Here is a 47,525-nt window from a genome sequence, read left to right on the forward strand (position 1 = left end):
AGAACTGCAGTGACAAGAAACAACCTTTAATGTTCCTTCAACATCTTTCCAAATTCGCGTATAGCAGTATTCGCCTCCAATAGATTCACCAGTTGCCAGCGACCCATTTAACGCTACTTTTGTAACGGTAACGGCAAGTTCTTGAAACAGTTTAATTTCTTGTTCCAACACTTCGATGCCCCCTATATCAAGACTTTTTGAACGATGAGCATTTATATCTTGCTCTTTTGACAACCATTGCCCAAAGTGATTCACAAAAATAAGCTCATCTGAAAGTAATTCTTCTAATAACTCTACGTTATTAGAAAGCATGGCTGAGCGAAGCATTTCTTCGTATTCTATCACTCTTGCTTGGTTCATTTTTAATCCTCCTTTACGCCTTGTGTAACTCTTTTCTATTTCCACCTTACTTTTCCTTTAAACTTCTTCCTTTAATAGATTATGTTAAATTATGTTAATCAAGGGGATAAGTGGACTAATTTTCTGTAAGCATAAAATATTCTGAAAGACTCCATTATTTACCTTTAAATGGTATAAAATTAGAGTGAAAGAACCTTTTCTTTCCACTTGTCTAGTTATCTTTTTACTATTAAGAAGCAGTTTTTTATACTTGTAATTGTAGCGGAATGAACGTTCATTCCGTTTTTGGAAAGAGGTGATAAAGTGGAATCTACTCCAACAAAACAAAAAGCGATTTTTTCTGCTTCGCTTCTGCTGTTTGCAGAAAGAGGATTTGATGCAACCACGATGCCAATGATTGCAGAAAATGCCAAAGTAGGAGCAGGAACAATTTATCGCTACTTTAAAAATAAAGAAAGCCTTGTAAACGAACTGTTTCAGCAGCATGTAAACGAGTTTTTACAGTGTATTGAAAGCGGCCTGGCTAACGAAAGAGAAGGATATCGAGATGGATTTCATCATATCTTTGAAGGTATGGTGACATTCACTAAAAATCATCCTCGTGCGCTTGGCTTTATTAAAACTCATAGTCAAGGAGCTTTTTTAACAGAAGAGAGTCGCTTAGCCTATCAAAAGCTGGTGGAATTTGTTTGCACGTTCTTCAGAGAAGGACAAAAGCAAGGCATTATTAGAAACCTTCCTGAAAATGCGCTCATTGCTATTTTATTTGGAAGCTTTATGGAAGTATATGAAATGATTGAAAATGACTACTTATCTTTAACTGATGAACTTCTTACAGGTGTAGAAGAGAGTCTGTGGGCAGCACTTAGCAGACAATCATAAAACTTAACAAATGAAAGAGGGATAACATGACAATTAAAGAAATGCCTCAGCCAAAAACGTTTGGAGAGCTTAAAAACTTACCATTATTAAACACAGACAAACCACTTCAAACGCTGATGAAAATTGCGGATGAATTAGGGGAAATCTTTAAATTTGAAGCGCCTGGCCGTGTAACGCGCTACTTATCAAGTCAGCGTCTAATTAAAGAAGCATGTGATGAGTCCCGATTCGATAAAAACTTAAGTCAAGCGCTTAAATTTGTGCGTGATTTTGCAGGAGACGGTTTATTTACAAGCTGGACTCATGAGAAAAACTGGAAAAAAGCGCACAACATCTTACTTCCAAGCTTTAGCCAGCAGGCTATGAAAGGCTATCACGCGATGATGGTCGATATCGCCGTACAGCTTATTCAAAAGTGGGAGCGCCTAAATGCAGACGAGCACATTGAAGTGCCCGAAGATATGACACGATTAACGCTTGATACCATTGGTCTTTGCGGTTTTAACTATCGCTTTAACAGCTTTTACCGCGATCAACCGCACCCGTTTATTACAAGTATGGTCCGTGCATTAGACGAATCGATGAAAAAGCTACAGCGTGCAAATCCGGATGACCCAGCTTATGATGAAAATAAGCGCCAGTTTCAAGAAGATGTTAAGGTGATGAACAACCTAGTAGATAAAATTATCGCAGATCGCAAGGCAAGCGGTGAACAAAGCGATGATTTATTAACGCATATGCTAAACGGAAAAGACCCAGAAACAGGTGAGCCGCTTGATGATGAGAACATTCGCTATCAAATTATTACGTTCTTAATTGCGGGACACGAAACGACAAGTGGTCTTTTATCATTTGCGCTGTATTTCTTAGTGAAAAATCCACATGTATTACAAAAAGCAGCAGCAGAAGCAGCACGAGTTTTAGTAGATCCTGTTCCAAGCTATAAACAAGTGAAACAGCTTAAATACGTCGGCATGGTCTTAAACGAAGCGCTTCGCCTATGGCCGACAGCTCCTGCATTTTCTCTATATGCAAAAGAGGATACGGTGCTTGGAGGAGAATATCCGTTAGAAAAAGGCGATGAACTGATGGTTCTGATTCCTCAGCTTCACCGTGATAAAACGATTTGGGGAGACGATGTGGAAGAGTTCCGCCCAGAGCGTTTTGAAAATCCAAGCGCGATTCCGCAGCATGCGTTTAAACCGTTTGGAAACGGTCAGCGTGCGTGTATCGGTCAGCAGTTCGCTCTTCATGAAGCAACGCTTGTACTTGGTATGATGCTAAAACATTTTGATTTTGAAGATCATACAAACTACGAGATGGATATTAAAGAAACTTTAACGTTAAAACCTGAAGGCTTTGTTGTAAAAGCAAAATCAAAAAAAATTCCGCTTGGTGGCATTCCTTCACCTAGCACGGAACAGCCTGCTAAAAAAGCACGCAAAAAGCTAGAGAACGCTCATAATACGCCGCTGCTTGTGTTATACGGTTCAAATATGGGAACAGCTGAAGGAACGGCGAGGGATTTAGCAGATATTGCGATGAGCAAAGGATTCGCACCTCAGGTTGCAACGCTTGATTCCCATGCAGGAAATCTTCCTCGTGAAGGAGCTGTTTTAATTGTAACGGCTTCTTATAACGGACATCCGCCTGATAACGCAAAGCAGTTTGTCGACTGGTTAGACCAAGCATCTGCTGATGAAGTCAAAGGCGTTCGCTACTCCGTATTTGGATGCGGCGATAAAAACTGGGCTACTACGTATCAAAAAGTGCCTGCTTTTATCGATGAAACGCTTGCAGCTAAAGGGGCAGAAAACATAGCTGAACGCGGCGAAGCAGATGCAAGCGACGACTTTGAAGGCACATACGAAGAATGGCGTGAACATATGTGGAGTGACGTAGCAGCTTACTTTAACCTCGACATAGAAAACAGTGAAGATAATAAATCTACGCTTTCACTTCAATTTGTCGACAGCGCTACGGACATGCCGCTTGCGAAAATGCACGGTGCTTTTTCGGCGAACGTTGTAGCAAGCAAAGAACTACAAAAACCAGGCAGTGAACGAAGCACGCGTCATCTTGAAATTGAGCTTCCAAAAGAAGTTTCTTATCAAGAAGGAGATCATTTAGGTATTATTCCTCGCAACTATGAAGGAATAGTAAATCGTGTAACGACAAGGTTCGGTCTAGATGCATCACAGCAAATCCGTTTGGAAGCTGAAGAAGAAAAATTAGCGCATTTGCCACTCGGTAAAACCGTATTAGTAGAAGAGCTTCTGCAATATGTGGAGCTTCAAGATCCTGTTACGCGCACACAGCTTCGCGCAATGGCTGCTAAAACGGTCTGCCCGCCGCATAAAGTGGAGCTTGAAGCCTTGCTTGAAAAGCAAGCGTATAAAGAAAAGGTGCTGGCAAAACGCTTAACAATGCTTGAACTGCTTGAAAAATATCCGGCGTGTGAAATGGAATTCAGCGAATTTATCGCTCTTCTTCCAAGCATGCGTCCGCGCTATTACTCCATTTCTTCATCACCTCGTGTCGATGAAAAACAAGCAAGCATCACGGTTAGCGTCGTCTCAGGAGAGGCGTGGAGCGGATATGGAGAATATAAAGGAATTGCGTCGAACTATCTTGCTGAGCTGCAAGAAGGAGATACAATTACGTGCTTTGTTTCCACACCGCAGTCAGGCTTTACGCTGCCAAAAGATCCTGAAACACCGATTATCATGGTCGGACCAGGAACAGGCGTCGCGCCGTTTAGAGGCTTTGTGCAGGCTCGCAAGCAGTTAAAAGAACAAGGACAGTCGCTTGGAGAAGCGCATTTATACTTTGGCTGCCGTTCACCTCATGAAGACTATCTGTATCAAGAAGAGCTTGAAAATGCACAAAATGAAGGTGTCATTACACTTCATACCGCTTTTTCACGCGTACCAAATCAGCCGAAAACATACGTTCAGCACGTTATGGAACAAGACGGCACGAAATTGATTGAACTTCTTGATCAAGGAGCGCACTTCTATATTTGCGGAGACGGAAGCCAAATGGCACCTGACGTTGAAGCAACGCTTATTAAAAGCTATGCTGATGTTCATGAAGTAAGTGAAGCAGACGCTCGCTTATGGCTGCAGCAGCTAGAAGAAAAGGGCCGATACGCAAAAGACGTGTGGGCTGGGTAAATAAAAAATAACCTCCGCTAAATAGCGGAGGTTATTTTTTATAGTCAGATTGAGACATAACTAAACCCACCTCATTTATAGCGCCTTAGCGTTTCTTCTGCGTGACAGCAAATTTTTTCAATTAGCTCCTTAGGTTCTTCAATTAAAGCATGAGCACCTAAGGTATAGAAAAAAGAAGCCATGTAGTTTAATTCATTTCCATCAGTTATCGTATCGATATAGCCGCACCCGTCTTCCGTTACCTTCACGTGATTTTCAAGCCACGGAACGCCTTTACACTGACGAACGCCTTCGTGCGTCAAGGTTACTTTTAACGAAATCGGCTGTGAGTTTACCGGTTCTGTTTCAAGCCATTCTTTTAACGTAAGAGACATCTTTTCGTCTTTTTCTAAAACTTTTAACGAGTGAATACGATCTGCTCGAAACAATAATACTTTTTGCTTATCGCAGGAATAAGCGGGGCAGTACCACAAGCCGTTATGAGCATAAATGCCAAGGGGTTTGACTTCTTTTCTTGTTTGACCCGTCTTTGAATCATAAAGAAATTCAATATATTTTCCTGTAAGGCTTGCTTCTAGAAGCTCTTTTAAATAAGGAGTGTCTAAGTTTCTTTTAGGATTCCAAAACGCAATATGAGCACTTATTTTATCTACTTTTTTCTTCGTTTCTTCAGACAGGTACACATAAAATTTTTGAAGAGCCGCATGAATTTCTGCATCAAACGGAAGGTCATGATAATACTGCAGAGCTTGATAAGCAAAAAAGATTGAAATAGCTTCTTCTTCCGTAAACAAGATAGGAGGGAGAATACGGTTTTTTAACACTCTGTAACCACCGCTCCGTCCTTTTTCACTGTAAAGAGGCAGTCCTAATTCACTTAAGTCCAGCAAATAGCGCTGAACGGTCCGTACAGAAAGGCCAAATTCCTCCGCTAGTTCTTTTGCCGTAAACGTTCTTTTTGTATTAATAAACATAAGCATATCAACAAGCCGTCTAGACTTAGCCATTTATTTTCACCTTTTTCTTTTAATATGACAAAAAGTGTCGTATTAAGATGATATCATACAGAAACAGCAAAGTTGAAAGGAGAAAAGGGAATGAAGAAAAAAATCGTCGTATATATTGCCGCAAGCTTAGACGGGTATATCGCAAGAGAAAACGGAGAGATTGACTGGCTAGAAAGCGTAGAAGGAGAGGGGGACAACGGCTACGAAGCGTTTTATCAAACGTGTGATGCGGTCGTTATGGGAAAGGCTACGTACGATCACGTGCTGAAGCTTACACCCGAGTTTCCGTATCTCGATAAAAAGTGCTACGTGTTTAGCCGCTCAGCTCAAGGAAAAGATCAGTATGTGGAGTTTATAAACGAAAGCGTGGCGTCATTTCTCAACAACCTCAATCAAGGTACGAAAAAAATATGGCTGGTGGGAGGTGCTGATATTCTCGCTGATTTCTTAAAAGCAAAGAGGGTGGATGAATTTATTATATCGGTTATTCCCTTTTTGCTTGGAGCTGGTATTCCATTGTTTAAGCCAGGAATTCCAGAAATGAACTTCAAGCTCACTAATATGAAGCAGTACGGCCAAATTGCTCAGCTGTATTACAAAAGAGGATAAGCCTTTTGCGGAGCATTCAATTACTGTTATTTTAGGGACAGTGACATCAAGACCGGCTTTTTTTCATAGTATATTTTTGGGGTGAAAAAATGCCAAGAGTAAATTATCGAGATTCAGACGTTGCTTTAATGGCAAGGATGATGAGAGCAGAAGCTGAAGGCGAAGGAAAACAAGGTATGCTGTATGTTGGAAATGTCATTGTAAATCGCCTTAAAGCAAACTGTTTAGATTTCAAGAATTTAAGATCCGTTCCGCAAGTTATTTATCAGGTGCAGGGAGGCAACTATTCGTTCGAGGCTGTTCAAAAAGGAAATGTATTTTATCAACGAGCAAGAGGTGTTGAAAAAAGGTTAGCCAAAAAGAATTTGGATTATTGGAGAGAACACCCGGGGAAATATGCACTGTGGTACTTTAATCCATCCGCTCCATGCCCTCCAACATGGTACGGTCAACCCGCTTCTGGTCAATACAAAAATCATTGCTACTATGAGCCAAAGCCTGGAACATGCGCTAGCGTTTATAACGGGTAGATAGCTTAGAAGATATGCTGCGCTTTGAAAGTCTGGCTTCAAATCCAAACCTTTAGCTGCAGGTGACAAGGTAATCCTTCTTCATATAATAAGAGAAAGCCCTCTTTTCATAAAGAGGGCTTTTGCTAATTGGTGCATGTCTCATTTTGCTTCAAATTTTATGTTTTTACCAGCAGCAAATTCGGATTGATCCTTCGCTTTTGTATCCTTTACCACCCAGGACGTCTTTACCTTAGCTGCTGCTAAAATATCTTTGATTTGCTTATCGGTTAAGCCTTTCGTATAAAGGACAAATTCCCTTGTATAGATGTTTTTGTTTTCTTGCTCTTCATCTGCACCGCTGCCAAACCAATATCTTGTTTGCTGATCGTCTTTCATGTTATTAAAAGCTTCTTTATAGTTAGGTAGCTTAACTTGAATATCCGACAGGTAGTTCGTACCGCGTAAAGTAAGAGTCATATGTACTTTGTGAAAATCTTTTTTAGAAGGGCCTGTTAACCCTGATGTTCCAACTTCACTAAATTCTTTTTTTGTCAGCGGTTTAACTGTAGTAGAAACAGAAACTTTTGGATCTGAATTATTTGTCACAACGTCTTCGGTACTGCAGGCACTTAAAATGAACAGCGTTAAAAGAGCATAAACTGCTCCCATCACTTTTTTCTTCATGCTCGTTCTCCTTTGTCATTAATAGATAATGGTACTCATTCGCCATGTTCATTATCTTTACCTTTATTTGTCTCAACGTCATGATTAATGAAGAAAAATATAGAAACATTAAAAAGAGAAATGCCGAGGCATTTCTCTTTTTGTTCTATGAGTCTGGATTAAGCGAAGTATGCGTATACTCCGGCATACGCTCTTCTTTTTCCGTTAGTTGAGTATCGGGGCTTTGCTGCTCTTGTGAAACAGGAGACAGCGTGGATTTTTGTTCATGATTCATGTTTGTCATTCCTCCTTCTATGAAGTGAGCTGTTAATCAAGCGAAAGCAAATCATCTTGAATTCGCTGTGTTAAAGAGGCAACTTGCTGCGTTAAACTGTCATTTTCCGCCTGGAGTTTTTGATAAGACTGATTTGCTTTTGAACATAGGTAAGGATCTGTTTCCCACCAGTCCATGCCAATTTCTCGTGCTTTATCAATAGAAGCGACAAGCAGCCGGATTTTTATGGTTAAGAGTTCGACATCAGCAATTTGCACTTTAATATCTCCAGCAATAACAAGACCTTTATCTAATACTTTTTCCAATACTTCTACAATGGTGCCCAGCTGCCCGTTATGTTCCGCCGCCATTTTTTCACTCCTTGTTATAACACTTTTCCCAGCGGACCTAGATCAATATTTAAATCTTCATTTGTAAAGTTAAACACTGATTTTAGCTCCTCCATTTTGTTCTCTAACTTCATCAACGCCACGCCCAGATCTTCGATTTGAGCGTCCGTCAGGTTTCCGCTGTCGACTCGGCGAATCGCATGTTTTTCAATGAGCTGCCGCAGCAATTCAATGACGGTTAAAACAAGCTGTGCTAGGCCGTGTTCAGCATTTTCCGCACTCAGCTCAATGCGACCGTTCCGTTTAGGGCTATTTTCCATTTCGCAACGCCTCCGTTTCCTGTTCAAACTGCTGAGAAGAAATGATTTGACGATCATGAGAGCCTATCAGCGTTTCTACAGAAGAAATCAGTACGCGCAGATCAAGATAGACTAAATCAATTCCGGCAATTGAAATCAATAAATCACCTTTAATGGCAATTCCTTTATCGAGGATCACATCTAATATATCAATGAGGGCAATGTCTTTTTGCTCGAGCGTTTGTTTTCGCAGCGATGTCATCCCGCATCTTTCTCCGAGGGGAGAGTGTCGATATGATAAGCAGGCCATGGTCCTGTTACTTCAATGTTCAGTCCCATGTTTTTGTAAAGCGCTTGCTTGTTGCTAATGGCTTTTAGAAACGATTCCACATTGCTCTTGGACAAAAGGTAGATGCTGTTCCAGCACATGCTGTAGCTGTCGCCGGTTATTTTTTGACTCCAGTTATTTTTGATTGTGTGGTAAGCGGCGTAGGGACTTATCTCACTGTGCAGGTGATCACAAAGCGAAAGCTGCTCTTTTTCTGTTTCTTCTTCAATCAGCCTTTCTATCTTTTTACGTTCAAAAAACTGCCTGCCCGGAGGTAACGTATTTATTTCTTCTTTTTTCTTTTGGATCGTTTCACTGTATGTCAAGAGGTAGCTCTTTAAATGATTCGTATGGGCATACACTTTTATATTCCATTCTTCAGATTTTTTTAAAAGCTGAAGAGAAGAGAGGGTTTTTTCTTTGTTATCGACAATTCTTTTTTGGCAGCTGTCCTTGCTTTTATAGACAGTACAAAATTTCATTGGAAGAAGCGTGTAGTGCTTCTGTAAGAAAAGAAGGGTCTCATGGTGATGCATAGCCTTGTCTTGCAGCCATTTCATATCTTGCTCTATCTTTTCTTTTAGCATTTCTTCTGAATACTCAACGCTTGGCAAATCGCATACGAATGCGGTAATATCATCAAAGCAAAGAGTATAGATAGGGTTGTTCTTGTCCATGCCTTCAAGCGCGGGGAAGGCAATTTGCTTAGTTTCTTCGGTTGGAACTAGACCATATAAATAAATGAGCTTTTCCATCTCTTTCAACCTCACTTTTGTTTCTTCGTCATTGATTCCCATCTTTTTAATTCATGTTCTTTTGCTGCTTCATACCTAAGCAGCAGTTCTTTTTCTTTTTCCATATATGCATCTTCTGGTATTTCTCCAAGCTCATACATCATTTGAAGATGAACGATTTTTTGCTGAATAAAAGAAACGTCATACAGTTCCTTATCCGCTTCTTCTTTGATTTTTTGCCCAACTTTAACAATGAGCGTGACAGGAGATAACAGCAGTTTATGAATCATACATTCTCTTCTACTTTTAATTGAATATTGATAAAGTTATAAGCGGCCCACGGTCCGGAATATTTAAAATCGGCTTTGTGCTTCCACTTTTCATACAGATCATTTACACGTTCATCAAACGCTGCTTCTTTTTCTCGGTCAATTAAAAAAGAAGCATTCAAAAGCATCGTTTCGACAATAGGAGGGTTAAGTCTAGACGCTTCAGCCATCGGTTCTAAATGTTGATACAGCTCTTTTTTACAGTCATGCTGAAGCTTTAAAAAGAATTTCTGAGCTGTTTCTCCGTGCGCAATTTGTTTATAAAAATCAGCACTGGCAGAACGCGCGTTTCGTACTTGCTGCAAAGAAGAGTCTTGCCCCACTTTTTGTTTCAGCCAGTCCGCTTTCCCAATTACTTTTAGTCCGACTTCTATTTTTCCTTTTAACTGTGGGAAAAGGGAGGAGAACTGTGGATATAAGTTTTCTAACAGCATTTCAACATCTTGTTGACTATGAAATACATTGCCAAAGCTGATTGGAATAACCGAATCATGCTTATTCATTACTTTGGAAATCACCTGCTGGTGCGCTGTGACATTCTCTTTGGTAGGGTGATAAATTTTAAGAGGAAAGGCAGCGGCCACTATAGCTGAATCTCGGTAGTGAATGGTAAAAGTAGCTCTTTCTTGATGATCAATCGTGACGCTGCCAAACGTATGCACCTCCGTGGCAGGAATGCTGCAAAAAATGTAAATGCCCGTTGCTTCACTCATCGATTTCTGTTTCATTCCTTTCCTTTAAAATAATAGGCTTACTTCTCTGCTGGGGAGCTTCGGTAGCGCAGGCTGGTACGTGAAAAAGACGTAATGTTATGCTGCTTATTGACCAGCACTTCATAGATACCAAGCAGTTCATCTTTTGCATAGCGCCTCATATACTCCTGTTCTTCAAAAGCTTCAAGTGTTATTTTCCATCCTCCATTTTGAATCGATTCATACGAAATAATTCGATGAGGAGGAGCGACGTGTTCTTTAAAAAAATCAGTCACGGATTCCATGATTTCGGCTACTTTCACTTCTCTAATCCACCTTTATGAGTTTATAAATCTAAATCTTGCAAAAGGTTTAGCTGTTCAAGTTTGTTTCCGCTGTTATTGGAAGAAAGGAAATCTTCTCTTTCGTTATGAAGCAGCCGAATGGCCTCAGCGTACCTCAGCCATGTGTCCACGCTCGCAATCACGATTCTAGCTTCAATGGTAATCAATTCAATACCAATAACGGAAATACGAGCGAATACGTCAATTACCACACCTTTATCTAAAATGCGGTCAACTACTTCAGCTAGACTAGAACAATCGTTTGATTTGTTAATCGTCATGATGAAAACCCTCTCATGTTGCATAGTAGAATAGATGCGTTTGCTAATCTTGCTATTAATGTGCGTGATGTTGTAAAAAATATACAAATAAAACGTGCATAAATGTAAAAATAGTATAAAATACCATGATTATTTTTGTGTAGATACGGGTAGAGTTAAGTACATTACTTTTATCCATTGATGATTGAAAACACATACATAAAAAACAAAGGGAGTGGAGAAAGATGAGAAAAGAAGAGCAGCCGGTATTATCTGATTTTATTGAAAAGGACCAATTTGAGTTAAATTCATATTTAACCTCTTTACTTGAAACGACAAGTGAAAAGAAAGAAAATCAAAGTTGATGAGTTGAAAACATAAAGGGCTACTTTCCATGTGGAAAGTAGTTTTTTCATTTGTGAACTTGATATACTTATTGGACAAAGAGGTGAGAAAGATGAACCAAAAAGACGTGGTTTCGAAAAGTATTTTAACAAAAGCGACCGGCTTTTTGGCATCCGGTTATACTCATAGTTTAAATCCGTATGCTGGATGTACATTCTCCTGCAAATTTTGCTACGTACGAGAACTGCCAATTCAGCGTTTTAAAGAAATGGAGTGGGGAACGTGGTTAGAGCTGAAAGTCAACGCAGCTGAAGTCTATCAAAAAGAAATACAAAAACTGCGAAAAAAAGAGCAGCCGGTGTACATTTTTATGTCTTCAGCGACAGATCCCTATCAGCCGGCTGAGCGTAAAGCAGGCATCACTCGAGCTCTTTTAGAAACAATGATCAATCATCCGCCTGATTTTTTACTGATTCAAACAAGATCGCCGTTTGTGACGAGAGATATTGATTTGCTTTTACAGCTTCAAAAAGTATGTGACCTTCGCGTATCGATGACTATTGAAACAGACCGAGAAGATGTAAAACAAATTTTTTCTCCTTATGCTCCGGGGATGAAACTTCGTATGAATGCGTTAAAAAAAGTAAAAGAAAGCGGAATTTCAACGCAAGTAGCCATTGCTCCAATGCTTCCTTTCACGCCTGAATTTCCTGAGAAAATAGAAGGAATGATGGACCGGATTTGCATTGATACCTTGTACTTAGGAGACGGTTCCTTAGGGAAAACGTCTAAAAGGCTAGGGATGCCGGAACTATTTGATCAGCACGGTTTCCTAGACTGGTATGACAAAGACATTCATATCAAAGCCATTCGTTATTTTGAAAAATTTTATCCTTCTTCAATGATTTATCTTTCTCAAGAAGGGTTTGCGCCGTAAAAAAAGAAGGGCCTATATAGCCCTTCTTTTCTCCATATTAATTTTTATACGTATCAAACATGTTTGTGTCATCAGGTACGTTTTCTAAATAACTGATCTTCCCGTTTTTATCTAGCTTAGCAATATCTTTTCCTGTTTGAGTAAATACGCTGCCAGATGCACGTTTTCCGCATACTGCCCAAGGCGTTTCAAACATGTCTGTACCTTCAACTGCTTTCCAGCCTTCGAACATATGCTTAATATCAGCATTTTCTTTAAAAACCATTTTCACAAACAGCTTCCAGTTTTCAATGCCTTGCTTTTCGTGGCCGTTTAAGACAAATACGATATCGTCTGAAAAAAGGCTCACCAATTCTTCAAATGCTTGTTCGCTTGTACGTGATTGATCGAATAAATCAAAATATCTATTTAAGTTTTCCATGATAATCTCCTTTGGGTGCTACAGCACCATTTTTTCTTCTACAGTTGCTTTTAGCATGTCCAGGTTTTCTTTTGGACATTTTTTATGAATTTCATTTGTAAGCGTGGCAATGGTTTGCCGTTTTAAAATGGACTGCCATGAAGATTCGGCTTCTTCCATTAAATCGGATAATAAGCAAATATTTTTGTCTTTTAAATTAAGCATATCGTGAAAAATACCGCTTGATGAATAAAGAGACTGCTTGCCTTCAATGGCTACGTATACGTCATAAATACGAATTTCTTCCGTCGTTTTCTTTAAGCGAAATCCACCTTTGCTACCAGGAACGGAAGCAAGTAAATCAGCGCTAACCAGCTTGCGAAGAAGCTTTTGAAAATACGTAGGCGAACCCCCAAGCTGAGTGCTGATAACATCTCCTGGCAGCACAGCTTTTTCAGGTAAAAACGTAAGCAGCAAAATAGCATACACCGATTGCTCAACGCCTGTTTTCATATGCAAAAACATCATCTCCTGCCATATGTGTACAATATGGATAATGATTATCCATGTTTAGGTTATCATACCGCTTATGAATCAAAAAGTAAAGCAGTTACTTAATATACACGCGATATTCGTGTATACTGTGAAAGAAGCAGCAACAAAATACGGAGATGAGAGAATGACAACTATTGCAGATATCGCTCGGCTTGCAGGAGTAGCAAAAAGCACTGTATCCCGCTACCTTAACGGAGGGTCTGTGAGCGATGCGACGAAACGAAAAATTGAAGGAATTATTAAAGAGACAAACTATAGCCCAAATGCTTTTGCTCAAAGCTTAAAAGCAAAAAAAACAAATATCATCGGTGTCATTGTTCCTCGCATGGGTTCTTTTGCGACTTCCCGCACATTAGATGGTATTGACCAAGAACTTAGAGACCACCACTATCAAATGATTGTTTCCAATTCTAATCAAGATTTAGAAAGAGAAATTGAAAATATTTATACGCTGGCTAAGCAGAAGGTAGCCGGTATTATTTTGCTTGCCGTTCAGATTACAAAAGCTCATTTGGAAGCGTTCCGTACGATTTCAATTCCCGTTTTGCTAATTGGACAGGAGCATAAAGAAGTTCACAGTTTAATTCACCAAGATTACGAGGCTGCATGCGATATTGGAAGGTACATAGGGGAAAAAGGGCATAAAAAAATTGCTTTTTTAGGCGTAACTGAAAAGGACATAGCTGTAGGAGTAAAGAGAAAAGAAGGGGTAAAGCAAGGTCTTAAAGACAGCGATTGCGAAATCCGCTGTTATGAAACAAGCTTTAACATGAGCGATGCAATCGGGGCAGCTACGGCAGTGATGAAAGAATTTAACCCGTCCATGATTGTATGTGCGACCGATAACATTGCGCTTGGTACGTTAAAGGCAGCTTATTTAAACGGACTGCGCGTTCCTGAAGATGTATCCATTACCGGCTTTGGAGGCTATGAAATTACAGGTGTGATTCATCCGAGCTTAACAACCGTAAAATATTACTATAAAGAAGCGGGCCAAATGGGAGCACAGCGAATTATCAAGCTAGTTAACGGCGAAGAAGTCGAAAAGCTTACACTTTCTAACTATGAATTGATTGAAAGAGAAAGCGTTGACGATCGTTTTACATAAAAAATGATTGACAGAATGTAGGAGATGCTATAGTATAAATGGTGTAAATACAAACAAATAATTGAACGTATCTCCTAAAGGGGAGTAGCTTTAACAGCAAAGTCGTCATTACAGAGATTATCTCTCGGCTTTGTTGGCGACATTATGTTGTTAGCAAGACCTTTACCGCTTATTTGGTAAGGGTCTTTTTTGTATTCAATTATAAAAAAGGAGGAAAAGGCTCGGACATTTAGAGGAGAAACGCTACATAAAAAGAGAAGGTGGAGGTAACTATGGAGGAACTAATTGGCGTATCAGTGCAAGGTTTGCTGCAAATTATTTTTCTTGATTTAATTTTAAGCGGAGATAACGCGATTGTGATTGCAATGGCGGCTCGTAACGTACCAAAAGACTTACAAAAAAGAGCGATTTTAATTGGAACAGGCGGCGCGATTGGTCTTCGATTATTATTTGCGGCTATTATTGTCCCATTATTAAAGATTCCATTAATCGGAGCGGTCGGCGGCTTGATGCTAGTCTGGATCGCGTATAAATTATTAGCCGATAATCACGAACACGGCGATAACCCTCAAGGTGGAGCAACGGTATGGAGTGCGGTTAAAACGATTATTATCGCAGATGCGGTCATGTCATTAGATAACGTATTAGCTCTAGCTGGTGTAGCTCATGAATTTGTTCCAATTATGATTGGTGTATTAATTTCAATTCCGATTATTATTTGGGGAAGCAGCTTTATTATGAAAGCAATGGAAAAATTTCCGATTATCATTTACGCTGGAGCGGCGATGCTCGCATGGTCTGCTGGAAAAATGATTGTTGAAGATAAAATTATTGGTGGATTTGTTCCAAGTACAGCTTTACATCTTGCTGTTCAAGTTATCTTAACGATTGCAGTTGTAAGTATTGGATACATGAAAAACAAAAAAATGAAAAAAGAACAAGCCCACGCAGCTTAATAAAAAAAGAGCGTACGGATGATCCGTACGCTCTTTTTTCATGATTCGGGATAGTGCATAAGTAAAAAAAAGCTTGCTTCTTCTTCAGATGAATTGATATAGCTGTGAGAGGTATTTCCTGAAAAATGCAGAGCGTCTCCTGAGACTAATTCATGTTCTTCACTTTCAAAACGAACCGTTAATTCTCCTTCTTTAATAAGTAAGTATTCATCTCCTAAGTGAGTTTTTGCTTCATGCACGCATCCGGGCTTTAATGTGACAATGTAAATTTCAAACTTTTTTTCCGGGTGATAAGGAAAAAAAGAATACACTAAGTAATCACCTTTGTTGTCCGTGATGGGATCTAGCTGTTTTATGCTTACTTTCTGCACATGCGGAGTGTCTTCTTTTATAAATACAGAAAAAGAGACTTGAAGGCCGTTCGCAATCTTCCAAAGCGTAGTAACTGTCGGACTGGATTTACCTTTTTCAATTTGTGCAAGCATTGCTTTGCTCACACCTGTTAATTCAGAAACTTGATCAAGCGTCAAATTTCGATTTTTTCGTAGTTTAACAAGATTTTTAGCAATAATATCTTGAATCGCGTCCATTGTTGTACTCCTTTAATGATTATAAAGATAGTATAACATACCGTTGTTTAATATAACGTATAGATGTATAATATAACAGAAAAGGAGGGAGTACGGTGATCGCAGAAAAAGCAGTACAGCAGAGAGAAAAAGTGGATCTAACGTTCAGACAAGGGGCCAAGGACTGTGTCCCTACGCTACTCGGTTACATAAGCATAGGGCTTGCCGCCGGGATTGTCGGCGTGTCCTCGCATCTTTCCGTTATGGAAGTTACTTTATTATCAGCGCTCGTGTATGCCGGGGCTGCTCAGTTTATTATTTGTGCACTGATGGTTGCGAACAGTTCGATTTCAGCTATTATTCTCACAACATTCATCGTTAACTTACGACATTTTCTTTTGAGTGCTACGGTCGCGCCTAAATTCACAAAATATTCGTTATTAAAAAACGTCGGAATTGGAGCACTTCTGACGGATGAATCATTTGGAGTGTCTTCAAATAAAATTGCAAAAGGGGAGCCAATTAATGACCGCTGGATGAACGGATTAAATATAACGGCTTACGTCAGCTGGATTATCGCCTGTACGATGGGAGCCATTTTTGGGCATTTGCTATCTGACCCGGAAGCCTTTGGATTTGATTTTGCCTTAACGGCTATGTTTTTAGCTCTGCTTGTTTTACAAATCGAAAGCGTGTTACCTTCAAAACTTAATCATTATTTACGTTTAATTCTTTATATGGCGATTATTATGATTGTGCTGTCTTTTTTGGTACCTTCACATGTAGCTGTCTTAATTTCAACGATTATTGTAGCGACGATTGGGGTGGTGACGGATAAATGAGTATCCACTATTCAACACTTATCATTATTTTAGGATGTGCCCTTGTTACCGTAGTTCCTCGTATTGTTCCGTTTTTAGTTGTGCGTAACATCGCGCTACCAGAACCCGTATTAAAATGGCTGTCCTATATTCCTATTTGTATTTTAACAGCACTTGTTGTACAGAACTTTATCATTCAAACAAATGACAGTGTGAAAATTAACTGGCCCGTCATCATCGTAGTCATTCCGACCTTACTGATTGCGCTGAAAACAAAAAGTTTATCTCTCACCGTTATTAGCGGAGTTGGAATGATGGCGCTGCTTCGTTTTTTTCTTTTTTCATGAAAGTTCAAGTTATGCTCTTAAGCTTTTTTACTGTCTCCTTTACGCACGCTTTTTCATATAGTATGATAAGAGTGTAAATTAGAAGCCAATGAAAACTAAAATATAGATGAGGTGCTTTTATGAGCGGAGTAGTATCTAACTAGGAACAATTGAATGAAATAAATTAAATAAGCAAGACGGGTATTTTTTTGAGAGTAAAGGTACCCTTTATTTGCCTATGGATTTATTTCACTGCCTATGAAGATACCTACAATGCTTTATAAAGGGTTCGGCATTTGTCGCGAAAAAGGCGTCTGTTTTTACAGAGCTTTCTTTCGTGATATGTGTTTAGACACCTTATGAACGCAAAAAGCTGTGGGATCACCACAGCTTTTTTTGTTTACCTTTTTCATTGCCTTCTAATAAATAGGTATCTTCATATGTGATGACAAATCATAGTGAGGAGAAAAACCATGAATACGATGACATTTGAAAAATTGCAGTATCATCAATTAAAAGAAATCGTAAAAGCTCACTGCGTAAGTGAGCTGGGAAAACAATTAATGGATAAACTTCAGCCGAGCACATCTCTTAAAACAGTAAAAAACCGACTTAAAGAAACAACGGAAGCACGAAGACTTCTAGATGCTGAGAAATCACTTCCCCTGTCAGGTGTCTCAGGTATAGGAAGAGTCATCGAAAAGCTTGAAAAAGGCATGATTTTAGAGCCTGAAGAGCTAATGCGAGTATCCGATTTTTTAAAAGGCTGCAGAAAAGTAAAACAATATATGGTCGATAAAGAATTTTTTGCTTCGCTCTTAAGTTCCTATGCCCATTCGATGAAAGAACTGACAAGTATAGAAGAGGAAATTAATTTTGCGATCAAAGCTGGAAAAGTAGACGCTGCGGCAAGCAAAGAGCTCAAACGTATCAGAAGACATATAGAAGGAACGGAAGCTAAAATTTCAGAGCAGCTTGCGAAATTTTTACGAAACGGTAAAAACAAAGAGTATATTCAAGACTTCTTCATTAGTAAAAAAGGAGACCGCTATACGATTCCGATCAAGGCATCCTATAAAAATCATGTTGGAGGAACGATTGTTGAAACATCTTCTAAAGGGTCAACAGTGTTCATAGAGCCGGCATCTATTACAAAGCTGAATGCGGAACTAGCAATTTTGAAAGCAGAAGAAGAGGTAGAAGAATATCAAATTTTAGCGTCTTTAACAGGTTTAGTGTTAGAGAAGCTAGCTGATATTCATATTAATTTAGAGCTAATTAGCCAATACGACATGGTGTTTGCCAAAGCAAAATACAGTAAACAGGCAGACGGAATCGAACCTAAAATTAATGATTATGGATATATTCATTTAAAAGGCGCATATCACCCGCTGTTAACTGGTAAAATTGTTCCGCTTCACTTCGAAATTGGCGAGAATTATCGAAGCTTAATTATTACGGGACCTAACGCAGGAGGAAAAACCGTTGTCTTAAAAACGATTGGGCTACTGACACTCGCTACAATGTTAGGATTTCATATTACAGCTGAGGAAGGAACAGAAATTGCATTGTTTGAACATATTTTTGTCGATATCGGCGACAACCAAAGTATTGAAAATGCGCTGAGTACCTTTTCCTCACACATGAAAAATATATCGGCTATTTTGCAAAAAGCAACGAACAATACGCTGCTCCTATTCGATGAAATTGGGAGCGGCACCGAACCGAATGAAGGAGCTGCACTTGCGATTGCGATCTTAGAAAAGTTTTATCATATGGGCTGCATAACGGTCGCGACTACGCATTACGGAGAAATTAAGCGTTTCTCAGAAATTCATCCTGACTTTATGAATGCCGCGATGCAGTTCAACAGTAAAACATTAGAACCGCTGTATCAGCTGTTAATTGGCACATCTGGAGAAAGCAATGCGCTCTGGATTTCAAAGAAGATGAAGGTAGAAGAAGAGATTTTACAAAAAGCAAAGTTCTATATGGAAAGCAAATCGTATGATACAGAAGTTGTCAGAGAAAATAAAATAAAAAAACCAACTGTTTTGAAGGAAAAGAACAAAGACCGTGTTGAATACCAAATAGGAGATCGAGTCAAACTGTTAGATTATGAAAATCATGCGATTGTTTATAAGTCTAAAGACAACACAAACACTATAGTCGTACTCTATCAAAATGAGTTAATTGAAGTAACCGTTAAGCGAGTAGCTCTTGAAATCAAAGCTGCTGAATTATATCCCGAAGGCTATGACCTCGATTCTTTATTTATTAGCTATAAAGATCGAAAAGAGCAGCACGATCTGCAGCGAGGATCAAAAAAAGCATTGCGGAAAATTGAAAAAGATATACGGGAAAATAGGTAAAACAAAAGCCCAGCACTTATAGGAAAGTGCTGGGCTTTTGTTTTTATGCAGCTTCTCAACAATACATAGCTCCCTTTTGTTAATGACTTAAAAGGTAAGGAGGTTTCCTTTAGCTATATTAGTAATCTATAGGTGTAAAAAACATCTCTCACCTCTCTAATGTACCCAAGAGACGTGTTTAATAAATTATTCCTTTGCCGGAACGGGAAGACTCTTGAGCGTTGTAAAACAAAAAGACATTTTTTTTGCAAAATGCAAAGGAGGCTCTACAGATTGAATATGAAGATACATAAGGACGGGTTCTGTAAAAAGCCAATGGTTATGCAAAGCGCTTACGATAAGACCTTGCCGCGCAGCAGCTTCTGTAAAACGAGGGATTTCTTCTTGTAAAATAGCAATCTCAGCCAAGTTTAACGCGTTTCCCTGCGCGTCTATCGCCTCAAATGATACGCCAACAGGAATGACAGAGCTGCTTTTCCGCCCTTGAACAGAAGCCTGGAAGCTTCTTTTAAGCGACACTGAGCATCCTGTTGGACTAACTTTGCTTTTAGCGTTTAAAATCTGGCCAAACTGCTGACATATCTCACTTGTAGTATACATATAAGCCCCTGCCTTTCTTCTATACTCTTAGTAAGCTTTATGACATAAGAGCTTCACTTATGCAAACCGTGTTCTTATAAAAAAATCCTCTTCACGATGAAGAGGATTTTTTTATTATTCAGCATGCGATGAACGTTCGTTTAACAAATTTTCATAAAAACGAGCAAGTGAAGCAGAAAGGTATGGAATAGACCATAAAAAGCCGATTCCTACTGTAATAATACTTAATAAAAACCAGCCAAGAAAGCTTAGCAGCAGCAGGAAGTACTGTCCTTTATAACCATTCATCAACCTACGGCTTTCTGTAATCGCTTGATTCATCGAGTAAGTAGGATTGTCTTTACAAATATAGTACGTTTGTGAATATGCCAGTGCTTTAATAATTCCAGGAATCAGTAAAAGCAGTGACCACAGCATCACATAAAGAGTCATAAGTACATAAATTCCTAATGACTTTACATAAAGGCCAAAGTCTTGGAATGTTTTAAACAAGTGCCCCAATCGAACAGATTCACCTCGTGCTAGACCTAAAAATGCCCAGTAGTTCGCCATCAGAAGAGGCGAGAAGACAATAGCAAAGGCAGTTGAAATCCATGAAGCGGAATCAGATTCATCTTTCATCCAATTGTCATAGCCGCCGCTTGCCACAATTTCAAATGGAATAGGCAGAAGCGTATATACTCCGTACGTCACCACTGTCAGTAGAATCGCAAGTCCCCAGCGATTCTTTAAAGAAGCTTTAGCTTCTCTTTTAATCGTACCGATGTTCATGTTGTTCCTCCTTTTTAATGTTGCAAAACAGTATCTTTTTGCTCGTATTAACATGTAAACCATGCACAATTGTTAATTTTGTATGAAATGAAAATAATAGTCAATAGGTTCTGAGATGAAAAGTAATGCTCCTGCGAAAAAAATTTACTAGACAGATAGAAATCGCTAAATAGGTACAATCTGCTTTTGAAGAAGGAGGAGGTGCAAAAGCACTGTGTGCGATGCTTTATTTTAGTATGAAGTGAAACCCTCATGGAAAGACTTGCTAAGATAGGAGGGATTTCTATGTTTGAAATGATTAAAATGATGCAACAAGTCTTAAACAAAAAGGAATTTTCTTATTGGGTTCATCAAGATCTTTTTAGTTTTCAATGGTGGCTCATAGTAGTGATAAATGCTCTTTTTCTGCTACTTTTTTACTTTTTTATTGATAGACAGCGCCTCTTTTTTATGCTTCTCGTTTTTTTTATCAGCTTTGACATAGTCGGTTTAGTAGATGAATTCGGGAAATTTTTTAACCTGTGGTGCTATCCTCACCAGATGCTGCCGTTTACAGATCGCTTCAATACGGTTGACTTTGCTATTATTCCGGTAAGTATCGCACTCGTCTACCAATTTTTCAGCAAATGGAAATTTTTCTTTATCGCACATATTATTACGTCTGCCGTTATTGCTTTTATAGGTATTCCGATATTCAAAGCGCTGTACTTGTACCAATTGCTGAACTGGTCGATGTTTTATTCATTTCTTACCGTATTCGTCATGGGAATTGTCGTGAAAATGATTAGCGATTGGATTGCGGGTAAGAAGAGAGGCTATGGCGTTAGCTAGACAAACAATACTCCTATCTATTTGAGATAGGAGTATTGTTTGTTTAAAGGAAAATGGCAGTATTCCTTTATAATGAATGTAAGAAAGAATGAGAGGAGACTGTGAAAGTGGAAAAAGCGAATATCACCCGAACATTTTATGAGTTAGAATGCAGCCACTTAAAATCAGAGATACGAACCTCTGCTAAAGAGCTTTCAAACATTCTTGCAGATGATTACGTGGAGTTTGGCAGCTCGGGCAGGGTATGGAAACGAGAAGATTACAATAACAATCATGTACTTTCGCCAGATGTATTTGAGATCTCTCATTTTCATGTAGACGTATTGTCTCCTGACTGTGTATTAACTACCTATCATCTTATGAACCATACGGCAGAAAAAAAGACGCTTCGCAGTTCTATTTGGCGAAAAAGAGAAGAAAAGTGGCTCTTGTTTTTCCATCAAGGCACAGTGACAAACGGTGAGTAATAAATAAGATTATTCGGTTATTATTATACTTTCCCTCTATTTGATGCTATGATGAAAGTATATTTTGACGTAAGGGATGTTTTGAAATGAGCAAAAATAACGTAAAAAAAGAAGTGTTTTCATGGATTAAGTCCATTGTTATTGCATTGGTTATTGTAGTGGGAGTTCGCCATTTTTTATTTGCGCCAACTACGGTTCACGGTGAATCGATGTATCCAACGTTTGAAGATTCAAATCGCGTTATTTTAAATAAAATCAGTGATGTTGATCGCTTTGATATGATTGTATTTCATGCACCGGATGCAGATGAAAATTATATTAAACGTGTAATTGGACTGCCAGGAGATACGGTAGAAATGAAAAACGACGTTCTGTATATTAACGGAAAAGCTTATAAAGAGCCGTATTTAAAAGAATCTAAAAAATCTCTTGCACCTAATGAAAAATTCACGGAAGATTTTACGCTTCAAACGCTGCCCGCAACTGATGGCAAAGTGAAAGTGCCGAAAAATTCACTGTTTGTAATGGGTGACAACCGTCCTGTAAGTCATGATGGACGAGCATTTGGCTTCATTCCACAAAAATCAGTGATCGGAAAAGTGCAGTTTCGCTACTATCCATTAAATGAAGTGGGCGAACCGAAATAAAAAAAGGGAAAAAGGCTGGCGAAATTTAATTCGCCAGCTTTTTTTATTGGGTTAAAAGAACTGATTTTAAAAAAACGATTTGCTTTATACAAGTTAAACATCTTCTAAGGAATCAGTAAATTAGACCTTATGTTACTTCAAAGTGAGAGGTAGTACTGATAGATAAGCAGTTTTTATGGGTACACAGATATATGAAGATAAAGAAGTAAGGATTTTGGAAAGGAGCAGGCCAGCATGAAAAACGTATTAATCATTAATGGACACGAGTATTATAAAAAGTCAAAAGGGGAGTAAAATCAGACGATTTTTAATGAAATGCAGCATTTACTCGCTGATCAATTTGACATTAAAACAACGGTGGTTGATAAAGGCTACGAAGTAGAAGAAGAAATTGAAAAGTGGCTATGGGCTGATGTTGTGATTATGCAGACGCCTATTTACTGGTTCAGTATTCCCGGAAAGTTTAAGCAATATATTGATTGCGTGTATATGGATAACATTTTCTTTAAAGGTTCCAATCAATACGGGCGAGGCGGCTTATTAACGGGGAAACAATACATGTTTTCTCTTACATGGAATGCGCCGGAGGCGATTTTTAACAATGACGAAGCTTTCTATGAAGGAAAAAGTTTAGACGAAGCCATTATGCATTTGCATAAAATGAATCAGTACGTCGGTATGAGTCCACTTCCAACATACTCTATTCACGATGTAGTTAAACATCCAAACATTGATCACTACAAGCATAAATTAGAAAGTCACGTGGCAGAAGTATTTGGAATAGGAGAGCATCGTTAAAAATAGAGTTGATCGTTTTCTGAGAGGCTCTATAGATTCTAGAAAAAAAACATAAAAAAGCGGCTTTATCTAAGATAAAGCCGCTTTTTTATGTGACAGTTTCAAACTTCAGGGTGTGAGGTGGGGTAGTTTTTGTTTACCCGTCTATATCCAAATAAAACAATCTAAATGATAATGAAGTAGAAATTATTTATTCCGTTTGTTTATAAATTGTTTAAATATAAGATGAAGCAGTTTAGCTTTGGAAAATAAGGGAAGAAGCATACTAACTTGCCTGTGTATATTTAGAAAAGGAGGGATAAAGATGTCGTTAGCTCATTTTGATGATATTTCAGAAATTTGCTATGCATGTGAAAAACAGCCTCTTGGGAAAAGACAAAAACGCATTGGCGTATGGACGGAAAAAGAAATGAGAAAGCCTGTTGAAGAGAGAGTAGAAAATCAGAAGGTGGTCGCACTTTCTCGTTAATGTAAAAAAGCCTTTAGCTCATCTAAAGGCTTTTTTACGTATTGGCGTTTGGACATGTGTGAAGGGTCATAGAAGCAATCGTTATAAATCTTCTAGTCTTTGAACTTTTTTGCCTTCTATTTTATGCTGTTCCATCGTTTCTTTTAACTCTTTGTTCGCCGTTGTCATGGTCGTTTCATTTGTTACGCCCATAAATGACCAGCCGTGAGATTCAAGCCAGTACTTGAATTCCCGCAAAAACTCTTCCTGCGTTCCCCCCGTATGATAAAAAGCTCCTTGAATCGTAATAGCCGGTTTTTCCGTATTATACGTTACATACATTTTATTTGCACACATCCAAATAGACCTCCTTTATTAATAAACAAACGTAAATTGACAAAGAAGCGCTGAATCATTCCTCAATAGTTACACTATTTCTCTATTTGACTGCTGTTTTCCTTTTTATCTCTGCGATTAATCATAATTAAATCAAGTTTTTTACAGAAAGAGGAATGTAAGTAAACAGATAAAAAGCTCGTTTCGCAATGAAATCGTCATATTTCTACATATTCTTTAAGGGTCATGTAAAAGTTGTAACATAATGAATGGCACTGTAAGAAACTTAATCCAATTAGAACAAATGTTACTGTTTTTTTTAATGAAAAGGCGAATCTATGTGCTAAGGTAATAACAGGTTCAAATTTTAGGAGGTAGTTTTTGTGAGTAAAAAACGTGTAAAAAAATGGGCAGTTGCTTCTGCAGCGTCTGTAGCATTTCTAGCAAGTCAAGGAACAGCATCAGCAGCAGCTTCGCACAAAGTCGTAAAAGGAGATACCTTGTGGGGGCTTGGCCAACAAAATGGGGTTACGGTAGATGAGCTGAAAGGCGCTAATAACCGCCAAAACGACATGATTTACGTTGGAGAAACATTAACGATTCCTGACCAAGGACAAGCACAATCTGCCGCTAGTCCGGCAACATCTGTACATACAGTAGCACAAGGTGAAACATTATATCATATTGCAACACAAAACGGCATGACTGTGGATCAGTTAAAAGCTGTTAACGGTTTACAAAGTGATATTATTACCATCGGACAAACATTAAAACTTCAAGGAGAAGCACCGGCGCCGGCACAAACTGCTCCGTCTACATCGGTTTCTGCACAAGATCAAGATTTACTAGCTAGATTAGTAGAGGCAGAAGCAAAAGGTGAGCCGTACCAAGGAAAAGTAGCGGTAGCAATTGTGGTATTAAACCGTGTAGCTTCACCGGAATTCCCAAATAGCATTCACGACGTTATTTATCAGCAGCTAGGAAACGGCGTATATCAATTTTCGCCAGTAGCAAACGGAGCAATTAATCAACCTGCATCAGAAGAATCAAAACGAGCGGTAAGCGAAGCATTATCAAACCCTCATGAAAACGATGCGCTGTTTTTCTATAATCCGAAAATCGCTGAAAGCCAATGGGTTGCAACGCAGCAAGTAACGGCAGTTATCGGAAACCATGTATTTGCAAAATAAGTAGATTTCTTTCAAATATAAACATATATTTCATATATATGTAATATTCATACAAAGAGTCTGCTACAAAAGTATCTTGGTTAAAGTAAAATCCAAACTATTAATATTGATAGTTTGGATTTTTTTGTTATGGTGAACGTAGGTGTCGTATATGTAGAGGTACTTCTAGCTGTTGATTGGAGGGTAAGGAGAAGACTCCTGGGGAGAAAACGGAACAAATGAGACCCCGCAGGAGCCCATGCAAAGAGGAGGCTTATCGGCCGCCCGTGGAAAGCGAGGCCTTGCACGGAAATCAACAGCGGTGAAACAAGCAGTCCAGATCATTTATTCCTATTATTCGTCTTTAAATGAGGGCGAGTTAGGTATGTTTTAATCTCTTATGTATGAAGAGAGAAATAGCTCTTTTTAAGTTTAATTGAACCTTAAAATGCCTTAACAGATCCATCTGTTAAGGCATTTTTTTGCTTTAATTTTAAGAAAACCATTGATTATTTAGAGAATAATGGTATTATAGGGGTAGTCAATTGATAATGATAATCATTTACATATGATATAGAGGAGGAGATAACTAGACTTCTAGATGAAAGAAAGGAGCAAGGAAAGTTGAAGTTTTATCAGTTAATTCTTGTGTTTGCTGTACTAGCGGTTTCGTCTCTTTTTGTAGGAGTACAAGACCTGTCAGCGATGGATCTGTTTCATTTAACAAAAGAAGAAAGCCAAACGCTGTTTTTTAGTCGTTTTCCTAGGCTTTTGAGTATTATTATGGCGGGAATGAGCCTTAGTATTTGCGGATTAATTATGCAGCAAATTACGCGAAATAAGTTTGTCTCTCCAACAACTGCAGGAACGATGGACTGGGCAAGACTTGGTGTGTTGATTTCTCTACTAGTATTTGCTTCAGCAAGTCCTCTATTAAAAATGAGCATTGCTTTCATTTTCTCACTTGCGGGCAATCTATTGTTTATGAGAATACTAGACAGAATTAAATTTAACGATACGATTTATATTCCACTAGTTGGTTTAATGCTCGGCAGTATCGTAAGTTCCCTAGCTACCTTCATCGCTTACAAATACGATTTGATTCAAAACCTTTCTTCATGGCTGCAAGGCGACTTTTCGCTAGTAGTCAAAGGGCGATATGAACTTTTATACCTGAGTATACCGCTCTTAATAATTGCTTATCTTTACGCAGATAAGTTCACGGTTGCTGGTATGGGAGAAAGCTTTTCAATCAATTTAGGCGTGAAATACAAACAAATCGTAAACATTGGATTAGTCATTGTTTCGCTTATTACGTCGATTACGATTTTGACCGTTGGCATGCTGCCTTTTTTAGGATTAATCATCCCAAATATCGTATCGATTTACCGTGGAGATCATTTGCGAAAAAGCCTGCCTCATACAGCGGTGCTTGGAGCTGTGTTCGTACTGGCGTGCGATATTTTAGGCAGAGTCATTATTTTCCCTTATGAAGTTTCTATTGGGTTAATGGTCGGTGTAATAGGAAGTGCGATCTTTCTTTTTATGCTGATAAGGAGAGGTCGTTATGCATAACAAATATAAAATTATTATTCTCGCCGCGCTGGCTATTTTGTCGGCTGCGCTGTTTATCAGCTACGATTTAGGCTACTGGCAGTACACGCTGCCGCGAAGAATTGAAAAAGTCGCTGCGATTGTTTTAACCGGAGGAGCAATTGCGTTTTCATCCGTTATCTTTCAAACGATTACCAATAATCGAATTCTAACTCCTAGTATTCTAGGACTGGATTCACTGTATTTATTTCTGCAAACATTTATTGTGTACATCTTTGGCTCGACGAATATTGTCATCATGAACAAAAATCTTAACTTTCTTCTTTGCGTTTCGCTGATGATTATCTTTTCGGTCTTGCTTTACATACTGATGTTCAAAAAAGCCGGTAAGAATATTTTCTTTATTTTACTGGTTGGAATTGTGTTCGGCACGTTATTTAAAAGCATGTCTTCATTTATGGAAATGCTGATTGATCCGAATGAATTTCAAATTGTACAAGATAAATCATTTGCAAGCTTTAACAATATCAATACTGATTTACTATACATAGCAGCGGTTATTTTTATCCTGCTTGGCATTTACGTATGGCGTTTTACCTCCATTTTTGATGTTCTGTCGTTAGGAAGAGAACATGCGGTAAATTTAGGTATTGATTATGACAGGCTTGTCAAAAAAATGCTGATTGTGATCGCCATTTTTGTCTCAGTGGCCACAGCTTTAGTTGGGCCGATTACCTTTCTTGGACTGCTTGTTGTGAACCTTGCGAGAGAGCTGTTCAAAACGTACAAGCACACCTATCTAATGATGGGATCACTGCTGCTTAGTGTTATAGCCCTCGTCGGAGGAGAATTTATTGTTGAAAAAGTGTTCACCTTCAGCACCACGCTGAGCGTCATCATTGACTTTGCCGGCGGAATTTACTTTATTTATTTGCTGCTAAAGGAGAATAGATCATGGTAGAAGTAACAAATGTCAGTAAAAAATACGGAGAAAAAACCGTTTTAGAAAAAACATCTGTGGTGATTCCAAAAGGGAAAATCACGTCATTTATCGGCCCAAACGGAGCGGGGAAAAGTACGCTGCTTTCCATTATGAGCCGTCTTATTAAAGCCGACTCAGGATCAATATCAATAGAAGGAAAAAATATAGAGAATATTGAAAGCTCGGATTTAGCCAAAAAAATGAGCATTTTAAAACAGTCCAATCAGCTGAATATCAGACTTAGCGTACGTGAACTCGTAAATTTTGGCCGGTTTCCTTATTCAAAAGGCCGGTTAACAAAAAGCGATGAACAAGCGGTTGATCAGGCGCTGAGTTATATGAAGCTTGAAAGTATTCAAGATAAATACTTAGATGAACTGAGCGGAGGACAGTGTCAGCGAGCTTTTATCGCTATGGTCATCGCACAGGACACAGAGTATATCTTCTTAGATGAACCGCTCAATAACTTAGATATGAAGCATTCTGTTGAAATTATGAAGCTGTTGAAACGTCTCGTAGAAGACTTAGGCAAAACCATTGTGATTGTCATTCACGATATTAATTTTGCGTCTGTCTATTCGGATTACATCGTGGCGCTTAAAAACGGTGAAGTGATCCGTGAAGGCCCAACAGAAACCATCATTCAAACATCTGTATTAAAGGATATATACGATATGGATATTCCAATCGAAACGGTTGGCGGACAGCGTATTTGCGTTTATTTTTCATAAAATTTATTCATGAGGTGACAAAAGTGAAAAAAGTGTTAGTAATGTTTGTAGCAGTCTTAACGGCGATTGTTGTGGCCGCTTGCGGTAATCAAGGAGCAAAAGAAACAACAGGTGGAGAAAGTAAGCAAAAAGAGACGGTAACAGTAACCGATCAGTTCAATAAAGACGGAATTAAAATTAAGAAAAATCCTAAAAAAGTTGTAGTATTCAGCATGGGTGCACTTGATACACTAGATAAACTAGGGGTTGAAGTAGCAGGCTTACCAAAACAAGCGATTCCTGAGTATTTATCAAAGTATCAAGATGATAAGTATGCGAATGTAGGGGGCTTAAAAGAACCTGATTTCGAAAAGATTGCAGAACTAAAGCCAGACTTAATTATTATTCAAGGCCGCCAAGCAGATTCATTTGATGAATTTTCAAAAATTGCGCCGACGATCTATATCGATACGGACAACCAGCACTATATGAAGTCATTTAAAGAAAACACAAAAGTACTAGGACAAATTTTTGATAAAGAAGATCAAGCGAAAAAAGAGCTAGCAGCAATTGATAAGCAAATTGCAGATTTGAAAAAACAAGCGGACAAACTAGATAAAAAAGCGCTTGTAATGATGGCAAATGACAGCAAAATGACAGCGTTTGGTCCAGGGTCTAAATACGGATTAATTCATGATGTATTTGGTATCAAAGAAGCAGACGACAGCCTAGATCCATCGGCTAAGCACGGTCAAAGCATTGCATATGAATATTTAGTTAAGCAAAACCCGGACTACTTATTCGTGGTTGACCGCGGCGCAGCAATTGGTGAAAAATCATCTGCTAAACAAATTGTTGAAAATGAGTACGTAAAAGAAGTCAATGCAGTGAAAAACAATCACGTTGTGTATCTTGATCCAGGTCTTTGGTATTTATCTGGAGGAGGCCTTGAGTCAATGGCAGGCATGATTAAAGAAATCAAAGCAGGGATAGAGAAGTAATAGAAAAAAAGAGCTGGGTTTGACCAGCTCTTTTTTTTTTTTTGCATTTAAAGTATTCAGGGTTCCCTGACTGTAAAAAGACCGCTACGAGCAGTTTTTTGCTTATAACAAAGGGTGCTATCCACGTGTTTCAATGAAGTTGTCTTTTAACTACCCAGAATAAAAAGGTCGCATATGGAAACAGTAGTCATGTGCACATGTTTGAAAGAGGGCACGTTAAAATATGTTAAGAAGAAAAGCAATAGATGCTGTAAGTGAAAATCCTATAGCGGACAAAAATCTACATAAGTTAGTTCAAAAAACAAGCAATGTCAATAAAAGGAGTGTTTGATATGTACTATTACAAAGAAGGATTAATTAATGGCATTAAACCGGATAAGCCCGATCCTGCGGCCGCGAAGGTACTGCAAGAAGCCTTAGGCGGTCAGTTTGGTGAAATGCGAACGATGATGCAATATTTCTTCCAAAGCTCTAACTTCAGAGGAAAAGAAACGCAGTACCGAGATTTAATGAAAGGCGTTTTTTTAGAAGAAATAGCTCACGTAGAACTCGTTCAAAATACCATTAATGCATTGTTAGATGAATCTGGCGGAGCTGGGGTAGGAAGTCAAGGTTCAGATCAGGCTCCTCTTGATGAAGCTGTAAAACACGCTAATCCTCATCACTATATCATGGGGGCTCAAAGCTCACTGCCAGTGGATGCGGGCGGAAATCCATGGAACGGCTCATGGGTTTACAATCACGGAAATCTAGCGGCTGATTTGCTCAATAACGTTGTATTAGAATCAACCGGTGTATTACAAAAAACAAGAATATACGAAATGAGTTCTAACCAGACGTTAAGAGAAACGCTGGGCTTCTTAATTGTTCGCGATAATGCTCATCAAAATGCATTCGCTAAAGCACTCGAAACATTAGGAGTAGATTGGGGAAAACTCTTCCCTATACCAAATTACGATATTAACAAATATCCTGAATGCAGAAAATTTGTCGAAATGGGCTATCATAACACACAATTTGATTTTAGGTTAGATCCGCACCGAATGGGAGAAATATTCCAAGGGCAGACGCCAAGCAGAAATGGCGGAGGCTTGAGCGTAACGCCTCCACCGGAAGCTTTTCCCGTTCCTCACTTATCTGAAATGCCAAATGAACACGCTCCAGGTCTTGGAGACATGAACGCATAAAAGTATGCAAATTAGCTTTAGTGAATTAGAGTTAAAGCAAATAAAAAACATTGACTGAGAGCTAGTAGTCAATGTTTTTTTATGTTTCTTCAGCTGTCATTCCTCTAAATGCAAGAACATACCACCGTTTACATAAACTCGGGATAAGAGGTTGTTTTACATCTATTTGTGAATTTACTTGTTTTTTATAAGAAGAAAAGGGAATACTTTCTTTAATCGCTTGCGATAGAAAGTTAATAAGGGGCATGCTGCTATGAGTAGTCAACAAGATGAATTTTTATTTAAAAGAGAGCTCTATCGCTTAGTACAAGAATACAAACGCTGTAAAGCTGAAGAAATTAGACGGGCAATTAAAAAGGATATTCTTCTTTTGAAGAAGGTTATAAATAACTGAAATAGACAAAAACTAGAAAAAAGCTCATGTTAGTTAATAAATGAGCTTTTTTGCCTGCTTTAAACTTGTTCAAACGAATTAGTATGTCTGTAAATGGTCTTGGGAAGAGTATGGATCATGTTAAACAGAGCTAACGCAGTTGTTTCTGATTCTTCATAACGATAAATGATATCGTTTTCAACATCGCAGATTTGAAAACTGTTTAATTGTTTTGAATAACTTAGTGTAAACCTATTGGCAAGAGTATGAGTAATGTCGCTATCTCTATAATTTACTAAATTTGCTATCATATGCTTAATTTCAGTTAGGTTCATCCACCAAGTCACCCTTTCATGTTATTTAGGTTATCATACCATGTCCAGGTAATTTGAATACTGTTTTTTACAATTTGTAACAACAATTTTTAAAATGAAACATAAAGGTAACAAAAAGTTAAAACGAGCAGCTTAACGTACGCTGAATATTTCCTATGAGGGTGTAGGCTTTTCTTTGTAATAGGTCAACTCCAGCTTTTTATCCGCGATTTCTTTTAGCCCAATACGAATCATACTGAATACCAAAATCCATAATATAACCGTTAAAATCGTATGTCCCGCTGGGAAAATACCTAGTATAGGTGAGTCCCAAAGAGCGTGCATAAAAACGACAAGCAAAAATACACCGAGAAATTTGGGCTTTATCAACATGTTCCACTGAAATTTCTTATCTCCTTGCACGATGCAGATGGCAGCGCCAGTCAAGGCAGCCCAAGCCACATGTCCTCCAGGAGCAAAAATACTGCGCCAAAGTATTGTAGAATAAAGCATGTGAAAGCTGCCGGAAAGAAGTGCCCGTAAAGCATAGCCAGCGGTTTCAAAAGCAGCAAAACCAGCTCCTATTGCAGCTCCCAAAAGGAGTCCGTTAAGGATATATCTATATTTAAGATTGCGCACAAAATAAATAACCGCGATAACTTTAGCCAGTTCCTCGCATATTCCAATCACGATCACGTTTGTGTTATTTCCAAGAATATCATAAAACACAAGTGCTAATAAAAGTGAAAGGATTCCGCCAATGAAAACGACATAAACAATTTTGTAAATAGCAATATTCTGCGGAGCGTTCATTTCCCAAAAGAAAATAAGCGTAGTAAATGGCACTGCAAAAGCACCGACTACAATAAGACCGGGTATAAAGTTGATGTTTTCGAATAAGCTTACGCCTAGATATAGTCCTAAGTATGCGACAAGCGCAATAAGAAAGACCCTTGCAAAAAGCCAAGGCTTTGGCCATGTATTTACAACCTCTTCTATTTTGGGAGTCGTAAGCCCTGTTCCTACAATAAAAAGCCGTTCAGCTTCCATTTCACTGTGCTGTCGGAAGACTCGAGAGAATATATTTCGAAATTTAGGTTCAACCGAACGTTCATTTCTTGGAATTTTATCAACACGATGGGCAAACAAGTAGAATATGCTGTAGTTTTCATCGGGGTCCACGATTTCATGGCCGCAATTTAAGCAGAATTTTACCCCTTCCGAATTAGAATAAGCGCAATGGGGGCATTTCATTTATCTTCCTCCTCTTTCTTTTGACGCTTGTCTTACGATATCTTCTACATCTATTATGTGAGTTGATGAAAAAAAGCATAAGAGGGTTTGGCAGGTAATTTGCTTAAATAATGGAATGGTACAGAAGCTATTGCTGAAAGAAACCCCATGAAAGCTAAAAAGGGCTGCGTCATAAGGCGAATATTCGACTTACAGCACAGCCCTTTATATGATTAAAAATGTGGATGATTATAATGCTACTACGCAATAAAAAAGCTTCCTGAAATAAAAATGATGACACCAATGACCATCATTAATGTTTCGCGGTCTTTTTTTCCTGTTTTTTTATTAGCAGGAAGCAGCGATTTTGAAAGAGGCTTCGCAAAAATGATGACAAGCATGCAAACAGCAGCAAAGATGCCAAGCGCCACTTGAAAATTACCTTCAATAAAGACGCATGCCATTAAAAGTACAAGACTTATTTTTAGAAAAATTTTTGATAGGTTCACTATCAACACTCCTTTAGAACACTTAATACGAAAGACTTAGTGATTTTTTTATGTGTCTGTTGTTTTCTAAGGCTTGAAGGAGAAAATGAGCGACATCAGAACGGCTGATGTTGCGTCCGTTTTCTGGTATGCTAGCTTCTCCTATACGATAATACGTGGTTAACGGACCGCTAGTTAGACCCATTGGCCGAGCAACGGTCCAGTCGAGTCCGCTTACCTTCAAGAGCTTCACGGCTTCGTGATGGTCGCGAAGCACATTTTTTAAAATACGCTGAGCAAGCCACCCCGTCATGCCTGGAATTTCTCCGTCGATTCCGGCTGAAGCCGTGTAGGCGATACGCTGAATTCCGTTTTCCTTCATACATTGAATCAGCAGATTTGTCGTTTCTACTAAAAGGGTAGAATGCCCTAGATTTTCGGTTCCCAGACAAGAAATGACTGCATCACACCCTCGCATAGCCTGACACACTTCATAATAATCAAGCACGTCGCCTTGTATGATGTGTACATTCGCATGCGTTACCTTAAGTTTAGATGGATTTCGCACAAAAGCTTTTACATAATGTCCGTTTTTAATCGCTTGCTTGATTACTTCCTGTCCGGTCCTGCCGCTTGCGCCAATCAAAAAAATGTTCATACGATCAACCCTTTCGTTTCAATGTAGGTAGTAAAAACGAAATTTTCTTTTACCATAACACATTTTTCTCGATTTAGCTTGTCAAAACATAAAAGCTGCTTACGAGATTCACCAAAGTAAGAGGTATCCTCTGTTCTTTTTTAAAACTTATGTCATAGACTGTCTAGAAAACAGAGAAATGTACGAACGGTTTATAAAGGTGTTTAATGCTAGAGAAGCGAAAGGGTATTATAAGAATAAGGGACGAACAGAAGGGGCGATGCACGATGAAAAAATCGGTAAGCCGAGCACGTGTTATCATAGTACTAATAGGTTTTCCGCTCATCTTTCTCATTATGGCGCTTGTGACCGGTGAGTGGCGATATATGACCTGGACCATTCCGCCTGCGCTGATGTCATGTTGGACGGCACTTTTTGTATTAAGGAAACAAGAAGAAAGATAACAGGAAATTTGAACTATTGCATCGAATTTATAGAAAAAGTATAAAATGATAGAAAGCTATAGTAAGAAAATTTAATGAAGGACGGTGTGAAGATGAACGGACAACAGTTATTGTATGGGTTGCTTACGTCTAAAGGCGATATCCTAAGAGCTGCTTATGTGTTATGTGACCACCGCATTTATACGGAAATGTCAGCACAGTATCAGCAAACGGAGCATACGGATTTTCAAGCATCATTGGTAGAAGAAATGAAATTGCTTGAAAAACAGCCTGAAGTAGACATGCATCTGCATATTTTGCTTGAAATGGCGAAGTTTTTTGAACTTCCGGTTTCTCATGCTACAACAAACGGCGAGCTGTACGAGTTAAGCGATAACATTGGAAATTTGCTTGTGTCTAAATACAATGAGCTGTTTTCAATTGCACGCTGTCATACGCTAGAAGACGTAATGCGCCATCAAATCCGACTGTTCTTTCATCTAATCGATTCGCAATACATGATTGCTACAAATCGTCAGCAAGCTGTGTTTCAGCAGCAGCTAATGAATTGGATTGAGCAGCTTCCTCCCATGTATCAAGAAAGAATGATTGATGTATTAGGAGAACATCAGCAGGCAGCGCTTGTGAAATTGCTGCAAAAAAAAGGGACAATCGAGCTATACAAACAGCTTCCTCCGCACGCATACCCTGCTATTTCAGGCCTTTTGGCAACCGTAATGAGTATCTTTATTCCCGTTAATTACCCGCCAGCACTCCTATTTAGTATGAATGCGCCGCTTTTTTTAATGGCCAGCTTTGAAAGTCATGAAATTATTGCAAAACGCAAAGAAGCTGGAACGTTTTTACCGCTGTTATTAGTAGTTGTTCAGCTGATGTGGACGTACAAGCTTGAGCATCAGGATGAGCTGTTGAATTATCAGTCTCTATTGATCAAGTGGTCATCTGTACACACAACGTATCAAGATTATGTAAAAAAGAAAGAGCAGTCACTGTTTGACCGTGAACGGTTAGACAACTTTATTTATAAGACAGAGCAGTATGTTAAGCAGCTCCGCGCTACGGAGAAAAAAACGGTGAAACAAATTGAAACGCTCAAAACAGCCATTCGCCATCAGCTTGATGAAATGAACCTCACATCATTAAACGGAGGACTTGTTCTTCAAAAAATGATTGAAGAGCATGAATCATTAAAACAGGATGTAGAAGAACTGCAGCGCAAGCTTTCGATTAAAGGTGACTTTTTCTCTAAAGTAAGGCTGACGTTCCGTTCTGCAGAACGAGCTGTCAAAAGCAAAGTGAAAGAAGTAGAGCGTAAAAAAGTGCTTATGCAAATGACGGACTTTATTTTAGCAAATCGCTTGCCCGTATGCGTGGATATTCAAAATGAAATTTATGATTATCAAGACGAGCTGACGACGACGATTTTTCAAGTTAATCAGCAGGTCGAGCTGCTTGAAGAAACAAAACAAAGCCGCCAGCTAGCCGATGCGAAAGTACGCCGCTATGATCAAGAAATAAAGCGATTTGAACGGAACTACTACGGCTTAAAAGAAGGAACCGTTGAAGAGCTGGCACAGTAAAACTGGGACAAACGTATTTTATCCGAACGAGTTTGATTCTTTATGGAGAATCAAGCTCGTTTAGTTATGTCTCAATCTTATTCTCTGTCTGTAGGAGCGGATAGCTTATCTTTATACTCATCTACATAGAGCATGCCGTTTGTTGACACAACTGCATACAGCACTTGGTTCAACTGAAGCTGACGATTTGAAAGCTCAAGGTTGATCCACTGTTCGGTATATTGAGATGTTAAATTTTTATGAATGATTTCTCCATCCATGATGAGTTCTACCGGTAAACTCATTTCTTTAAACGGCTTAGACAAAACGTCCTGTTTGGCAATGTTTTGATAAGCAGTTTTCTTTAACACCGACAGTTTTCCGCTTACTTCTAAAACAGCAAATTCTACTTCAGCAATATTGAACGTTCCTAGTTCTCGTAAATGCTGATTCAAGTCGTCAATAGAATATTTGACTTTTTTCATATTTGCTTCAAGCAGCTTTCCTTTTTCCATAATAACCGTCGGGCGTCCTGTAATCCATTTTCGCAAGCGCCTGCTTTTTAGAGCTGTTGATGCTAAAAGAAAATGAATGGCTACAAGAAAAGCAAAAGAAGCGAACATCGGCAGAAATTTTAATTTTAAATCAAATCCCATATTTGCGATGAACGACCCAATAATGATGGACATCGCAAATGTAAAATGATTATTATGCGTGTTAATTTGTTTTCCAATCAGGAAAGTTGTAATGCTTAAAATAATAAAAGAAACAAAGGTCCTAAGAAGGGACATGAGAATGTCTTCCATAGGTTGTGATGTCACCTGCTTTCTCATAAATAGAAAGAGTATCTATCTCTATAGCGTTATCCATTTAAAGGATCGTTATACAAGAAAAAACATCAAGAAGAAGGGCGGCTAATGCGTTCACATTCGGCAGCTTAAAAAGGGGTAGAAAGGCTGTAGGTAAGGGATAGAAGCAAACAAAAAGAATGTGCAAATTCCTTTGAAATTTTTTTGAGGATTTGTTACAATAAAGGTGCTTATTTTTGTTCGGTAAGGATAGTTCGAAGTGTTCGTCTTGACTTATTGTAAGAGCAGGAATAGAGTAATACACAATGTGTGGATTGTCACACAAGGAGGAAAAGAGATATGTTACAAGGTAAAGTAAAATGGTTCAACGCTGAAAAAGGTTTCGGTTTTATCGAAGTAGAAGGACAAGACGATGTATTCGTTCATTTCTCTGCTATCCAAGGCGAAGGTTTCAAAACTTTAGAAGAAGGTCAAGAAGTTACATTTGAAATCGTTGAAGGCAACCGTGGACCACAAGCTGCTAACGTTCAAAAGTAATTTTTTTTATAAAGTTTAATCCGATCAGCAGAACGTTTCTCTGGTCGTTCGTTAAACTAAACTGGGAGAAGGCCCCTTTTATAAAAGGGGTCTTTTCTTGTTCGCTTTTTACACCTTGTTGACGATTTCTTTGATTTTGCAGAAGTATTCAAATATGAAAAAAACTAGTCACGCAGTATAAAAAAAGCGTATAATGAAATGATGAAAATAGGAATTGTAGAGCAGAAAGGATTTTAAAACGTATGAACAACCAACTTCAAGAAACGATGGTCGATTCACGTCGTACATTCGCCATCATTTCTCACCCGGATGCCGGGAAAACAACGTTAACAGAAAAAATGCTGTTACTGGGCGGAATGATTCGTTCAGCCGGAACGGTTAAAGGAAAAAAATCAGGCAAGTTTGCTACATCTGACTGGATGGAAATTGAAAAACAACGTGGAATTTCAGTTACATCAAGTGTTATGCAGTTTGAGTATAAAGATCACTTTATTAACATCTTGGATACACCAGGACACGAAGACTTCAGTGAGGATACGTATCGTACCTTAACAGCTGTAGACAGTGCGGTCATGGTTATTGACGGAACAAAAGGAATTGAAGCACAAACGCTTAAGCTTTTTAAAGTTTGTCGTATGCGCGGTATTCCCATCCTAACGTTTATCAATAAATTAGACCGTGAAGGAAAAGAGCCGCTTGAGCTGCTTGAAGAAATTGAAGATGTACTTGGTATCGAATCATACCCTGTAACGTGGCCAATTGGCATGGGGAAACGATTCCAAGGAACGTATGACCGTTTTTCAAAGCAAATTGAAGTGTATCAAGGAAACAAAGAGTCTTATTTTGCAGACTTTGACGGTGAAAATATCGACGATGAAATTAAAAAACACGTCGATGAAATGTATTTACCAGGCTTAGTGGATGATTTATCTCTATTAGACGAAGCAGGTAATGATTTTTCAATTGAAAAAGTAAAGCAAGGCTTATTAACGCCTGTTTTCTTCGGAAGTGCGATTGCGAACTTCGGCGTACAGTCTTTCTTTAATTCATTTTTACAATTAACATCACCGCCGCAGCCTCGTGAATCAACGAATGGCACCGTTCAGCCTACCGATGAAAACTTCTCAGGTTTCATCTTTAAAATTCAAGCGAACATGAACCCAGCTCACCGCGACCGCATTGCGTTCGTACGCGTATGTTCAGGAAAATTCGAGCGTGGAATGAACGTAACATTAGCAAGAACGAACCGCAAAATGAAGCTAGCGCAGTCTCATCAGTTCTTGGCCTCAAGCCGTGAAACAGTAGACACAGCGTATCCAGGGGATATCATTGGCTTGTATGACTCAGGTACGTATCAAATTGGCGATACCATTGTAGGAGAGGGAAAAGTATTCGAATTCGACGCTCTTCCAAAGTTCCCGCCTGAACTGTTTGTAAAAGTTCGTGCGAAAAACGCAATGAAATCCAAGCACTTTGAAAAAGGAATTAATCAGCTTGTACAAGAAGGGGCGGTACAGCTTTACCGTACGCCGTTCTTTGGAGATTATATTTTAGGAGCAGTCGGTGAACTTCAGTTCCAAGTATTTGAACATCGTATGAAAGGTGAGTACAATGTCGATCTTGAATTCACACGCATGTCTCACAACATTGCAAAATGGGTAGACAAAGCAACAATTGAAGATCGCATGCTAGATTCTCGCGTGATGCTAGTAGAAGATCGTGATAAGCATGCTGTTCTTATGTTTGAAAACGATTTTGTATGGCGTTTGTTCCAGGACAAATATCCATCTGTTAAATTCCTAGATCCGTTTAATCTATAAAAGAGTATAAAAAAAGGAAAACGATACATACTACTTTCATAAGTAGACAGTCGATTTTCCTCCTTTGCTTAAGAGTCAGTATTTACTGGCTCTTTTTTTAATGAGCCACTGATTTTAAATTTAAAAGAATGACTCCTGCAATGATTAATACGATGCCAAATACCATCGTAAGACTGCCGCTTTCTTTCCAAATGACTACACCAATCACAGCTGTCACAGCAGTTCCTACACCAGACCAAATGGCGTATGCAACGCTGAGCGGAATGTGCTGAAGCGATGTGGAAAGCGCATAGAAAGCAAGACCAAATCCTAATAAAACACCAAGACTAGGCCAAAATTTTGTAAATCCGTTTGATGCTTTTAACATAGATGTACCAAATAACTCTGAACTAATTGCAATTGCTAAAAATAAATAGGCTTTCATCGAAAACCCTCCTCTGTTAATTTCCGAAGTTGTTGTTGAATCTGTTTTTGCATGTCTGGATCTACGGGTGCGAGCCCAAACATTTGGCTGAACCATAATCCATCGGCTGCTAAGCGCACAATGGTAGCAAGGACAGGGTCAATACCGTCTTGTTCAATATGGTGCTGCCACTTTTTGTAGTGTTTTTGAAGGTGCTGCAGAAGTTCAGGATTCGTTGCAATACCTGCAAGCAACCCTGCGCTCATCGCTTGTTCACGCTGAAGGTCATGAAGTGTCTCAGCGAGATAAGCCCGGCTCCATTTGCCAGGAGAATTGTCATGTTCAATTTGCACGTGTAGCCCGTCATCATATTGCTTTGTGACTGAATACAGCATTTGCTGAATCAATTCATCTTTTGATGAGAAGTGGTACAACAAGCCGCCCTTACTAACACCGGCTTCTTTTGCTACTTTTTCAAGCGTCAAATTTCCAACGCCGTCACGCTGCACAACCTGAGTGGCCGCAAGCAATATATCATCATATGTAGACACATGAATTTCCTCCTTTTTGATTTTCCCTAGAATACTTTACCGTCTGGACGGTTTGTTTGGCAATACTTTTATTTCGAATTTCAAAAAAAATTTTTGTGCACACTAAAATATAAAGTATAAAAACAAAAATGAACGCGTAAACAAAGGGTTAATCCCTTTACTACTTTTACTATATGAAGAAAAAGGAAAATTAAAGCCTGGGTATATGAAAGATAAAAGAAAGGTGTGAAGAAACAGATGAGGGATGTGTATCAAAGTTTTCAAGAATTATCTCAGTGTGAACGAGCGGGAATCGATTACGAAATAGAGTGTGTCATTCGCCGGAGAGAAATTGTCGTGCTTGCGATTCACGGAGGAACGATGGAAATTGGGACAGAAGAAGTAGCGGAAAAAATAGCAGAAAAGCTGAACGCAACGGTGTACGTATTTAAAACGCTGAAAACAGAAAATCCGTTTGAATTACATGTTACGTCTGCAAACTACGATGAAGAAATGGCGCGTCATCTTGTGAAAAAATCAGAGATCACAATTTCTCTTCACGGTGCCTATAGCGATGTCTGCACAACTTATATTGGAGGAAGAGACGAAAAGTTAGAAAAAGCGGTGCGTCAAGCACTTTCGAATTTTCCGATCAGTGAAACGCCCGTACATTTAAAAGGCGTTTCACCTCGAAATATCGCCAACGACAATCAGCGGCATAAAGGACTGCAGCTTGAAATCACCACTCCTCAGTATGAACAATTATTACAGGATGAGCAGCTGTTTAACGAGTATGTGAATGCGGTAGTATCGGCTGTGAACTCAGTGACGTAAAGATAAATTCAACAGCTTCCTGTATATCGGCTGCAATAAGAGTTGGTTGTACATCAGCCCACTTTTCTCGTTCATGTAACGTGTCATGCCCGGCACCTGTTAACACTAAAATGCAGTGAGCGCCTGCTGCACTGGCCGCTACTAGGTCTTTCCACCGGTCGCCAATCACGATGCAGTTAGCCAAATTTAAGCTGTGCTCCTCCGCTGCTTTTAACAGCATACCGGGGTTTGGTTTGCGGCACGAACAGGCGTCTGAATCTTCATGAGGACAAAGGTAAACATCATCAAATCCAAAAGCTAAAAGTTCAGAGATAAACTGTGATTTATTTACCTTTCCTTTTGCAACATCGGGCTGATTCGTAAAGGAAAACAGCGGAATGTTTTGTTTCTTTATGTCTTTAATCGCTTGCTTTGCTTGGGGGAACAGCTGAAAATCACCTGGATATTGAATGTCATTACTGCCTCCAATCGTTCCGTCTCGGTCTAAAAATATTGCTTCAATCATGTTATTCACCTCTTTTTCTATCATAATATAAAACAGGATGAATTTGGTAAAAACTTTGTTTTTTGAAAAAAATCAAAGAAATATGACTGTCTTTTTACTTCCCATCATATGGATAAGTTAAATAGAAGTGGTGAGGAGGGGAAGACAAGTGAACGAAGAATCGTTTTATTCACCATTTATAAGCGAAGACGGAAAGAAAAAAACAATTGGAGAAATTGAGTTTTCAGATGTGCAGCGCATGATGGAAAAACATTTAGAAGAAGGCTACCAGCTTGAGTTCAAGCGCGAAGTAAGCTCAACGGTCAAACGGAAAATCCCAAATATCATCGCTTCGTTTGCCAATGAAAAAGGAGGGTGGCTTATTTTTGGCGTAGATGAAGACGACCATTCCATTAACCTGCTCGAGCGCAAGGAATATGAGCTGTTTATTAATAATATGCTGAAAGATGTCACCAATCCCATTCCTCGTATCGTTACGCGCTTTTTATCACCTGAAGATCACCCCGGGCAAGGTGTTTTTGTTATTTGGATTCCCGAAGGTCCGAACCCTCCGTACATGTCTTACGGGAAAATTTACAGAAGAATTGGAAGCGGCACATCTCCGGTTACGGAAATCGATGATCGCTATCATTTAGATCGTCTTTATCAAAAATCGGAGGATCAAACGCAGCGAATAGAGGAATTTTGCACAAAAGAACTGTCTATCTATAACAGAAAGTGGCCGATGCACGGGAAAAGCTATATTCATTACGGGATGTGTAATATGTACGTGCTGCCACTATATGATTTGCATTTAATCGAACAAATGGAAGAAGAACGGTTAAAGCAATATATTTTAAGCAAGTCTAGCGAACCAAAACACTATCGTTTGGACGACGAGAGTACGGTGATGCTGCATACACCGTTTGTCAAAGCTTCTTATTCAGCGGAATCCATCATTTTTCGAAGCACAGATGTAATTGATGCATACGATAAAACAATTGCGTGGGAGCAGTTTTATAACGGATCGGCTAAGTTTCACATTCCTATTCCGTATATGGAAGAACCAAAACAAATTCATGACGTGCTGAAATCCAGCATTTCAAGCTACATTGATGAGACGATTTTTGAGCAGTTTCAATATATAAACGGACCCTTTTTTCTTACATCTTTAATCAGCTGCATCGGCGGATACATCGATTGTATGATGGAATTAAAAACTGAGCTCGAAGACATGATTATTGTAATTGATTTAGAGAACGTTCGAAATGATGTGCTTTACTTTCCGCATCAGCAGTTTCAAACATTTCTAGAGAAAGAAGGGCTCGTCTTTTCAGATAAAAAGCAGTATCGGTTTAATCAATCATTTAAAACAACAAAACTAGGGGGAAACGTCGAGCTTCTTGCCTACGTTGATTATATCGTAACGGCGTTTGGGCTTTCAAAAAACCAGTCCATGGACTTTCTTAAACATTCGTTAAACCGAGTATAAAATATACAATTTTTTGACAATAGCTAAAAAAATGACAAAAATGAAAAAAAGTATGATAATATCTTTCGTAAGTAATGAGCAAGTGAAAAAGAGAAAGGGGACTCTTTTTTACAGCTGCCGTTGCTAGGTAGGGTTAAACATAAGGGGAGAAAAAGTAATGAAAAAAGCGACATCCATACTTCTAATTGTCCTAGCACTTGCTGGATTAGGAGGAGTATGCGCTGCTTATTACCATTTGGAGCAGCAAAAGCAAACGGAAGAAATGACGTATGAACAGAACTACATAACCGTAAGAAATGCATGAAAAAACCAGCCGATTGGCTGGTTTTTTTTTGGTTTCAAGTCATAGTAAGTAAAATAAAGATTTTGCTTGTTCAGTTTTTTTAAATAACTCCAATGATGTATAGACGCAAAATAGAAAGCCAACGCTTGAAAAAATAAAAAACAAGCGGAGAAAAGGGCGTTTTTTTTGAATGCGAAAGTACGTAAAAACAACGAGTGAACATACAAGCAGTACGCTCATAGCAGCAAATCGAATCGCGAGCTCTGCTAAATCATCAACCGTGCTTTGAAACAGTTTTAGCGTTTCATCGTTCAAATCAGTCTCAGGAATGTTCGTTTTGTCTTGCTGATTTAACACCCCTACATCCCATTTTTCTCGACTATAATCATGAGAAACCGTGTAGTAAAACGGACCAAGCTTTTTTTCATCTGCACCGTCATCAGCAAGTGCTGAAGCTGGATGCATGAATGCTAGAACAAAAAATAAAAAGCTCCACTTTCTCATTACCAAAGCCTCTTTCTAACTCAGACTATCTCCCATTATAAACCAAAAATTTTTATGTTTCCATCATCCCTCTTTCCTATTTCCATTTCTATATATAAAGTGAAAGGGGGAATAAAAGATGGCAGAAAAAATTCAGCATTCAAGCCAGCTTCGCTTAGTATTAGAACAAGGAATAAAAGAGGATGGAAAACCCGATTTAAAGACAAAATCCTATATGAACATTCAGCCCGGAAGTTCTGCAGATGCACTCATTACAGCAAGCGAAACCATCGCCAGCCTGCAGTCGCTGCCGCTTGTTGAAATCAACGAAGTTGTCACGTTTTCACTTTTAAAATAAGAAAAGAGGTAGAGTATGAAAACTTTAACGATGCAGTTTTTGAATGAGTCACAAAAAGCAGTAAGCCTATCGATTGAATCACCAAAAGATACGTTAGACGCAGCAGCCATCACAGCAGCAATGAACGCGCTGATCGCAAGCGATGTCTTTACTTCAAGCGGCGGAGCGCTCGTTGCCAGAAAAGGCGCCCAAATTGTCGAGCGAAATGTAACCGAATTTACGATTTAAAAATGAAAGTCCTTCCACTTCGGTGCGAAGGGCTTTTTTAAAAGGAGAGAGGAAGATGGCAGAGTGGTTTACGCTTGTTTCAGACGTTGGGTTTCCTATTGTGGTGACGCTTTATTTACTTCACCGAATCGAAGCCAAGCTCGATACAGTTGTGCTGTCCATTCAGCATTTAACCGATGAAGTAAAAAAGTGATTATGACAATTGTAAGGCGGTTTTCATGGAAAAGTTGACGGATTTGACACCTCACACTACAATTAGTAGTGTGAGGTGTCGAATATGAAAATTGAAAAATTCAAATTTAACGAAACCGGCCTTAATCGCTTTTTTGGCCCGCTTGAAGCAAAAATTATGGCGGCTTTATGGAACGGAAGTGAAATGTCCATTAAAGACGTGCAGCACGTGCTTGAGAAAGAAAAAACAGTTAACTTCAACACCGTTATGACCGTTATGAATCGATTGGTGGAAAAAGGCGTGTTGCAAAAGCGTTTAAAAGGACGTACGTCGATGTATCAGCCGATTCTTTCTAAAGAGGAATTTATCGACGCTCAGTCGAAAGAGTTAACGCACGAGCTGATCGATGAATTTGGCTCGCTTGCTGTTACTCATATGCTTGATGCGCTAGAAGAAGTCGATGATTCACTGTTAAGTATGCTCGAATCAAAAGTCAAACAGTTAAAAAAGGATGAATAATCAATGAATCAAGGAATACTAAAGCGTTCTAAGCTTATTTTTAACCTGTGCTTTTTTATTGCCGTGACGTTGCTTATGCAAATGGGGATGTATGTGCTGCATTTGCTGTTTGGATGGAATTTATCGTTTAACTTAATTTTACTTTGTAACAAAGTAGCCCACTTTTTCGGCTTGTTTTTTATTGAATACATGCTGAATGCCGTTATTTTTCACACGATGTTTGTACTGTTCATTAAAGCTGTAAAGCAAGTGATTCAAATGCGGAAAGTCCGTAAAATGATTACGAAGCTGCGAGATGAAACAACAACGGCTGACCTGCAAAAAGCGTACGGAAAGGATTTAACGGTCTTAACAACAGATCAGCCCATTGCCTTAACGATGGGGCTGTTTACACCGCATATCGTCCTGTCTACAGGGTTGCTGTCGGTGCTTGATGAAAATGAACTCGAAGCCGTTATTTATCACGAGCAGTCGCACGTTGCAAACAAAGACCCGCTCAAAACGTTTTTGCTAAGTACGCTTGCCTCTGCATTATGGTATATTCCATTTATTAAATGGAGCCATAAACGCTTCAAAGTTATGCGTGAAGTGCTGGCTGATCAAGATGCCATTGTGAAAAATGGCACGCCTGCTCACATCGGCAGCGCGCTTTTAAAAATGGTGAAAACGGGACAGACAAGTCTCTCGTGTGCGCACGTATCGTTTGCTGATACGTCGGTTAATTATCGCATTCAATATATTTTAAATCCGGAAACGAAAATGCCGATGCAGCCTCCTGTTATTTTAACGCTGACGTCGCTATACGTGTTTTTTATTTTGTGTGCGCTGATTTTTACCGCTCTAACAGCTTTGTAAGTTTGTAAGAGAGAAAGAAAAGAAGGAGATGAGATTGTGTCAAAAGCAAAGAAAAAGAAAAAAGTAACGCCCAATCAGCAAACATCCTCAAGCAAGTGGATTTTTTGGGTGATTGGAATTATTGCGGTCTGTATTTTAGGGTTAATCGTCCTTTCGAATATGTCAAAGGGCGGAGGAGATGAAAAGGCCGCTCTTACATATGATAATCAGCCGTATCTTGGAAAAGAGTCAGCTCCGGTAGAAGTGGTAGAGTTTGGAGATTACAAATGCCCGGCTTGTAAAAACTTCACGGAATCCTTTTTCCCGCTAATTCAAAAAGATTATGTGGATACAGGCAAAGTCAAATTCTACTTTATGAACTATGCGTTTATTAACAACGACTCTTCTCGTGCAGCAGAGTTTGCTGAAACGGTATACAAAGAGCTTGGAAACGATACATTTTGGAAATTCCATGAACTTCTTTATAAAAAGCAAAACGCAGCGGACGAAAAGAAAGATGTCTTAACGGAATCTTACTTAGAAGATACGCTGAAAGAAGTGTCAAGCGATGCCGATGCGAAAAAAGTAGCGAGTGCCTTTAAAGATGGAAAAGGAAAAGATACGTTTGATCAAGATATGAAGACAGCCAATGACTTAGGCATCACAGGTACACCAACCATTTATGTAGGCAGCAAAAAATTCGAAGGAAAAACGATCGATGACTTTGATCAAATGGTCAAAGATGCGGCTAAGGAGAACAAATAATGAACAAGTCTTTGGTTTTCGGGTGGATTACAGCGCTTATCGCGATGCTTGGAAGCTTGACGTTTAGTGAAGTTCTTCACTTTATCCCGTGCGAACTTTGCTGGTATCAGCGAATTTTAATGTATCCGCTCGCGATTGTGCTAGGTGTAGCCGTGTACCGGAATGATACGTTCATCTACAAATACGTCCTGCCGTTTTCGGTGATTGGTATGGCGCTCTCAGGCTATCATTATTGCCTGCAGAAGATACCGGCTCTTAAAGCATTTGAAACGTGTACAAGCGGTGTTCCTTGCTCAGGTCAATATATTAACTGGCTTGGATTTATCACCATTCCTTTTTTAGCGTTTATTGCGTTTACCATTATTACGATTATGATGCTTGTTCTTCGCAAGCAGATGAAAAAAGCTTAACCTCCGGGTTAAGCTTTTTTTATCTGAAAACAAAAAAAGTCCCGCTTACAAGAAGCGGGTGCAAATAGGGTACATCTATGAAAAATGATGAAATTGTTTTGACAAGAACAGTATATAAAAGAAAAGTGAAAAAACGGTGAAAAGAGAAAAGCTTTTTTAAAAAAAAGGTGAAAATATGCTTTTCTTACAAAAAAAGCCCCGCTCACAAAAAGCGGGGAATAAATAGGGGTCATTTATGAAAAATGATGAAATTGCTTTGACAAACTTAGTATACAAAAGAAAAGTGAAAAAACGGTGAAAAGATGGAAGCTTTTAGAAAAAATAAAAAAAGACCTGTTTTGGGGAAACAGGTCACTAGAAAGGGAGTAAAACTATGAAAAAATATGCTAATTGGCTTTACATATACTATCTTACCGCCCAATAGTGAAAAAACAGTGAAAAGAAACATCAAACAAAAAAGACCTGCTCTGGGGAAGCAGGTCTTCACAAAGGAGTAAAACTATGAAAAAAATATGCTAATTGGCTTCGCAAGTACTATCTTATACCTTTATGGTGAAAAGATGGTGAAAAAAGAAGCGGGATATAAAAAAGACCTGCTTTGGGGAAACAGGTCATTAGAAAGGGAGTAAAACTATGAAAAAATATGCTAATTGGCTTCGCAAGTACTATCTTATACCTTTATGGTGAAAAAATGATGAAAAGAGAAGCGAGATATAAAAAAGACCTGCTTTGGGGAAACAGGTCATTAGAAAGGGAGTAAAACTATGAAAAAATATGCTAATTGGCT

Annotated in this window: 62 protein-coding genes and 1 pseudogene (1 of these 63 running past the window's edge); 37 read left to right on the forward strand and 26 right to left on the reverse strand. The window is 38.9% G+C overall.

Annotation, left to right across the window (positions count from 1 at the left end):
- Window positions 1–360, reverse strand: partial view of a nuclear transport factor 2 family protein gene (locus ACH0CI_RS08055; RefSeq protein WP_335707585.1) — the 5' portion only. It extends 9 nt beyond the left edge of the window; only the first 360 of its 369 coding nucleotides appear in the window; it begins with the start codon at window positions 358–360; the stop codon falls past the left edge of the window.
- 303 nt (window positions 361–663) lie between these two features.
- On the opposite strand from ACH0CI_RS08055, the gene ACH0CI_RS08060 reads away from it, so the two are divergent.
- Window positions 664–1,242: a TetR/AcrR family transcriptional regulator gene (locus tag ACH0CI_RS08060; RefSeq protein WP_328132750.1), complete on the forward strand. Its 579-nt coding sequence runs from the start codon at window positions 664–666 to the stop codon at window positions 1,240–1,242.
- 26 nt (window positions 1,243–1,268) lie between these two features.
- Entirely contained in the window at window positions 1,269–4,418 is a 3,150-nt protein-coding gene (locus ACH0CI_RS08065; RefSeq protein ID WP_406901233.1) for a bifunctional cytochrome P450/NADPH--P450 reductase, read from the forward strand.
- A 71-nt stretch (window positions 4,419–4,489) separates the two neighbouring features.
- Here ACH0CI_RS08065 and ACH0CI_RS08070 read toward each other — a convergent pair whose 3' ends face one another.
- Complete coding sequence (locus ACH0CI_RS08070) at window positions 4,490–5,425, reverse strand: helix-turn-helix transcriptional regulator (RefSeq protein ID WP_154992032.1); 936 nt, start codon at window positions 5,423–5,425, stop codon at window positions 4,490–4,492.
- Between the two features lie 90 nt (window positions 5,426–5,515).
- Here ACH0CI_RS08070 and ACH0CI_RS08075 point away from each other — a divergent pair, with 90 nt between their 5' ends.
- Both ACH0CI_RS08075 and ACH0CI_RS08080 read left to right on the forward strand, forming a co-directional pair.
- Window positions 5,516–6,034 (forward strand): dihydrofolate reductase family protein, encoded by a 519-nt coding sequence (locus ACH0CI_RS08075; protein WP_406901234.1) that lies wholly within the window; start codon window positions 5,516–5,518, stop codon window positions 6,032–6,034.
- An 89-nt stretch (window positions 6,035–6,123) separates the two neighbouring features.
- Window positions 6,124–6,564, forward strand: coding sequence for a cell wall hydrolase (locus ACH0CI_RS08080; RefSeq protein WP_013083968.1), 441 nt, complete (start codon window positions 6,124–6,126; stop codon window positions 6,562–6,564).
- Window positions 6,565–6,705: 141 nt separating this feature from the next.
- On the opposite strand, the gene ACH0CI_RS08085 is transcribed toward ACH0CI_RS08080, so the two are convergent.
- From ACH0CI_RS08085 to gvpA, 10 genes are all read right to left on the reverse strand, one after another.
- Window positions 6,706–7,230 (reverse strand): hypothetical protein, encoded by a 525-nt coding sequence (locus ACH0CI_RS08085; protein WP_033580515.1) that lies wholly within the window; start codon window positions 7,228–7,230, stop codon window positions 6,706–6,708.
- 145 nt (window positions 7,231–7,375) lie between these two features.
- Window positions 7,376–7,504 (reverse strand): hypothetical protein, encoded by a 129-nt coding sequence (locus ACH0CI_RS08090; RefSeq protein ID WP_255219776.1) that lies wholly within the window; start codon window positions 7,502–7,504, stop codon window positions 7,376–7,378.
- Window positions 7,505–7,536: 32 nt separating this feature from the next.
- Window positions 7,537–7,854: a gas vesicle protein gene (locus ACH0CI_RS08095; RefSeq protein WP_013057928.1), complete on the reverse strand. Its 318-nt coding sequence runs from the start codon at window positions 7,852–7,854 to the stop codon at window positions 7,537–7,539.
- 14 nt (window positions 7,855–7,868) lie between these two features.
- On the reverse strand, window positions 7,869–8,153 hold the full coding sequence (locus ACH0CI_RS08100) for a gas vesicle protein K (protein WP_406901236.1): 285 nt from the start codon (window positions 8,151–8,153) through the stop codon (window positions 7,869–7,871).
- Window positions 8,143–8,394, reverse strand: a complete 252-nt coding sequence (locus ACH0CI_RS08105) for a gas vesicle protein (protein ID WP_033580517.1) — start codon at window positions 8,392–8,394, stop codon at window positions 8,143–8,145. The genes ACH0CI_RS08100 and ACH0CI_RS08105 overlap by 11 nt, the downstream gene beginning before the upstream one ends.
- Complete coding sequence (locus tag ACH0CI_RS08110; RefSeq protein ID WP_406901237.1) at window positions 8,391–9,215, reverse strand: GvpL/GvpF family gas vesicle protein; 825 nt, start codon at window positions 9,213–9,215, stop codon at window positions 8,391–8,393. The genes ACH0CI_RS08105 and ACH0CI_RS08110 overlap by 4 nt, the downstream gene beginning before the upstream one ends.
- An 11-nt stretch (window positions 9,216–9,226) precedes the next feature.
- Entirely contained in the window at window positions 9,227–9,484 is a 258-nt protein-coding gene (locus tag ACH0CI_RS08115; RefSeq protein WP_033580519.1) for a gas vesicle protein GvpG, read from the reverse strand.
- Complete coding sequence (locus ACH0CI_RS08120; RefSeq protein WP_335707581.1) at window positions 9,481–10,251, reverse strand: GvpL/GvpF family gas vesicle protein; 771 nt, start codon at window positions 10,249–10,251, stop codon at window positions 9,481–9,483. Before ACH0CI_RS08120 ends, ACH0CI_RS08115 begins: the two co-directional genes overlap by 4 nt.
- 23 nt (window positions 10,252–10,274) lie before the next feature.
- Window positions 10,275–10,538 (reverse strand): gas vesicle protein GvpO, encoded by a 264-nt coding sequence (locus ACH0CI_RS08125; protein WP_013057922.1) that lies wholly within the window; start codon window positions 10,536–10,538, stop codon window positions 10,275–10,277.
- 23 nt (window positions 10,539–10,561) lie between these two features.
- Window positions 10,562–10,840 (reverse strand): gas vesicle structural protein GvpA, encoded by a 279-nt coding sequence (gvpA, locus tag ACH0CI_RS08130; protein WP_029714942.1) that lies wholly within the window; start codon window positions 10,838–10,840, stop codon window positions 10,562–10,564.
- Between the two features lie 436 nt (window positions 10,841–11,276).
- On the opposite strand from gvpA, the gene ACH0CI_RS08135 reads away from it, so the two are divergent.
- Complete coding sequence (locus tag ACH0CI_RS08135; RefSeq protein WP_406901238.1) at window positions 11,277–12,101, forward strand: SPL family radical SAM protein; 825 nt, start codon at window positions 11,277–11,279, stop codon at window positions 12,099–12,101.
- Window positions 12,102–12,138: 37 nt separating this feature from the next.
- Here the strand turns inward: ACH0CI_RS08135 and ACH0CI_RS08140 are convergent, their stop codons facing one another.
- Both ACH0CI_RS08140 and ACH0CI_RS08145 read right to left on the reverse strand, forming a co-directional pair.
- The gene (locus ACH0CI_RS08140; RefSeq protein WP_028414480.1) at window positions 12,139–12,522 is read right to left on the reverse strand and encodes a nuclear transport factor 2 family protein; all 384 of its coding nucleotides are present in this window, start codon (window positions 12,520–12,522) and stop codon (window positions 12,139–12,141) included.
- Between the two features lie 18 nt (window positions 12,523–12,540).
- On the reverse strand, window positions 12,541–13,020 hold the full coding sequence (locus ACH0CI_RS08145) for an RrF2 family transcriptional regulator (protein WP_406901239.1): 480 nt from the start codon (window positions 13,018–13,020) through the stop codon (window positions 12,541–12,543).
- Window positions 13,021–13,090: 70 nt separating this feature from the next.
- Here ACH0CI_RS08145 and ACH0CI_RS08150 point away from each other — a divergent pair, with 70 nt between their 5' ends.
- The gene (locus ACH0CI_RS08150) at window positions 13,091–14,164 is read left to right on the forward strand and encodes a LacI family DNA-binding transcriptional regulator (RefSeq protein WP_406901240.1); all 1,074 of its coding nucleotides are present in this window, start codon (window positions 13,091–13,093) and stop codon (window positions 14,162–14,164) included.
- 272 nt (window positions 14,165–14,436) lie between these two features.
- Window positions 14,437–15,120: a TerC family protein gene (locus tag ACH0CI_RS08155; RefSeq protein WP_028414478.1), complete on the forward strand. Its 684-nt coding sequence runs from the start codon at window positions 14,437–14,439 to the stop codon at window positions 15,118–15,120.
- A gap of 38 nt (window positions 15,121–15,158) precedes the next feature.
- On the opposite strand, the gene ACH0CI_RS08160 is transcribed toward ACH0CI_RS08155, so the two are convergent.
- Window positions 15,159–15,710 (reverse strand): helix-turn-helix domain-containing protein, encoded by a 552-nt coding sequence (locus tag ACH0CI_RS08160; protein WP_335707577.1) that lies wholly within the window; start codon window positions 15,708–15,710, stop codon window positions 15,159–15,161.
- Between the two features lie 95 nt (window positions 15,711–15,805).
- Here ACH0CI_RS08160 and ACH0CI_RS08165 point away from each other — a divergent pair, with 95 nt between their 5' ends.
- The 3 genes from ACH0CI_RS08165 (at window position 15,806) to ACH0CI_RS08175 (ending at window position 19,208) form a co-directional block, all read left to right on the forward strand.
- Window positions 15,806–16,531, forward strand: a complete 726-nt coding sequence (locus ACH0CI_RS08165; RefSeq protein WP_033580524.1) for an AzlC family ABC transporter permease — start codon at window positions 15,806–15,808, stop codon at window positions 16,529–16,531.
- On the forward strand, window positions 16,528–16,857 hold the full coding sequence (locus ACH0CI_RS08170) for an AzlD domain-containing protein (protein WP_048018926.1): 330 nt from the start codon (window positions 16,528–16,530) through the stop codon (window positions 16,855–16,857). Before ACH0CI_RS08165 ends, ACH0CI_RS08170 begins: the two co-directional genes overlap by 4 nt.
- 452 nt (window positions 16,858–17,309) lie before the next feature.
- Window positions 17,310–19,208, forward strand: a complete 1,899-nt coding sequence (locus ACH0CI_RS08175; protein ID WP_406901241.1) for an endonuclease MutS2 — start codon at window positions 17,310–17,312, stop codon at window positions 19,206–19,208.
- Window positions 19,209–19,394: 186 nt separating this feature from the next.
- Here the strand turns inward: ACH0CI_RS08175 and ACH0CI_RS08180 are convergent, their stop codons facing one another.
- Both ACH0CI_RS08180 and ACH0CI_RS08185 read right to left on the reverse strand, forming a co-directional pair.
- Window positions 19,395–19,808: a DUF1259 domain-containing protein gene (locus ACH0CI_RS08180; protein WP_406901242.1), complete on the reverse strand. Its 414-nt coding sequence runs from the start codon at window positions 19,806–19,808 to the stop codon at window positions 19,395–19,397.
- Between the two features lie 114 nt (window positions 19,809–19,922).
- Entirely contained in the window at window positions 19,923–20,579 is a 657-nt protein-coding gene (locus ACH0CI_RS08185; RefSeq protein ID WP_028414473.1) for a DUF975 family protein, read from the reverse strand.
- A gap of 285 nt (window positions 20,580–20,864) precedes the next feature.
- On the opposite strand from ACH0CI_RS08185, the gene ACH0CI_RS08190 reads away from it, so the two are divergent.
- From ACH0CI_RS08190 to ACH0CI_RS08210, 5 genes and pseudogenes are all read left to right on the forward strand, one after another.
- On the forward strand, window positions 20,865–21,410 hold the full coding sequence (locus ACH0CI_RS08190) for a CBO0543 family protein (protein WP_335707575.1): 546 nt from the start codon (window positions 20,865–20,867) through the stop codon (window positions 21,408–21,410).
- Between the two features lie 107 nt (window positions 21,411–21,517).
- The gene (locus tag ACH0CI_RS08195) at window positions 21,518–21,877 is read left to right on the forward strand and encodes a nuclear transport factor 2 family protein (protein ID WP_406901243.1); all 360 of its coding nucleotides are present in this window, start codon (window positions 21,518–21,520) and stop codon (window positions 21,875–21,877) included.
- Between the two features lie 86 nt (window positions 21,878–21,963).
- Window positions 21,964–22,524, forward strand: a complete 561-nt coding sequence (lepB, locus tag ACH0CI_RS08200; protein WP_025751067.1) for a signal peptidase I — start codon at window positions 21,964–21,966, stop codon at window positions 22,522–22,524.
- Window positions 22,525–22,758: 234 nt separating this feature from the next.
- Window positions 22,759–23,322 (forward strand): annotated as a pseudogene (locus ACH0CI_RS08205) (NAD(P)H-dependent oxidoreductase).
- 304 nt (window positions 23,323–23,626) lie between these two features.
- Window positions 23,627–23,791, forward strand: a complete 165-nt coding sequence (locus ACH0CI_RS08210; RefSeq protein WP_013057894.1) for a hypothetical protein — start codon at window positions 23,627–23,629, stop codon at window positions 23,789–23,791.
- A gap of 81 nt (window positions 23,792–23,872) precedes the next feature.
- On the opposite strand, the gene ACH0CI_RS08215 is transcribed toward ACH0CI_RS08210, so the two are convergent.
- Window positions 23,873–24,127 carry a hypothetical protein gene (locus tag ACH0CI_RS08215; protein ID WP_013057893.1) on the reverse strand — a complete coding sequence of 85 codons (255 nt, stop codon included), beginning with the start codon at window positions 24,125–24,127 and terminating at the stop codon, window positions 23,873–23,875.
- Between the two features lie 362 nt (window positions 24,128–24,489).
- Between ACH0CI_RS08215 and ACH0CI_RS08220 the strand changes: the two genes are divergently transcribed.
- The 8 genes from ACH0CI_RS08220 (at window position 24,490) to ACH0CI_RS08255 (ending at window position 31,103) form a co-directional block, all read left to right on the forward strand.
- Entirely contained in the window at window positions 24,490–25,296 is an 807-nt protein-coding gene (locus tag ACH0CI_RS08220; protein WP_028414468.1) for a cell wall hydrolase, read from the forward strand.
- Between the two features lie 238 nt (window positions 25,297–25,534).
- Window positions 25,535–25,669: a hypothetical protein gene (locus ACH0CI_RS08225; RefSeq protein ID WP_255219778.1), complete on the forward strand. Its 135-nt coding sequence runs from the start codon at window positions 25,535–25,537 to the stop codon at window positions 25,667–25,669.
- A 230-nt stretch (window positions 25,670–25,899) separates the two neighbouring features.
- The gene (locus tag ACH0CI_RS08230) at window positions 25,900–26,850 is read left to right on the forward strand and encodes an ABC transporter permease (protein WP_028414467.1); all 951 of its coding nucleotides are present in this window, start codon (window positions 25,900–25,902) and stop codon (window positions 26,848–26,850) included.
- Window positions 26,843–27,790, forward strand: a complete 948-nt coding sequence (locus tag ACH0CI_RS08235; RefSeq protein WP_335387649.1) for an iron chelate uptake ABC transporter family permease subunit — start codon at window positions 26,843–26,845, stop codon at window positions 27,788–27,790. The genes ACH0CI_RS08230 and ACH0CI_RS08235 overlap by 8 nt, the downstream gene beginning before the upstream one ends.
- Window positions 27,784–28,542, forward strand: coding sequence for an iron ABC transporter ATP-binding protein (locus tag ACH0CI_RS08240; RefSeq protein WP_335387652.1), 759 nt, complete (start codon window positions 27,784–27,786; stop codon window positions 28,540–28,542). The genes ACH0CI_RS08235 and ACH0CI_RS08240 overlap by 7 nt, the downstream gene beginning before the upstream one ends.
- 23 nt (window positions 28,543–28,565) lie before the next feature.
- The gene (locus tag ACH0CI_RS08245; protein ID WP_406901244.1) at window positions 28,566–29,522 is read left to right on the forward strand and encodes a siderophore ABC transporter substrate-binding protein; all 957 of its coding nucleotides are present in this window, start codon (window positions 28,566–28,568) and stop codon (window positions 29,520–29,522) included.
- A 332-nt stretch (window positions 29,523–29,854) separates the two neighbouring features.
- Window positions 29,855–30,709 carry a manganese catalase family protein gene (locus tag ACH0CI_RS08250; RefSeq protein WP_335387654.1) on the forward strand — a complete coding sequence of 285 codons (855 nt, stop codon included), beginning with the start codon at window positions 29,855–29,857 and terminating at the stop codon, window positions 30,707–30,709.
- A gap of 253 nt (window positions 30,710–30,962) precedes the next feature.
- Entirely contained in the window at window positions 30,963–31,103 is a 141-nt protein-coding gene (locus tag ACH0CI_RS08255) for a hypothetical protein (RefSeq protein ID WP_176343797.1), read from the forward strand.
- A 467-nt stretch (window positions 31,104–31,570) separates the two neighbouring features.
- Here the strand turns inward: ACH0CI_RS08255 and ACH0CI_RS08260 are convergent, their stop codons facing one another.
- The 3 genes from ACH0CI_RS08260 to ACH0CI_RS08270 form a co-directional block, all read right to left on the reverse strand.
- On the reverse strand, window positions 31,571–32,650 hold the full coding sequence (locus ACH0CI_RS08260) for a PrsW family intramembrane metalloprotease (RefSeq protein WP_406901245.1): 1,080 nt from the start codon (window positions 32,648–32,650) through the stop codon (window positions 31,571–31,573).
- 239 nt (window positions 32,651–32,889) lie between these two features.
- On the reverse strand, window positions 32,890–33,138 hold the full coding sequence (locus ACH0CI_RS08265) for a hypothetical protein (RefSeq protein WP_033580533.1): 249 nt from the start codon (window positions 33,136–33,138) through the stop codon (window positions 32,890–32,892).
- A 22-nt stretch (window positions 33,139–33,160) separates the two neighbouring features.
- The gene (locus ACH0CI_RS08270) at window positions 33,161–33,775 is read right to left on the reverse strand and encodes an NAD(P)-dependent oxidoreductase (protein ID WP_406901246.1); all 615 of its coding nucleotides are present in this window, start codon (window positions 33,773–33,775) and stop codon (window positions 33,161–33,163) included.
- Between the two features lie 266 nt (window positions 33,776–34,041).
- Between ACH0CI_RS08270 and ACH0CI_RS08275 the strand changes: the two genes are divergently transcribed.
- Both ACH0CI_RS08275 and ACH0CI_RS08280 read left to right on the forward strand, forming a co-directional pair.
- Window positions 34,042–34,218 carry a hypothetical protein gene (locus ACH0CI_RS08275; RefSeq protein WP_016764823.1) on the forward strand — a complete coding sequence of 59 codons (177 nt, stop codon included), beginning with the start codon at window positions 34,042–34,044 and terminating at the stop codon, window positions 34,216–34,218.
- A 92-nt stretch (window positions 34,219–34,310) separates the two neighbouring features.
- On the forward strand, window positions 34,311–35,798 hold the full coding sequence (locus ACH0CI_RS08280; protein WP_335387664.1) for a hypothetical protein: 1,488 nt from the start codon (window positions 34,311–34,313) through the stop codon (window positions 35,796–35,798).
- Window positions 35,799–35,875: 77 nt separating this feature from the next.
- Here the strand turns inward: ACH0CI_RS08280 and ACH0CI_RS08285 are convergent, their stop codons facing one another.
- Window positions 35,876–36,598: a DUF421 domain-containing protein gene (locus ACH0CI_RS08285; protein ID WP_406901247.1), complete on the reverse strand. Its 723-nt coding sequence runs from the start codon at window positions 36,596–36,598 to the stop codon at window positions 35,876–35,878.
- 327 nt (window positions 36,599–36,925) lie between these two features.
- Between ACH0CI_RS08285 and cspD the strand changes: the two genes are divergently transcribed.
- Window positions 36,926–37,123, forward strand: coding sequence for a cold-shock protein CspD (gene cspD / locus ACH0CI_RS08290; RefSeq protein ID WP_013057877.1), 198 nt, complete (start codon window positions 36,926–36,928; stop codon window positions 37,121–37,123).
- A 242-nt stretch (window positions 37,124–37,365) separates the two neighbouring features.
- The gene (locus ACH0CI_RS08295; RefSeq protein WP_310883943.1) at window positions 37,366–38,943 is read left to right on the forward strand and encodes a peptide chain release factor 3; all 1,578 of its coding nucleotides are present in this window, start codon (window positions 37,366–37,368) and stop codon (window positions 38,941–38,943) included.
- Window positions 38,944–39,040: 97 nt separating this feature from the next.
- Here the strand turns inward: ACH0CI_RS08295 and ACH0CI_RS08300 are convergent, their stop codons facing one another.
- Together ACH0CI_RS08300 and ACH0CI_RS08305 are read right to left on the reverse strand one after the other, a co-directional pair.
- Window positions 39,041–39,367: a DMT family transporter gene (locus ACH0CI_RS08300; RefSeq protein ID WP_013057875.1), complete on the reverse strand. Its 327-nt coding sequence runs from the start codon at window positions 39,365–39,367 to the stop codon at window positions 39,041–39,043.
- Window positions 39,364–39,897, reverse strand: coding sequence for a TetR/AcrR family transcriptional regulator (locus tag ACH0CI_RS08305; RefSeq protein WP_406901248.1), 534 nt, complete (start codon window positions 39,895–39,897; stop codon window positions 39,364–39,366). Before ACH0CI_RS08305 ends, ACH0CI_RS08300 begins: the two co-directional genes overlap by 4 nt.
- 237 nt (window positions 39,898–40,134) lie before the next feature.
- Between ACH0CI_RS08305 and ACH0CI_RS08310 the strand changes: the two genes are divergently transcribed.
- On the forward strand, window positions 40,135–40,710 hold the full coding sequence (locus ACH0CI_RS08310) for a poly-gamma-glutamate hydrolase family protein (RefSeq protein WP_335387669.1): 576 nt from the start codon (window positions 40,135–40,137) through the stop codon (window positions 40,708–40,710).
- On the opposite strand, the gene ACH0CI_RS08315 is transcribed toward ACH0CI_RS08310, so the two are convergent.
- Window positions 40,661–41,215, reverse strand: coding sequence for an HAD-IIIA family hydrolase (locus tag ACH0CI_RS08315; protein ID WP_335387671.1), 555 nt, complete (start codon window positions 41,213–41,215; stop codon window positions 40,661–40,663). The genes ACH0CI_RS08310 and ACH0CI_RS08315 overlap by 50 nt on opposite strands.
- Window positions 41,216–41,363: 148 nt before the next feature.
- Here ACH0CI_RS08315 and ACH0CI_RS08320 point away from each other — a divergent pair, with 148 nt between their 5' ends.
- Window positions 41,364–42,686, forward strand: coding sequence for an AlbA family DNA-binding domain-containing protein (locus ACH0CI_RS08320; RefSeq protein WP_224980261.1), 1,323 nt, complete (start codon window positions 41,364–41,366; stop codon window positions 42,684–42,686).
- Window positions 42,687–42,843: 157 nt separating this feature from the next.
- Window positions 42,844–42,990 (forward strand): hypothetical protein, encoded by a 147-nt coding sequence (locus ACH0CI_RS08325; protein ID WP_165351766.1) that lies wholly within the window; start codon window positions 42,844–42,846, stop codon window positions 42,988–42,990.
- 39 nt (window positions 42,991–43,029) lie between these two features.
- On the opposite strand, the gene ACH0CI_RS08330 is transcribed toward ACH0CI_RS08325, so the two are convergent.
- Window positions 43,030–43,473, reverse strand: a complete 444-nt coding sequence (locus ACH0CI_RS08330; RefSeq protein ID WP_028414451.1) for a hypothetical protein — start codon at window positions 43,471–43,473, stop codon at window positions 43,030–43,032.
- A gap of 118 nt (window positions 43,474–43,591) precedes the next feature.
- On the opposite strand from ACH0CI_RS08330, the gene ACH0CI_RS08335 reads away from it, so the two are divergent.
- The 7 genes from ACH0CI_RS08335 (at window position 43,592) to ACH0CI_RS08365 (ending at window position 46,738) form a co-directional block, all read left to right on the forward strand.
- A complete protein-coding gene (locus ACH0CI_RS08335) occupies window positions 43,592–43,810 on the forward strand; it encodes a DUF1659 domain-containing protein (RefSeq protein WP_013057868.1) in 219 nt (72 codons plus the stop codon).
- Between the two features lie 15 nt (window positions 43,811–43,825).
- Window positions 43,826–44,038, forward strand: coding sequence for a DUF2922 domain-containing protein (locus ACH0CI_RS08340; protein ID WP_013057867.1), 213 nt, complete (start codon window positions 43,826–43,828; stop codon window positions 44,036–44,038).
- 55 nt (window positions 44,039–44,093) lie between these two features.
- Window positions 44,094–44,231 (forward strand): YvrJ family protein, encoded by a 138-nt coding sequence (locus ACH0CI_RS08345; RefSeq protein ID WP_028414450.1) that lies wholly within the window; start codon window positions 44,094–44,096, stop codon window positions 44,229–44,231.
- Between the two features lie 84 nt (window positions 44,232–44,315).
- Window positions 44,316–44,729: a BlaI/MecI/CopY family transcriptional regulator gene (locus ACH0CI_RS08350; RefSeq protein WP_335387673.1), complete on the forward strand. Its 414-nt coding sequence runs from the start codon at window positions 44,316–44,318 to the stop codon at window positions 44,727–44,729.
- Between the two features lie 3 nt (window positions 44,730–44,732).
- On the forward strand, window positions 44,733–45,584 hold the full coding sequence (locus ACH0CI_RS08355) for a M56 family metallopeptidase (RefSeq protein ID WP_028414448.1): 852 nt from the start codon (window positions 44,733–44,735) through the stop codon (window positions 45,582–45,584).
- A gap of 36 nt (window positions 45,585–45,620) precedes the next feature.
- On the forward strand, window positions 45,621–46,328 hold the full coding sequence (locus ACH0CI_RS08360; protein ID WP_406901250.1) for a DsbA family protein: 708 nt from the start codon (window positions 45,621–45,623) through the stop codon (window positions 46,326–46,328).
- Complete coding sequence (locus ACH0CI_RS08365; protein WP_028414446.1) at window positions 46,328–46,738, forward strand: disulfide oxidoreductase; 411 nt, start codon at window positions 46,328–46,330, stop codon at window positions 46,736–46,738. Before ACH0CI_RS08360 ends, ACH0CI_RS08365 begins: the two co-directional genes overlap by 1 nt.
- Window positions 46,739–47,525: the final 787 nt, after the last annotated feature.

It is taken from the genome of Priestia sp. 179-F W1.4 NHS (assembly GCF_045369295.1).
Taxonomy (GTDB): Bacteria; Bacillota; Bacilli; order Bacillales; family Bacillaceae_H; genus Priestia; species Priestia zanthoxyli.

Coding starts and splice junctions, on each gene's coding strand:
- ACH0CI_RS08065 (WP_406901233.1), top strand. CDS start 1,269: ATGACAATTAAAGAAATGCCTCAGCCAAAAACGTTTGGAGAGCTTAAA.
- ACH0CI_RS08070 (WP_154992032.1), bottom strand. CDS start 5,425: ATGGCTAAGTCTAGACGGCTTGTTGATATGCTTATGTTTATTAATACA.
- ACH0CI_RS08075 (WP_406901234.1), top strand. CDS start 5,516: ATGAAGAAAAAAATCGTCGTATATATTGCCGCAAGCTTAGACGGGTAT.
- ACH0CI_RS08080 (WP_013083968.1), top strand. CDS start 6,124: ATGCCAAGAGTAAATTATCGAGATTCAGACGTTGCTTTAATGGCAAGG.
- ACH0CI_RS08085 (WP_033580515.1), bottom strand. CDS start 7,230: ATGAAGAAAAAAGTGATGGGAGCAGTTTATGCTCTTTTAACGCTGTTC.
- ACH0CI_RS08090 (WP_255219776.1), bottom strand. CDS start 7,504: ATGAATCATGAACAAAAATCCACGCTGTCTCCTGTTTCACAAGAGCAG.
- ACH0CI_RS08095 (WP_013057928.1), bottom strand. CDS start 7,854: ATGGCGGCGGAACATAACGGGCAGCTGGGCACCATTGTAGAAGTATTG.
- ACH0CI_RS08100 (WP_406901236.1), bottom strand. CDS start 8,153: ATGGAAAATAGCCCTAAACGGAACGGTCGCATTGAGCTGAGTGCGGAA.
- ACH0CI_RS08105 (WP_033580517.1), bottom strand. CDS start 8,394: ATGACATCGCTGCGAAAACAAACGCTCGAGCAAAAAGACATTGCCCTC.
- ACH0CI_RS08110 (WP_406901237.1), bottom strand. CDS start 9,215: ATGGAAAAGCTCATTTATTTATATGGTCTAGTTCCAACCGAAGAAACT.
- ACH0CI_RS08115 (WP_033580519.1), bottom strand. CDS start 9,484: ATGATTCATAAACTGCTGTTATCTCCTGTCACGCTCATTGTTAAAGTT.
- ACH0CI_RS08120 (WP_335707581.1), bottom strand. CDS start 10,251: ATGAAACAGAAATCGATGAGTGAAGCAACGGGCATTTACATTTTTTGC.
- gvpA (WP_029714942.1), bottom strand. CDS start 10,840: ATGACGATTAACAAATCAAACGATTGTTCTAGTCTAGCTGAAGTAGTT.
- ACH0CI_RS08135 (WP_406901238.1), top strand. CDS start 11,277: ATGAACCAAAAAGACGTGGTTTCGAAAAGTATTTTAACAAAAGCGACC.
- ACH0CI_RS08140 (WP_028414480.1), bottom strand. CDS start 12,522: ATGGAAAACTTAAATAGATATTTTGATTTATTCGATCAATCACGTACA.
- ACH0CI_RS08150 (WP_406901240.1), top strand. CDS start 13,091: ATGAATCAAAAAGTAAAGCAGTTACTTAATATACACGCGATATTCGTG.
- ACH0CI_RS08155 (WP_028414478.1), top strand. CDS start 14,437: ATGGAGGAACTAATTGGCGTATCAGTGCAAGGTTTGCTGCAAATTATT.
- ACH0CI_RS08160 (WP_335707577.1), bottom strand. CDS start 15,710: ATGGACGCGATTCAAGATATTATTGCTAAAAATCTTGTTAAACTACGA.
- ACH0CI_RS08170 (WP_048018926.1), top strand. CDS start 16,528: ATGAGTATCCACTATTCAACACTTATCATTATTTTAGGATGTGCCCTT.
- ACH0CI_RS08175 (WP_406901241.1), top strand. CDS start 17,310: ATGAATACGATGACATTTGAAAAATTGCAGTATCATCAATTAAAAGAA.
- ACH0CI_RS08180 (WP_406901242.1), bottom strand. CDS start 19,808: ATGTATACTACAAGTGAGATATGTCAGCAGTTTGGCCAGATTTTAAAC.
- ACH0CI_RS08185 (WP_028414473.1), bottom strand. CDS start 20,579: ATGAACATCGGTACGATTAAAAGAGAAGCTAAAGCTTCTTTAAAGAAT.
- ACH0CI_RS08190 (WP_335707575.1), top strand. CDS start 20,865: ATGTTTGAAATGATTAAAATGATGCAACAAGTCTTAAACAAAAAGGAA.
- lepB (WP_025751067.1), top strand. CDS start 21,964: ATGAGCAAAAATAACGTAAAAAAAGAAGTGTTTTCATGGATTAAGTCC.
- ACH0CI_RS08210 (WP_013057894.1), top strand. CDS start 23,627: ATGTCGTTAGCTCATTTTGATGATATTTCAGAAATTTGCTATGCATGT.
- ACH0CI_RS08215 (WP_013057893.1), bottom strand. CDS start 24,127: ATGTGTGCAAATAAAATGTATGTAACGTATAATACGGAAAAACCGGCT.
- ACH0CI_RS08225 (WP_255219778.1), top strand. CDS start 25,535: ATGCAAAGAGGAGGCTTATCGGCCGCCCGTGGAAAGCGAGGCCTTGCA.
- ACH0CI_RS08235 (WP_335387649.1), top strand. CDS start 26,843: ATGCATAACAAATATAAAATTATTATTCTCGCCGCGCTGGCTATTTTG.
- ACH0CI_RS08240 (WP_335387652.1), top strand. CDS start 27,784: ATGGTAGAAGTAACAAATGTCAGTAAAAAATACGGAGAAAAAACCGTT.
- ACH0CI_RS08250 (WP_335387654.1), top strand. CDS start 29,855: ATGTACTATTACAAAGAAGGATTAATTAATGGCATTAAACCGGATAAG.
- ACH0CI_RS08255 (WP_176343797.1), top strand. CDS start 30,963: ATGAGTAGTCAACAAGATGAATTTTTATTTAAAAGAGAGCTCTATCGC.
- ACH0CI_RS08260 (WP_406901245.1), bottom strand. CDS start 32,650: ATGAAATGCCCCCATTGCGCTTATTCTAATTCGGAAGGGGTAAAATTC.
- ACH0CI_RS08270 (WP_406901246.1), bottom strand. CDS start 33,775: ATGAACATTTTTTTGATTGGCGCAAGCGGCAGGACCGGACAGGAAGTA.
- ACH0CI_RS08275 (WP_016764823.1), top strand. CDS start 34,042: ATGAAAAAATCGGTAAGCCGAGCACGTGTTATCATAGTACTAATAGGT.
- ACH0CI_RS08280 (WP_335387664.1), top strand. CDS start 34,311: ATGAACGGACAACAGTTATTGTATGGGTTGCTTACGTCTAAAGGCGAT.
- cspD (WP_013057877.1), top strand. CDS start 36,926: ATGTTACAAGGTAAAGTAAAATGGTTCAACGCTGAAAAAGGTTTCGGT.
- ACH0CI_RS08295 (WP_310883943.1), top strand. CDS start 37,366: ATGAACAACCAACTTCAAGAAACGATGGTCGATTCACGTCGTACATTC.
- ACH0CI_RS08300 (WP_013057875.1), bottom strand. CDS start 39,367: ATGAAAGCCTATTTATTTTTAGCAATTGCAATTAGTTCAGAGTTATTT.
- ACH0CI_RS08310 (WP_335387669.1), top strand. CDS start 40,135: ATGAGGGATGTGTATCAAAGTTTTCAAGAATTATCTCAGTGTGAACGA.
- ACH0CI_RS08315 (WP_335387671.1), bottom strand. CDS start 41,215: ATGATTGAAGCAATATTTTTAGACCGAGACGGAACGATTGGAGGCAGT.
- ACH0CI_RS08325 (WP_165351766.1), top strand. CDS start 42,844: ATGAAAAAAGCGACATCCATACTTCTAATTGTCCTAGCACTTGCTGGA.
- ACH0CI_RS08330 (WP_028414451.1), bottom strand. CDS start 43,473: ATGAGAAAGTGGAGCTTTTTATTTTTTGTTCTAGCATTCATGCATCCA.
- ACH0CI_RS08335 (WP_013057868.1), top strand. CDS start 43,592: ATGGCAGAAAAAATTCAGCATTCAAGCCAGCTTCGCTTAGTATTAGAA.
- ACH0CI_RS08340 (WP_013057867.1), top strand. CDS start 43,826: ATGAAAACTTTAACGATGCAGTTTTTGAATGAGTCACAAAAAGCAGTA.
- ACH0CI_RS08345 (WP_028414450.1), top strand. CDS start 44,094: ATGGCAGAGTGGTTTACGCTTGTTTCAGACGTTGGGTTTCCTATTGTG.
- ACH0CI_RS08350 (WP_335387673.1), top strand. CDS start 44,316: ATGAAAATTGAAAAATTCAAATTTAACGAAACCGGCCTTAATCGCTTT.
- ACH0CI_RS08355 (WP_028414448.1), top strand. CDS start 44,733: ATGAATCAAGGAATACTAAAGCGTTCTAAGCTTATTTTTAACCTGTGC.
- ACH0CI_RS08365 (WP_028414446.1), top strand. CDS start 46,328: ATGAACAAGTCTTTGGTTTTCGGGTGGATTACAGCGCTTATCGCGATG.